51 protein-coding genes, 3 pseudogenes and 1 riboswitch (1 of these 55 cut by a window edge) are annotated in these 55,935 nt (G+C 72.4%); of the genes and pseudogenes, 28 read left to right on the top strand and 26 right to left on the bottom strand.

Going from position 1 to position 55,935, the window contains the following annotated elements:
* A protein-coding gene (locus tag ACSP97_RS29750) for a phosphatase PAP2 family protein (protein WP_358294709.1) crosses the window boundary here: on the top strand, positions 1-137 show its end. It extends 664 nt beyond the left edge of the window; 137 of the gene's 801 nt are visible here — the last part of the coding sequence; the start codon falls outside the window, past its left edge; the stop codon is at positions 135-137.
* Complete coding sequence (locus tag ACSP97_RS29745; RefSeq protein ID WP_440555106.1) at positions 134-1,123, top strand: hypothetical protein; 990 nt, start codon at positions 134-136, stop codon at positions 1,121-1,123. Before ACSP97_RS29750 ends, ACSP97_RS29745 begins: the two co-directional genes overlap by 4 nt.
* A gap of 87 nt (positions 1,124-1,210) precedes the next feature.
* On the opposite strand, the gene ACSP97_RS29740 is transcribed toward ACSP97_RS29745, so the two are convergent.
* From ACSP97_RS29740 to ACSP97_RS29730, 3 genes are all read right to left on the bottom strand, one after another.
* Positions 1,211-2,059 (bottom strand): phospholipid scramblase-related protein, encoded by an 849-nt coding sequence (locus ACSP97_RS29740; protein WP_355152030.1) that lies wholly within the window; start codon positions 2,057-2,059, stop codon positions 1,211-1,213.
* Between the two features lie 66 nt (positions 2,060-2,125).
* Positions 2,126-4,174, bottom strand: coding sequence for a phosphocholine-specific phospholipase C (locus ACSP97_RS29735; RefSeq protein ID WP_388294631.1), 2,049 nt, complete (start codon positions 4,172-4,174; stop codon positions 2,126-2,128).
* A gap of 144 nt (positions 4,175-4,318) precedes the next feature.
* Positions 4,319-4,990 (bottom strand): MmyB family transcriptional regulator, encoded by a 672-nt coding sequence (locus ACSP97_RS29730; RefSeq protein WP_355152032.1) that lies wholly within the window; start codon positions 4,988-4,990, stop codon positions 4,319-4,321.
* Between the two features lie 257 nt (positions 4,991-5,247).
* On the opposite strand from ACSP97_RS29730, the gene ACSP97_RS29725 reads away from it, so the two are divergent.
* A complete protein-coding gene (locus ACSP97_RS29725) occupies positions 5,248-5,904 on the top strand; it encodes a helix-turn-helix domain-containing protein (RefSeq protein WP_070029507.1) in 657 nt (218 codons plus the stop codon).
* A 142-nt stretch (positions 5,905-6,046) separates the two neighbouring features.
* A complete protein-coding gene (locus ACSP97_RS29720) occupies positions 6,047-6,277 on the top strand; it encodes a hypothetical protein (RefSeq protein WP_146466622.1) in 231 nt (76 codons plus the stop codon).
* 91 nt (positions 6,278-6,368) lie between these two features.
* Here ACSP97_RS29720 and ACSP97_RS29715 read toward each other — a convergent pair whose 3' ends face one another.
* The 3 genes from ACSP97_RS29715 to ACSP97_RS29705 all read right to left on the bottom strand — a co-directional run bounded on the left by ACSP97_RS29715 (position 6,369) and on the right by ACSP97_RS29705 (position 9,320).
* Positions 6,369-7,049 (bottom strand): 4'-phosphopantetheinyl transferase family protein, encoded by a 681-nt coding sequence (locus tag ACSP97_RS29715; RefSeq protein ID WP_355152033.1) that lies wholly within the window; start codon positions 7,047-7,049, stop codon positions 6,369-6,371.
* On the bottom strand, positions 6,997-7,899 hold the full coding sequence (locus tag ACSP97_RS29710; protein ID WP_355532337.1) for a metallophosphoesterase family protein: 903 nt from the start codon (positions 7,897-7,899) through the stop codon (positions 6,997-6,999). Before ACSP97_RS29710 ends, ACSP97_RS29715 begins: the two co-directional genes overlap by 53 nt.
* 83 nt (positions 7,900-7,982) lie before the next feature.
* The gene (locus ACSP97_RS29705) at positions 7,983-9,320 is read right to left on the bottom strand and encodes a 6-phospho-beta-glucosidase (RefSeq protein ID WP_355152035.1); all 1,338 of its coding nucleotides are present in this window, start codon (positions 9,318-9,320) and stop codon (positions 7,983-7,985) included.
* 215 nt (positions 9,321-9,535) lie between these two features.
* Between ACSP97_RS29705 and ACSP97_RS29700 the strand changes: the two genes are divergently transcribed.
* A complete protein-coding gene (locus tag ACSP97_RS29700; protein ID WP_440555101.1) occupies positions 9,536-10,378 on the top strand; it encodes a hypothetical protein in 843 nt (280 codons plus the stop codon).
* A gap of 212 nt (positions 10,379-10,590) precedes the next feature.
* Here ACSP97_RS29700 and ACSP97_RS29695 read toward each other — a convergent pair whose 3' ends face one another.
* Entirely contained in the window at positions 10,591-11,484 is an 894-nt protein-coding gene (locus ACSP97_RS29695; RefSeq protein WP_355152037.1) for a helix-turn-helix domain-containing protein, read from the bottom strand.
* A 146-nt stretch (positions 11,485-11,630) separates the two neighbouring features.
* On the opposite strand from ACSP97_RS29695, the gene tkt reads away from it, so the two are divergent.
* From tkt to ACSP97_RS29655, 8 genes are all read left to right on the top strand, one after another.
* Entirely contained in the window at positions 11,631-13,706 is a 2,076-nt protein-coding gene (gene tkt, locus ACSP97_RS29690; RefSeq protein WP_440555099.1) for a transketolase, read from the top strand.
* Positions 13,707-13,725: 19 nt separating this feature from the next.
* Entirely contained in the window at positions 13,726-14,871 is a 1,146-nt protein-coding gene (gene tal, locus ACSP97_RS29685) for a transaldolase (RefSeq protein WP_355152039.1), read from the top strand.
* Positions 14,868-16,454 (top strand): glucose-6-phosphate dehydrogenase, encoded by a 1,587-nt coding sequence (zwf, locus tag ACSP97_RS29680; RefSeq protein ID WP_355322787.1) that lies wholly within the window; start codon positions 14,868-14,870, stop codon positions 16,452-16,454. Before tal ends, zwf begins: the two co-directional genes overlap by 4 nt.
* Positions 16,451-17,377, top strand: a complete 927-nt coding sequence (gene opcA / locus ACSP97_RS29675) for a glucose-6-phosphate dehydrogenase assembly protein OpcA (protein ID WP_355152041.1) — start codon at positions 16,451-16,453, stop codon at positions 17,375-17,377. Before zwf ends, opcA begins: the two co-directional genes overlap by 4 nt.
* Before the next feature lies 1 nt (position 17,378).
* Positions 17,379-19,025 (top strand): glucose-6-phosphate isomerase, encoded by a 1,647-nt coding sequence (gene pgi / locus ACSP97_RS29670; protein ID WP_355152042.1) that lies wholly within the window; start codon positions 17,379-17,381, stop codon positions 19,023-19,025.
* A gap of 7 nt (positions 19,026-19,032) precedes the next feature.
* Positions 19,033-19,911 carry a phosphogluconate dehydrogenase (NAD(+)-dependent, decarboxylating) gene (gene gnd, locus ACSP97_RS29665; RefSeq protein ID WP_355152043.1) on the top strand — a complete coding sequence of 293 codons (879 nt, stop codon included), beginning with the start codon at positions 19,033-19,035 and terminating at the stop codon, positions 19,909-19,911.
* A 2-nt stretch (positions 19,912-19,913) separates the two neighbouring features.
* Entirely contained in the window at positions 19,914-20,507 is a 594-nt protein-coding gene (locus ACSP97_RS29660; protein ID WP_355152044.1) for a histidine phosphatase family protein, read from the top strand.
* A 133-nt stretch (positions 20,508-20,640) separates the two neighbouring features.
* Positions 20,641-21,306 carry a TetR/AcrR family transcriptional regulator gene (locus ACSP97_RS29655; protein WP_440555092.1) on the top strand — a complete coding sequence of 222 codons (666 nt, stop codon included), beginning with the start codon at positions 20,641-20,643 and terminating at the stop codon, positions 21,304-21,306.
* An 11-nt stretch (positions 21,307-21,317) separates the two neighbouring features.
* Here ACSP97_RS29655 and ACSP97_RS29650 read toward each other — a convergent pair whose 3' ends face one another.
* Positions 21,318-21,914, bottom strand: a complete 597-nt coding sequence (locus ACSP97_RS29650; RefSeq protein WP_355152046.1) for a TetR/AcrR family transcriptional regulator — start codon at positions 21,912-21,914, stop codon at positions 21,318-21,320.
* A gap of 141 nt (positions 21,915-22,055) precedes the next feature.
* On the opposite strand from ACSP97_RS29650, the gene ACSP97_RS29645 reads away from it, so the two are divergent.
* Positions 22,056-22,946 (top strand): NAD(P)-dependent oxidoreductase, encoded by an 891-nt coding sequence (locus ACSP97_RS29645; protein ID WP_355152047.1) that lies wholly within the window; start codon positions 22,056-22,058, stop codon positions 22,944-22,946.
* 45 nt (positions 22,947-22,991) lie between these two features.
* Here ACSP97_RS29645 and ACSP97_RS29640 read toward each other — a convergent pair whose 3' ends face one another.
* The 5 genes from ACSP97_RS29640 to ACSP97_RS29620 form a co-directional block, all read right to left on the bottom strand.
* Complete coding sequence (locus tag ACSP97_RS29640; RefSeq protein WP_355152048.1) at positions 22,992-23,429, bottom strand: PPOX class F420-dependent oxidoreductase; 438 nt, start codon at positions 23,427-23,429, stop codon at positions 22,992-22,994.
* A gap of 130 nt (positions 23,430-23,559) precedes the next feature.
* A complete protein-coding gene (locus ACSP97_RS29635; RefSeq protein WP_440555089.1) occupies positions 23,560-24,267 on the bottom strand; it encodes a YcnI family copper-binding membrane protein in 708 nt (235 codons plus the stop codon).
* A 38-nt stretch (positions 24,268-24,305) separates the two neighbouring features.
* Positions 24,306-24,872, bottom strand: coding sequence for a hypothetical protein (locus ACSP97_RS29630; protein ID WP_440555087.1), 567 nt, complete (start codon positions 24,870-24,872; stop codon positions 24,306-24,308).
* Positions 24,873-25,380: 508 nt separating this feature from the next.
* Positions 25,381-26,388 (bottom strand): recombinase family protein, encoded by a 1,008-nt coding sequence (locus ACSP97_RS29625; RefSeq protein WP_355152051.1) that lies wholly within the window; start codon positions 26,386-26,388, stop codon positions 25,381-25,383.
* Positions 26,389-27,053: 665 nt separating this feature from the next.
* Positions 27,054-27,425, bottom strand: a complete 372-nt coding sequence (locus tag ACSP97_RS29620; RefSeq protein WP_256530320.1) for a winged helix-turn-helix transcriptional regulator — start codon at positions 27,423-27,425, stop codon at positions 27,054-27,056.
* Positions 27,426-27,517: 92 nt separating this feature from the next.
* Between ACSP97_RS29620 and ACSP97_RS29615 the strand changes: the two genes are divergently transcribed.
* Entirely contained in the window at positions 27,518-28,357 is an 840-nt protein-coding gene (locus tag ACSP97_RS29615; protein WP_440555084.1) for an SDR family oxidoreductase, read from the top strand.
* 162 nt (positions 28,358-28,519) lie between these two features.
* Here the strand turns inward: ACSP97_RS29615 and ACSP97_RS29610 are convergent.
* The 3 genes and pseudogenes from ACSP97_RS29610 to ACSP97_RS29600 all read right to left on the bottom strand — a co-directional run.
* A pseudogene (locus ACSP97_RS29610) lies at positions 28,520-28,723 on the bottom strand (hypothetical protein); the annotation flags it as partial.
* A gap of 236 nt (positions 28,724-28,959) precedes the next feature.
* On the bottom strand, positions 28,960-31,728 hold the full coding sequence (locus tag ACSP97_RS29605; protein ID WP_440555082.1) for a Tn3 family transposase: 2,769 nt from the start codon (positions 31,726-31,728) through the stop codon (positions 28,960-28,962).
* The gene (locus ACSP97_RS29600; protein WP_440555080.1) at positions 31,617-32,006 is read right to left on the bottom strand and encodes a DUF4158 domain-containing protein; all 390 of its coding nucleotides are present in this window, start codon (positions 32,004-32,006) and stop codon (positions 31,617-31,619) included. The genes ACSP97_RS29605 and ACSP97_RS29600 overlap by 112 nt, the downstream gene beginning before the upstream one ends.
* 137 nt (positions 32,007-32,143) lie before the next feature.
* On the opposite strand from ACSP97_RS29600, the pseudogene ACSP97_RS29595 reads away from it, so the two are divergent.
* Positions 32,144-32,674: pseudogene (locus ACSP97_RS29595) on the top strand (serine hydrolase); the annotation flags it as partial.
* A 70-nt stretch (positions 32,675-32,744) separates the two neighbouring features.
* On the opposite strand, the gene ACSP97_RS29590 reads toward ACSP97_RS29595, so the two are convergent.
* From ACSP97_RS29590 to ACSP97_RS29575, 4 genes are read right to left on the bottom strand one after another with little or no spacing between them, the layout of a single operon-like run.
* On the bottom strand, positions 32,745-34,145 hold the full coding sequence (locus ACSP97_RS29590; protein ID WP_355152656.1) for a GH1 family beta-glucosidase: 1,401 nt from the start codon (positions 34,143-34,145) through the stop codon (positions 32,745-32,747).
* On the bottom strand, positions 34,142-34,981 hold the full coding sequence (locus ACSP97_RS29585) for a carbohydrate ABC transporter permease (protein ID WP_355152666.1): 840 nt from the start codon (positions 34,979-34,981) through the stop codon (positions 34,142-34,144). The genes ACSP97_RS29590 and ACSP97_RS29585 overlap by 4 nt, the downstream gene beginning before the upstream one ends.
* Before the next feature lie 7 nt (positions 34,982-34,988).
* Positions 34,989-35,981, bottom strand: a complete 993-nt coding sequence (locus ACSP97_RS29580) for a carbohydrate ABC transporter permease (RefSeq protein ID WP_355532864.1) — start codon at positions 35,979-35,981, stop codon at positions 34,989-34,991.
* A gap of 5 nt (positions 35,982-35,986) precedes the next feature.
* Positions 35,987-37,303, bottom strand: coding sequence for an ABC transporter substrate-binding protein (locus tag ACSP97_RS29575; RefSeq protein ID WP_355532866.1), 1,317 nt, complete (start codon positions 37,301-37,303; stop codon positions 35,987-35,989).
* Positions 37,304-37,817: 514 nt separating this feature from the next.
* Here ACSP97_RS29575 and ACSP97_RS29570 point away from each other — a divergent pair.
* Both ACSP97_RS29570 and ACSP97_RS29565 read left to right on the top strand, forming a co-directional pair.
* On the top strand, positions 37,818-38,261 hold the full coding sequence (locus ACSP97_RS29570) for an ASCH domain-containing protein (protein ID WP_440555077.1): 444 nt from the start codon (positions 37,818-37,820) through the stop codon (positions 38,259-38,261).
* 131 nt (positions 38,262-38,392) lie between these two features.
* Positions 38,393-40,264 (top strand): eCIS core domain-containing protein, encoded by a 1,872-nt coding sequence (locus tag ACSP97_RS29565; protein WP_388295835.1) that lies wholly within the window; start codon positions 38,393-38,395, stop codon positions 40,262-40,264.
* Positions 40,265-40,293: 29 nt separating this feature from the next.
* Here ACSP97_RS29565 and ACSP97_RS29560 read toward each other — a convergent pair whose 3' ends face one another.
* Together ACSP97_RS29560 and ACSP97_RS29555 are read right to left on the bottom strand one after the other, a co-directional pair.
* Positions 40,294-41,712 carry a purine-cytosine permease family protein gene (locus ACSP97_RS29560; RefSeq protein ID WP_440555075.1) on the bottom strand — a complete coding sequence of 473 codons (1,419 nt, stop codon included), beginning with the start codon at positions 41,710-41,712 and terminating at the stop codon, positions 40,294-40,296.
* 225 nt (positions 41,713-41,937) lie between these two features.
* On the bottom strand, positions 41,938-42,939 hold the full coding sequence (locus tag ACSP97_RS29555; RefSeq protein ID WP_440555073.1) for a helix-turn-helix transcriptional regulator: 1,002 nt from the start codon (positions 42,937-42,939) through the stop codon (positions 41,938-41,940).
* An 89-nt stretch (positions 42,940-43,028) separates the two neighbouring features.
* On the opposite strand from ACSP97_RS29555, the gene ACSP97_RS29550 reads away from it, so the two are divergent.
* The 9 genes and pseudogenes from ACSP97_RS29550 (at position 43,029) to ACSP97_RS29510 (ending at position 50,710) form a co-directional block, all read left to right on the top strand.
* Positions 43,029-43,427 (top strand): VOC family protein, encoded by a 399-nt coding sequence (locus tag ACSP97_RS29550; RefSeq protein WP_355322774.1) that lies wholly within the window; start codon positions 43,029-43,031, stop codon positions 43,425-43,427.
* Between the two features lie 131 nt (positions 43,428-43,558).
* The gene (locus ACSP97_RS29545) at positions 43,559-44,767 is read left to right on the top strand and encodes a sensor histidine kinase (protein WP_388315730.1); all 1,209 of its coding nucleotides are present in this window, start codon (positions 43,559-43,561) and stop codon (positions 44,765-44,767) included.
* Between the two features lie 132 nt (positions 44,768-44,899).
* Positions 44,900-45,721, top strand: coding sequence for a LytR/AlgR family response regulator transcription factor (locus ACSP97_RS29540; RefSeq protein ID WP_358675082.1), 822 nt, complete (start codon positions 44,900-44,902; stop codon positions 45,719-45,721).
* A complete protein-coding gene (locus ACSP97_RS29535; protein ID WP_355322768.1) occupies positions 45,714-46,088 on the top strand; it encodes a hypothetical protein in 375 nt (124 codons plus the stop codon). Before ACSP97_RS29540 ends, ACSP97_RS29535 begins: the two co-directional genes overlap by 8 nt.
* A 10-nt stretch (positions 46,089-46,098) precedes the next feature.
* Positions 46,099-47,658, top strand: coding sequence for a sodium/solute symporter (locus ACSP97_RS29530; RefSeq protein WP_355152637.1), 1,560 nt, complete (start codon positions 46,099-46,101; stop codon positions 47,656-47,658).
* 261 nt (positions 47,659-47,919) lie between these two features.
* Positions 47,920-48,552 carry an acetate uptake transporter gene (locus ACSP97_RS29525; RefSeq protein ID WP_358269592.1) on the top strand — a complete coding sequence of 211 codons (633 nt, stop codon included), beginning with the start codon at positions 47,920-47,922 and terminating at the stop codon, positions 48,550-48,552.
* A gap of 26 nt (positions 48,553-48,578) precedes the next feature.
* Positions 48,579-48,710 (top strand): hypothetical protein, encoded by a 132-nt coding sequence (locus tag ACSP97_RS29520; RefSeq protein WP_440555069.1) that lies wholly within the window; start codon positions 48,579-48,581, stop codon positions 48,708-48,710.
* Positions 48,711-48,907: 197 nt separating this feature from the next.
* Positions 48,908-49,048, top strand: a riboswitch (SAM riboswitch).
* A 196-nt stretch (positions 49,049-49,244) separates the two neighbouring features.
* Positions 49,245-49,958 (top strand): annotated as a pseudogene (locus ACSP97_RS29515) (IclR family transcriptional regulator); the annotation flags it as partial.
* Between the two features lie 89 nt (positions 49,959-50,047).
* Positions 50,048-50,710 (top strand): 2'-5' RNA ligase family protein, encoded by a 663-nt coding sequence (locus ACSP97_RS29510; RefSeq protein WP_440555067.1) that lies wholly within the window; start codon positions 50,048-50,050, stop codon positions 50,708-50,710.
* A gap of 170 nt (positions 50,711-50,880) precedes the next feature.
* Here ACSP97_RS29510 and ACSP97_RS29505 read toward each other — a convergent pair whose 3' ends face one another.
* On the bottom strand, positions 50,881-51,459 hold the full coding sequence (locus ACSP97_RS29505; RefSeq protein ID WP_358675073.1) for a TetR/AcrR family transcriptional regulator: 579 nt from the start codon (positions 51,457-51,459) through the stop codon (positions 50,881-50,883).
* Between the two features lie 30 nt (positions 51,460-51,489).
* Between ACSP97_RS29505 and ACSP97_RS29500 the strand changes: the two genes are divergently transcribed.
* Complete coding sequence (locus ACSP97_RS29500; protein ID WP_355152630.1) at positions 51,490-52,005, top strand: GNAT family N-acetyltransferase; 516 nt, start codon at positions 51,490-51,492, stop codon at positions 52,003-52,005.
* A 212-nt stretch (positions 52,006-52,217) separates the two neighbouring features.
* On the opposite strand, the gene ACSP97_RS29495 is transcribed toward ACSP97_RS29500, so the two are convergent.
* Genes ACSP97_RS29495 through ACSP97_RS29485 form a run of 3 tightly spaced genes read right to left on the bottom strand, consistent with a single transcriptional unit; the run spans position 52,218 to position 55,861 of the window.
* Positions 52,218-53,087 carry a copper homeostasis protein CutC gene (locus tag ACSP97_RS29495; protein ID WP_440555064.1) on the bottom strand — a complete coding sequence of 290 codons (870 nt, stop codon included), beginning with the start codon at positions 53,085-53,087 and terminating at the stop codon, positions 52,218-52,220.
* On the bottom strand, positions 53,084-54,607 hold the full coding sequence (locus ACSP97_RS29490; RefSeq protein WP_355322756.1) for a M81 family metallopeptidase: 1,524 nt from the start codon (positions 54,605-54,607) through the stop codon (positions 53,084-53,086). The genes ACSP97_RS29495 and ACSP97_RS29490 overlap by 4 nt, the downstream gene beginning before the upstream one ends.
* A gap of 24 nt (positions 54,608-54,631) precedes the next feature.
* A complete protein-coding gene (locus tag ACSP97_RS29485) occupies positions 54,632-55,861 on the bottom strand; it encodes an ROK family protein (protein ID WP_355152621.1) in 1,230 nt (409 codons plus the stop codon).
* Positions 55,862-55,935: the final 74 nt, after the last annotated feature.

The raw sequence follows: 55,935 nt of genomic DNA, 5'->3' as shown, positions 1-55,935 counted from the left end.
ACGCGCTCGCCGCGACCGCCATGCTGGGCATCGCCCTCGCGCTGATCCACCCGCCGCAGCGGGCCACCACCCGGGCGGGCCGCGGCACCGGCCCGCTCGTCCCGCGCCAACGGGTCCTGGCGGGAGCGGGCCGATGAGCGCCGCCGCGACGGTCGCCGTGGCGCTGTCCCTGGTCTCGGCCGTGGCCTACGCGCTCGCCGCCGTCGCCCAGGAGCGGCTCGCCGCCCGGAGCGCCGGCCCCGGACTGCTCCGGCTGCTCGGCACCGGCGCGTGGTGGTCGGCGGTGGGCCTGAACGCGGGCGCCGCCCTGCTGCACGTCGTGGCCCTCAAGTACGGTCCGCTGACCGTCGTGCAGCCGCTCGGCGCCCTCACCCTGGTCGCGGCCGTGCCGCTCGGCGCGCGGGCGGCCGGGCGGCGGGTCAGCGCGGTGGAGTGGCGCGGTACGGCGCTGACGCTGGCCGGTCTCGGCGCGTTGCTGGTCACCGCCTCGGGTCCGGCGCCCTCCCGGGTGCTCGGCCTGCCGGCGGCGCTCGCGGTCGCGGGCGCGACGGCCGCGCTGGTCGGTGTCCTGTCCTGGCCCGGCGCCCGGCCCGGGCTGCGGCACGCCACCGCCTCCGGCCTCGCCTCGGGCGTCGCCTCCGCGCTGACCCAGACCGTGACCGTCGCGGCCACCGACCGCTCGGGACCGGTGCTGAGCACCGAGGTGATCGTGGTGGCGGTGCTCGTCGCGGCGTTCGCCGTGGGCGGGCTGCTGCTGTCCCAGACCGCCTACCGCGGCGGGCTCGGCGCCCCGCTGGCCGTGGTCACCCTGGCCAATCCGGTGGCCGCCGCGCTGATCGGGCTCACCCTGCTGGGGCAGGGCCTCGCCGGCGGCACCGGTGGTGTGCTGCTGGCGCTGGCCGGGGCGGGGCTGGCCGCCCGGGGCGTGATGCTGCTCACCCGGGTCCCGCACGAGCGGGCGGCGGACCCGGACCATCCGGTGGCCGCGGTGCTCGCCCTGGAGCCGGACACCGCGGCGGCCGAACCGGCTCTGCGCAGCCGCCCGCCCATACAGCGGGAGCGGCCGGGACGGCGACGGCAGCCGGACCAACCGGAACAGCCGGGGCATCTCACCGCCCTGTGAGCGACCGCGCACACGTCGGCGGCCGGTGCCTGCGCACCGGCCGCCGTGACCGTGTTCGGTGTCGCGTGCTCCCCGTGCGGGTCACGCTCAGTTCCAGCCCCGCGAGTCCTGCTTGAGCGCGGTGTCGACGGTCAGGGCCGTCGCCACCACCAGGCTCAGCAGCGGCTCGGGCAGCTGGTAGTGGATCTGCAGGACGTAGTTGTCCGCGCTGGTGAACAGCGTCTTGGCGAGGCCTTCCCAGGTCTTGGTGATCCGGGCCACCTCGTTGTCCGCGTGGTCGACGATCGCGAAGTTCCACGCCCGCCAGTTCTCCGCCTTGATCGCGCCGACCTGCCGGCCGTTCGCGTTCATCGCGAAGTTGATCTTCCCGATCATGTTCTGCTGGACGATCTCACCGACCGGCGAGCCGTCCGGCCGGGTCACGATCACCCGGGACTTGAAGAACTTCGCGGGCCGGGTCAGCACCAGCTGGGGCTGGCCGTAGGCGTCGCGGATCTCCAGCTTGTGGGTCATGAACTGGTCGAGGCTGGAGACGAAGCGCAGGATCTTCTTCAGCACGCCCTGACCGATCTCGGTGACCGAGCCGATCTCACGGCCGTGCTGATCCATGACCTTGTACTCGTTGGTCACCTCGATCAGCTTGGCCTTCTGGTTCACCACCAGCACCGGCTCGGTGAACAGGGTGCCGCCGCCGGTGGCGTTCGACACGACCCCGGCCTGCTGCTGCACCTGGCGCTGCACCCGGGGGTCGGCGGCCTGCTGCTGCGGGAACTGGGCGGCGGCCTGCTGCGGTACGGCCTGCTGGGCCTGCGGCGCCTGCTGGGCCTGGTTGTTCGTGTGCTCGGTCCACTGCGTGCCGTCCCAGTAGCGGAGCGTCTGGGGCGCCCCGTGCGGGTCCGGGTACCAGCCGGCGGGAGTGTTCGATTGCGTGGTCACCGGGGCACACTACCCTGATCTGACCGGTACCTGACCAGCCCGCACGGAGCGGGGCTCATCGCCCGTTCACCGCGTCGCGATGGCCGGGTCGCTGACGCCGGGCCGCCCGTTCTCGACGTGACCGGCGAAACCGCGCACGAACGCCGGGTCGTCGTCCGAGGTCACGGTCAGGTCGTACCAGCGGTGGCCGCGCGTGAGGTCCACGGTGTGCCGCAGGGTGGCGCCCGGCCGCACGGTCACCGCCACCGGGGCACCGCCGTAGCCGTCCGCGATCCGCAGCCGGGCCGCGCCGGAGCCCTGGTTGGTGAGGACCAGTTCGACGCGCTCGCCGGCGTACCGTGCGGTCACCTCCGGGCCCGCGCTCCTGTTGCCGCCCTTGAAGACGCGCAGGAAGCCGTTGGGGCCGTGCACGGCGAGGTCGTAGGCGCCGCCGGAGTAGGCCGAGTTCCAGGTGTCGGACAGGGTCTTGCCGGCCTCGGTGGTGTAGGTCCAGGGGCCGTCGCCGCGGTTGCCGGAGGTGACGAGGAAGACCGCGCCGGCGTGCGCGCCCGAGGCGAAGGTGAGGGTGAACGTGCCGGCCCCGGTGTCCGCCGAACCGTCCACCACGGGTGCGTACTTCAGCGGGCGGGTGGGCCTGCCGCCGCGCTCCTGGCGGGGCAGCTCGGGGTTCGCGGGCGGCTTGGGCACGTAGTCGGGGTGCCGGTCGCGGTCCGGCGGCCGGTAACCGGCCGTGGACGGCAGCCGGACGGCGCCGGCGTCCTTGCGGGAGAAGTCGAAGGCGCTGGTGAGGTCGCCGCACACGGCGCGCCGCCAGGGCGAGATGTTGGGCTCGCGCACCCCGAAGCGGCGCTCGACGAAGCGGATGATCGAGGTGTGGTCGAACGTCTCGGAGCAGACGTAACCGCCCTTGCTCCAGGGCGAGACGACGATCATCGGGACCCGCTGGCCGAGCCCGTAGGGGCCGGCCGCGTATCCTCCGCCGCCCCGGTACACGTCGAGCGAGGTGTCCACCGTGGACTTGCCCTGCGCCCCGGAGGCGGCCGGGAAGGGCGGCAGCACGTGGTCGAAGAAGCCGTCGTTCTCGTCGTAGGTGAGGAACAGCGCCGTCTTCCCCCACACCTCGGGGTTGGAGGTGAGCGCGTCCAGCACCTGGGAGACGTACCAGGCGCCGTAGTTGGCGGGCCAGTTGGGGTGCTCGGTGAAGGCCTCGGGTGCCACGATCCAGGAGACCTGCGGGAGCCTGTCCGCCCGCACGTCCGCCCTGAGCCGGTCGAAGAAGCCCTCGCCCTGCCGGGCGTCGGTGCCGGTGCGGGCCTTGTCGTACAGCGGGTCGCCGGGCCGGGCGTCGCGGTACTGGTCGAAGTAGAGCAGGGAATTGTCGCCGTAGTTGCCCCGGTAGGCGTCCTCGATCCAGCCCCAGCCGCCGTTCGCGTCCAGGCCGTCGCCGATGTCCTGGTAGATCTTCCAGGAGATCCCGGCCTTCTCCAGGCGCTCGGGATACGTGGTCCAGCCGTAGCCCTTCTCGTCGTTGCCGAGCACCGGGCCGCCGCCCTGCCCGTCGTTGCCGACGTAACCGGTCCACATGTAGTAGCGGTTGGGGTCGGTGGAGCCCATGAACGAGCAGTGGTAGGCGTCGCAGACGGTGAAGGCGTCCGCGAGGGCGTAGTGGAACGGGATGTCCTCACGGGTCAGGTGCGCCATGGTGGTGGTGCCCTTGGCCGGTACCCACTTGTCGTACTTACCGCCGTTGAAGGCGGCGTGGGTGTCGGGCCAGCCGTGCGGCAGGTCCTGGATGAAGGCGAGCCCCAGGTCGTCGGCGTCCGGGTGGAAGGGCAGAACGTCCTTGGTGCCGTCGGACTGCTGCCAGACGGAACGGCCCTGCTGGCTCACCGCACGCGGGTCCCCGAAGCCCCGCACCCCGTTGAGCGTGCCGAAGTAGTGATCGAAGGAACGGTTCTCCTGCATCAGGACGACGATGTGCTCGACGTCCTCCAGGGACCCGGTGCGGTGGTGGGCGGGCAGGGCGGCCGCGCGCTGGATGCTGCTGGACAGCGCGGTGAACGCCGAGGTGGCGCCCGCTATCTGGAGGAAGCGCCGCCGGTTGACTTGGGGCATGGGTGTGGGGGTCCTCTCGTCCTGACGTCTGCCGTCGCGCAGAGCGAAGGTGCGCGGAGCGAGTGTTCCAAGAGCGGCGAACGTCAGGGAAGGGTGAGGTGACACCGAGGTGAAAGTCCGGCAGCCGGGTGCCGCCGGACGCCGTCAGTTCCCGGGCGGCGGGACCACCGTCAGATGCGCGGGGGTGGCGCGGGACCTGCGCGGGCGGCGCTCCGGGGCGGGGGCCCGGCGGCTGTCCCGAGGCACCAGCGTCAGCCTGCGGAAACCCAGTTCGCGCAGGGTCTCGGGGGTCTCCTCCACGATGCGGCACTCGGTGGGGCCGCGGCGCGGGTCGGGGTGGAAGAGCAGGCGTACGGCCCCGTCGAGGCGGGTACCGCGCTCGCCGACCGCCCGGATCCAGTGCGGCAGTCCCTGCCGGTAGGCCGCCTCCATGAGCGGGTCCTGGGCGATGTCCCGCCGTACGGCCTGGAGTTCGGGGTCGTGGCCGTACGTCTCCATGGCGCCCTTCAGGTGGGCGAGCATCGGCAGGCACCAGCCCGCCTCGTGGTCGCCGAGGACGCGCCCGGCGTCCGGGTGGAAGAGCACGAACCGCAGGAAGTTGTCCTCCGGCATGGCGGTGGGATGCGGGCGCATTCCGCCGAAGAGCACGCCGAAGGCGGCGTTGGCCAGCACGACGTCCCAGCGGTGGTCCACCACCAGGGACGGGAACGTGACGGTGTCCAGCAGTGCGCCGTAGTCCTGTAGGTACGTCTGGGTCTCGGAGGTCTCGGGGACGGGCCGCGGCGCCGGCCGCTTCCCTCCTGCCTGATGTGCCATCGGGAGGTCACCCCTCTTGCCTCTGCGGCCTTCACGCGGCGATGCGATCCTGCTTCCCCACGAGAGGTGATGTCAACTATCGTGGCATTCCACGCCGGTTGACGGCTGAAATTCGCCACAGTTGTGGCGACACCTGGATGTGGGTTCAGGGCACCGGCTAATCTCCGGGAGGTTCACGGCGATCGCCGGACCCGGTACCGAGCATGCGGGATGCACGGACGCACCTGTTGCCCTTGAGAGACGTAGGAGTTCTGTCGGTGACGGATGGCTACGAGGATCCGGGCGCCGCGGCGACCGCCCAGCTGCCGGCCGTCGTCGCCCGCGTCACCGCGCTCGCCGAGCGGCTCGGGGTGGCCCAGGCCGAGGTCTTCGACGTCGCGCGGCTCTCGGTCGCCTGCGGCGTGCCGGAGCCGGTGGTCAAGGCCCTGCTCAGCGGCCGCCCGGCCGGCGAACCCGACGTGCAGGCGCGCTTCCTGCAGCGCCTGGGCCTGCTACGGCGCACCCGGCTGAAGCCCAACGGCCGCAGATACACCCAGCAGGAGATCGCCGACGGCGCGGGGATGTCCCGGCAGCAGGCCGGCGCCCTGATCAACGGCGACCGGCGGCCCACCATGGAGCACTGCGACGCGTTGCAGCGGTTCTTCCGGGTGCACGCCGGTTTCCTGACCGCGGAGGACCCGGAGGCGCTGGCGGGCGCGTTGCAGCGCACCGAGCAGGAGCTGTTGCAGAAGCTGGCCGACCGGGAGCGGGCCGCGGCCGAGGCCGCCGAGGACCCGCTGGAGCGGCTGCTCCAGGACCACGGGGTGCGCGGAATCGCCTGGCGGGCCGCGCAGTTGCCCACCGACCAGCACCGGGACAAGGTCGCGGAATGGCTGGACATGCTGCTGGAGAGTGTGAAGCGGCCCGATTCCTGACGGGCACTCGGGCGGGGCGCGGGGTGCGCTTTCGCCCCATTGTCAGTGGTGGACGGCAAGCTGGTCGGGTGCGTCGTACGACATGCGGCGCGCGGCGCCGCAGGGCGCGTGACCGTGACGCCTATCCGGGGAGAGCCGACCGATGCCCACCGCCGTACTGACCGACCACGAGCGCACCGCCGTCCAGGCCTATCTGCGGCTGCTGCACACGGTGCGCGCCGCCTTCGACGGACCGCCCGAGGGGGCGCCGCCCGCGGTCGTGCCGCCCGGCGTGCTCGCCGAGGCGGAGACGGCCCTCGCGGGGGCCGGCCTCGCGGGCAACGAGGCGGAGTTCTTCCGGCTGCTGGGCGAATGGTGCCCGCCCGCCGCCTGAGGGCCGCCCGCCCGGCCGTCGTCGGCCCCCGGGTACGGCGACGGCGGCCGGGGCGTCCCAGGCGTGCGGTACGGCGACGGCGGCCGGCCCCTCAGGCGCGGGGTACCACGACCGTGGTGGCCACGAGGTGGTCGCGTACGGTCCAGCGGCCGTCGAACACCTGGAGCCGGCGGTCGCCGACCCGGGGCCCGGGGACGAGGAGTTCGGCGTGCAGGGTGCCGTGCGGTGCGCCGTCGGGGGCCGGGTTCAGGGTGATGTCGGCCTCGGAGAAGTCCAGCCATTCGCGGGTGAGCGGGAACCAGGCCTTGTACACCGACTCCTTGGCGCTGAACAGGATCCGGTCCCAGTGCACGGCGGGCCGTTGCCCGGCGAGCCGTTCCAGGCGGGCCGTCTCGGCGGGCAGGAAGACGGAGGGTCCCACGCCCTCCGGCAGCGGTCCGTGCGGTTCGGCGTCGATGCCGAGGGAGGCCAGGTCGGTGGCGCGGACCAGCGCGGCGGCGCAGTAGCCGTCGCAGTGGGTCATGCTGCCGACGATGCCGGCCGGCCACTGCGGGGCGCCGCGCTCGCCGCTGACCACGGGCCGCGCGGGGATGCCGAGCTTCTCCATGGCACGCCGGGCGCAGCCGCGTACGGCGGCGAACTCGCGGCGCCGCTTGGCCACCGCGCGGGCGACGAGCACCGCCTCCTCCGGGTGGAGGGGGGTCTCCCACAGCGGGTCGTCACGGTGTGCCTCCACGGCCACGACCGACTCCGGGAGCAGCTCCTCGATCACCGGTCTCGTCCTCCATCGGCAGGATGCGGCGCGGTTTTCCCGGGGCTGCCGGGCGCTTGCGCCATTCACGGGGGTAGCCCACGGAGACCTCGGTGAAGCGGACTCCGTCGTGCCATGTGGTGCGGGGGATGTGCAGATGGCCGTAGACCATGGTGGCGACGCGGAAGCGGCGGTGCCAGTCGGCGGTCAGGGTGGTGCCGCACCACATGGCGAACTCGGGGTGCCACAGCACCTCGGTGGGGTGCCGGTCCAGGGGGTAGTGGTTGGCCAGCACGGTCGGCATGTCGGCCGGCAGCTCCGCGAGTCTCTCCTCGGTCCGCGCCACTCGGTCCCGGCACCACGCCTCCCGGGTCGGGTACGGGTCCGGGTGCAGCAGGTACTCGTCGTTGCAGACGATGCCGGTGGACTCCGCGTAGGCCAGGCCCTCGGCCTTGGTGGTGCAGCCGGCGGGCAGGAAGGAGTAGTCGTAGCCGAGGAACAGCGGGGCGACCACGGCCGGTCCGCCGGCGCCGTGCCACACCGGATAGGGGTCCTCGGGGGTGACGACGCCGAGTTCCCGGCAGACCTCGACCAGATGCTCGTAGCGGGCGACGCCGCGCAGGGTCACGGTGTCCTTCGGGTGGGTCCACAGGTCGTGGTTGCCGGGCGCCCACAGCACCTTGCGGAAGCGGCCGGCGAGGGTGCCGAGGGTCCAGCGGATGTCCTCGACGGTCTCGGCGATGTCGCCCGCGACGATCAGCCAGTCCTCCTCGCCGCCCCGCAACTCCTCGACCAGGCGGCGGTTCTCCGGGTAGGAGATGTGCAGATCACTGATGGCCAGCAACTGACCGGGACCGGCCGTCGGCTCCACCCCGTGTCCCCTTCCGATCAGCGAGTCGTCCGCTCCACAAGAACACAATCGCGGGCGGCGTTCAAGGGTTCCCCCGGCCGCGCCTACCTGAGGTAGGCGAGGCCCGGATGGGCGGCGATGTAGCCGTCCGCGAGCCGGCGGGCCACGTTCACGGAGTCGACCAGGGGGTGCAGGGCGAAGGCCTTGACCGCCGTGGCCCGGGAGGCGGACTCGGCGGCGGCGAGGACCTCCCGCTCCACCGCCTTGACGGCGCAGACCAGGCCCGTCGCGTGGGCGGGCAGCGGGGCGGCGGCCAGCGGGTGGGCACCGCCCGAGTCCACCAGACAGGGCACCTCGACGACGGCGTCGGCGTCGAGGGCGGACAGGGTGCCGTCGTTGCGGACGTTGAGGATCAGGGTGGTGCGTTCGTCCCGGGCGATGGCCCGCATCAGGGCGAGGGCCACCTTCTCGTAGCCGCCGGAGAGGTCCTCCTCCTCGCGCTCGCCGGCGCCCGCGCTCTCGCGGTTCTCGGCCATGTACGTCGCCTCGCGCTCGGCGCGGGTGCGGTCCCACGCCGCCAGCGCGGAGACGTCCGGGCGTCCGGCGGCCTCGTAGAAGCGGGCCTGCTGGTCGCGCAGGAAGGCGCCCCGGGTCCGCTCGGCCTCCTGGTACGCGCGCACGGTCTCGCGGTTGAAGTAGTAGTAGTGCAGGTACTCGTTGGGGATCGCGCCGAGCGAGCGCAGCCAGTCGGGGCCGAAGAGCCTGCCCTCCTCGAAGGAGCCGAGCAGCGCGGGATCGGCGAGCAGCCGCGGGAGCTGGTCGCGCCCGCCGACGCGCAGCCCGCGCACCCAGCCGAGGTGGTTGAGGCCGACGTAGTCCACGAAGGCCTCCCGCGGGTCGGCGCCGAGGACGCGGGCGATACGGCGGCCGAGACCGACCGGCGAGTCGCAGATGCCGATGACGCGCCCGCCCAGGTGCCGGGACATGGCCTCGGTGACCAGCCCCGCCGGATTGGTGAAGTTGATGACCCAGGCGTCGGGCGCGAGGCGGGCCACCCGGCGGGCGATGTCGTCGGCGACGGGCACCGTGCGCAGACCGTAGGCGATGCCGCCCGCGCCGACCGTCTCCTGTCCGAGCACGCCCTCGGCGAGCGCGATCCGCTCGTCGGCCGCCCGCCCCTCCAGGCCGCCGACCCGGATCGCGGAGAACACGAAGTCGGCGCCGCGCAGGGCCTCGTCGAGGTCGGTGGTGACGGTCACCCGGGGTGCGTCGGGCACACCGGCGGCTTGTTCCTCCAGTACGCGGGAGACCGCATACAGCCGACGGTCGTCCAGATCGTGCAGGACGACCTCGGTGACCCGTCCCTCGCCACGGTCCGTCAGCAGCGCACCGTGGACCAGCGGAACGCGGAACCCGCCACCGCCCAGAATCGTCAGCCTCACGTCCCACGCACCTCTCCCGAGTCCCGCCACGGCTGTCCCATCCTGTCCCATGATCCCCGCCCGCGGCCCGTCCGCGCACGCCCCCGCCCGGCGGTGCCGGCCGCCGCGCGGGGAGGACGGCCGGAACCGGAGCGTCGATCACGCCCCCGCAACCCCCCGGACACCGAACCGTGGTTGCATGCGAACCCCGACTCCACCGAGGTGACAGGAGCCCGATGAAGCGTCAGATCGCCGCGCTCACCGCACTGGTGGGCGCGCTCGTGTGTGCCGCCCCCAGCGCGTCGGCGTCCGAGCCGGCCCACTGGGTCGCGGCCGGGACGTCGTACACCGACACCCTGGGCGGCGGCCAGGGACTCGCGAGCCGTGCCGACGGCTCGCTGCTGCACCGCGGGTTGCTGGACATCCCGCTGGACCTGCGGACCAAGGGCTGGAACCACGTGGGCGATCCGGACATCACGCGCGGCTACGTCTTCGACGCCTACCAGGGCGCCGACACGGCCACCTCGAAGATGTACGCGGTGACCACCCCGGAGGGGAAGCGGTACGACTACGTCCATCCGCTGGATCCGGGCGAGAAGGTGAACAACTCCTTCGCCGCCGTCTCGCCCGACGGGCAGTGGCTGGTGTCCGGCGAGTGGGGCGACCAGGACCGGCTCCAGGTGTTCCCGGCGCCGCTGCTCAACCCGGCGACGCCGCGTACCGGGGGCACGCTGGCGCAGGCCGGGCGGATCGGCCTGGACAAGCCGGTGCGGGACGTCCAGGGCTGTGACTTCGTGAGCGCCACCCGTCTGGTGTGCGCGTCCGACGACGCCTCGGGGCAGCTGTTCCCGCAGAGCAGACCGCTGCTCCAGGTGGATCTGCCGCACCCCTTGGACGGCAAGCCGGTCACCGGCCGGGTGAGCAGCCTGTTCGCCCTGCCCCAGCGCAGCGTGTGCAAGGGCACGTTCGAGGCGGAGGGCGTCGACTACGACCCGGCGGCCGGCACCCTGCGCGCCGAGGTGGTCCAGCCGGGCGTGTGCGCGGTGGCGACGACCGTGTACGCGTACCGGGTCGGGTAGGCGCGGCGGTCCCGGCGGCGGCACCTGGCCCGGCGCCGCCGCCCGCCACCGGGACCTCGCAGGCGACCGGGTATCGGGCCCGCCGACGAGGGTTCACGCCTTCACTACCTGAACTCGCCCGCGCCACAAAGACTCAGGGCGCTGAGCCGACCGCCGTACCGGAACCGGGGCGGCCGGAGGGTGCACACCGCGCCACGCCGGTCTTGGGCGCGCTAGCGCAGTTCCGCGCGGAAGGCCGCCGGCGTGCGGCCGGTGTGCAGTTGGAAGAACTTGGAGAAGTTGGCCGCGTCCGGGAAGCCGACGGCCACGCCGACCCGGCCTATCGGCAACTCGGTGTGGGCGAGCAGGCGCTGGGCCTCCAGGACGACGCGCCGGTCGATGAAGCCCTTGGGGGTCTGCCCGGTGGCGGCGCGGACGGCGCGCACCAGGGTGCGGCGCGAGTAGCCGAGGGCGTCGGCGTAGGCGCTGACGCTGTGGTTGGTGGCGAAGCCCTGCTCGACCGCGTCCCGGAACCGGGTGAAGGTGCTGTCCGACTGCTGCCGGGAGCCGGGCGCCGAGCTGGCGGCGAGATGGGCGAGACGCAGCAGGAACGCTGTCAGGGAGTGCCGCAGGACGGCCGTGTGCAGGCTGAGCGGGAGCGTCGCGGTGTCCTCGTACTCGCGGCGCAGCTGGTCCAGGGCCGCCCGCAGCGCGTCGAGCTGGGCCGCGTCGGGGTGCAGCAGCGGTGGGAGGTCGTAGCGGTACAGGCCGGTGGCCTCCACGATGGCGCGCGGCAGGAAGCCGGGCTGCATGGTGAGCACGGTTCCGCGGTACCCGCACTCCCGGGAGAAGCGGTGGACCTGTCCGGGGCGGATCCACAGCAGGTCGCCTGCGTTCGCCTCGTACTCGGTGAAGTCCACCATGTGGCGTACGGGGCCGTCGGTGAAGAGCAGGACCACATGGAAGTCGATGCGGTGGACGCGTTCGAGCGGGGCGTCGGCGTGCCAGGTGTGACCCGCGCCCATGGGGCCGACCTGCATGCCGACGCCCCCGACGGCCAGCTCGGTCGGGAAGGGGAAGGTTCGGATGCCGTCGGCGCCGCTCGTTTCGGGCGTTGTGTCAGCCATGTCCTTTTCGCGCCGTCCCTGCTGTTCGATCACTGTCCCAGATTCACCACAGGGTGACACACCCCGCCCTTCCGCCGAAAAAGTCAGACTTTTAAGTTTGAACACATCCGGTCAGCCCTTCCGTACTGAATGAGGACTTCTTGAAGATGAGCACGCAGACTTCCGGCGGCTTCGAGTGGACCGATCTCGACCGGCGTGCCGTGGACACAGCCCGTCTGCTGGCGGCCGACGCGGTGCAGAAGGTCGGCAATGGCCACCCCGGCACCGCGATGAGCCTGGCGCCTGCCGCGTACACGATCTTTCAGAAGGTGATGCGACACGACCCGGCGGACCCGGAGTGGGCCGGCCGTGACCGGTTCGTCCTCTCCCCCGGTCACACCTCGCTGACCCTGTACACCCAGCTCTTCCTGTCCGGTTACGAGCTGGAGCTGGACGACCTCAAGGCGTTCCGCACGAAGGGCTCCCGCACCCCGGGCCACCCCGAGTACGGGCACACGGCCGGTGTGGAGACCACCACCGGCCCGCTCGGCCAGGGTGTGGCCAACGCAGTGGGCATGGCGATGGCCGCCCGCTACGAGCGCGGCCTGTTCGACCCGGAGGCGCCCGCGGGCACCTCGCCCTTCGACCACACCATCTGGGCGATCGTCTCCGACGGCGACCTGGAGGAGGGCGTCTCCTCCGAGGCCTCCTCGCTCGCCGGCCACCAGAAGCTCGGCAACCTGGTCTTCCTCTACGACGACAACCACATCTCCATCGAGGGCGACACCGAGACCGCGTTCTCCGAGGACGTGCTGAAGCGGTACGAGGCCTACGGCTGGCACACCCAGCGCATCGAGCCCACCGCCGACGGCGACGTGGACGTGCCCGCCCTGTACGCGGCGCTGAAGGCCGCCCAGGAGGAGACCGAGCGGCCCTCGATCATCGCGATGCGCACGATCATCGCCTGGCCCGCCCCGAACGCGCGGAACACCGAGGCCTCCCACGGCTCGGCGCTCGGCGAGGAGGAGATCGCGGCCACCAAGCGCCTCCTCGGCTTCGACCCCGAGCAGACCTTCCAGGTCGACGACGAGGTGCTGCGGCACACCCGGCGGGCCCTGGACCGGGGCGCCGAGGCGCACGCCGCCTGGGACAAGCGGATCGCCGAGTGGCGCACCGCCCGGCCGGAGCAGGCCGAGCTGTTCGACCGGATCAGCCGGGGCGAGCTGCCCGCGGGCTGGGAGGACGCGCTGCCGGTCTTCGAGGAGGGCAAGTCGGTCGCCACCCGTGCCGCCTCCGGCAAGGTCCTCCAGGCGCTCGGCCCGGTGCTGCCGGAGCTGTGGGGCGGCTCCGCCGACCTCGCCGGCTCCAACAACACCACGATCGACAAGACCAGCTCCTTCCTGCCCGAGGGCAACCCGCTGCCGGGCGCCGACCCGTACGGCCGTACCGTGCACTTCGGCATCCGCGAGTTCTCCATGGCCGCGGAGATGAACGGCATCGCCCTGCACGGCAACACCCGGATCTACGGCGGCACCTTCCTGGTCTTCTCCGACTACATGCGCAACGCCGTGCGGATGTCGGCGCTGATGCAGCTGCCGGTGACGTACGTGTGGACGCACGACTCCATCGGCCTGGGCGAGGACGGCCCCACCCACCAGCCGGTCGAGCACCTGGCCTCGCTGCGCGCCATCCCCGGCCTGAACGTCGTCCGCCCGGCGGACGCCAACGAGACCGCGCTCGCCTGGGCCGAGATCCTGAAGAGGCACGCCACCAGCCCCGCCCCGCACGGGCTCGCGCTCACCCGCCAGGGCGTGCCGGTGTACGCGCCGAACGAGGACGCGGCCAAGGGCGGCTATGTGCTGCGCGAGTCCTCGACGGAGGTCCCGGAGGTGATCATCATCGCGACGGGCTCCGAGGTGCACCTGGCCGTGGCCGCGCGGGAGCGGCTGGAGGCCGAGGGGATCGGCACCCGGGTGGTCTCGATGCCGTCCGTGGAGTGGTTCGAGGAGCAGCCGCGCGCCTACCGCGAGCGGGTGCTGCCGCCGGCCGTGAAGGCCCGGGTCGCGGTCGAGGCCGGGATCGGACTGACCTGGTACCGGTATGTCGGCGACGCGGGGCGGATCGTCTCCCTGGAGCACTTCGGTGCCTCCGCCGACGCCAAGACGCTGTTCGCCGAGTTCGGCTTCACCCCTGAGAACGTCGCCGCGGCGGCCCGCGAGTCGCTCGCCGCCGCGCGCGCCTGACACCGACGCAGATAGAAAGATGAGAATCGTGACCGAAGCAATCGCGACCCCGGGAGCCCTCAAGCGCCTTGCCGACGAGGGTGTGTCCATCTGGCTGGACGACCTGTCGCGGAGGCGGATCACCTCGGGCAGCCTCGCCGCGCTGGTGGCGAGCGGCAGCGCCGTCGGTGTCACCACCAACCCGTCGATCTTCCAGGCGGCCATCGGCTCCGGCGAGGGCTACGAGGAGCAGCTCACGGACCTGGCGGTGCGCGGGGTGACCGTCGACGAGGCGGTGCGGATGATGACGACCGCCGACGTGCGGGACGCCGCCGACATCCTGGACTCCGTGTACCGGGCGACGGACGGCCGGGACGGCCGGGTCTCCATCGAGGTCGACCCCCGTCTCGCGCACAACACCGAGGCGACCGTCGCCGAGGCCAAGCAGCTGGCCTGGCTGGTGAACCGCCCCAACGTGATGATCAAGATCCCGGCGACCAAGGCGGGCCTGCCCGCGATCACCGAGGTGGTCGGGCTCGGCATCAGCGTCAACGTCACGCTGATCTTCTCGCTGGAGCGCTACCGCGAGGTCATGGCCGCCTACCTGGCCGGCCTGGAGAAGGCCCGTGAGCGCGGCATCGACCTGTCGACCATCCACTCGGTGGCCTCGTTCTTCGTCTCCCGTGTGGACTCCGAGATCGACAAGCGGCTGACCGCCCTCGGCACCGAGGAGGCCCTCGGCCTCAAGGGCCGCGCGGCCCTGGCCAACGCCCGGCTGGCCTACGAGGCGTACGAGGAGGTCTTCTCCTCGGACCGATGGCTGGCGCTGTCCGGCGACAAGGCGAACAAGCAGCGCCCGCTGTGGGCGTCCACCGGGGTGAAGGATCCCGCGTACAAGGACACCCTGTACGTGGACGAACTCGTCGCGCCGGGCACGGTCAACACCATGCCGGAGGCCACCTTGAACGCCGTCGCCGACCACGGCGAGATCACCGGCGACACGGTGACCGGCGGCTACGCGCAGGCCCGCGCCGACCTCGACGCGGTCGAGCGGCTCGGCATCTCCTACGACGAGGTCGTCCAGCAGCTGGAGGACGAGGGCGTCGCCAAGTTCGAGACGGCCTGGCAGGACCTGCTGGACGCGGTGGCGAAGTCCTTGCAGAACAAGGGAGTTGACGCGCGATGACCGACAAGCAAAGCGCCGCCGCGGCGCCCGAGGAGGTGCGGGTGCCCGTCGCCCCGGCCGCCGACTGGGTGAACCCGCTGCGGGACACCCGGGACCGCCGCCTCCCGCGCATCGCGGGCCCGTCGGGCCTGGTCATCTTCGGGGTGACCGGCGACCTGTCCCGCAAGAAGCTGATGCCGGCCGTGTACGACCTGGCCAACCGCGGCCTGCTGCCGCCGGGCTTCTCCCTGGTGGGCTTCGCCCGCCGGGACTGGGAGGACCAGGACTTCGCCCAGGTCGTGCACGACGCGGTGCGCGAGCACTCGCGCACCCCGTTCCGGGAGGAGGTGTGGCAGCAGCTCGCCGAGGGCATGCGGTTCATCCCCGGCGACTTCGACGACGACACCGCCTTCAAGCAGCTCAAGGACGCCGTGGAGGAGCTGGACGCCTCCCGCGGCACCGGCGGCAACTTCGCGTTCTACCTCTCGGTGCCGCCGAAGTTCTTCCCGAAGGTCGTGCAGCAGCTGAAGAAGCACGGCCTGGCCAGCCCGCCCGAGGGCGCCTGGCGGCGCGCGGTCATCGAGAAGCCGTTCGGCCACGACCTGGCCAGCGCCCGCGAGCTGAACGCGCTCGTGCACGACGTGTTCGAGCCGGACCAGGTGTTCCGGATCGACCACTACCTCGGCAAGGAGACCGTCCAGAACATCCTGGCGCTGCGCTTCGCCAACCAGATGTACGAGCCGATCTGGAACCGCAGTTACGTCGACCACGTGCAGATCACGATGGCCGAGGACATCGGCATCGGCGGCCGGGCCGGCTACTACGACGGCATCGGCGCCGCCCGTGACGTGATCCAGAACCACCTGCTCCAGCTGCTGGCGCTCACCGCCATGGAGGAGCCCATCGCGTTCGACGCGGAGGCGCTGCTCACCGAGAAGCTGAAGGTGCTCAAGTCGGTGCGGCTCCCGGAGGACCTGGGCAAGCACACCGTGCGCGGTCAGTACGCGGCGGGCTGGCAGGGCGGCGAGAAGGTCGTGGGCTATCTGGAGGAGGACGGCATCGACCCCAAGTCGAAGACCGACACCTTCGCCGCGATCAAGCTCGGCATCGACAACCGCCGCTGGGCGGGCGTCCCCTTCTACCTGCGTACCGGCAAGCGCCTGGGCCGCCGGGTGACGGAGATCGCCGTCGTCTTCCAGCGGGCCCCGCACTCCCCGTTCGACACCACCGTCACCGAGGAGCTGGGCCAGAACGCGATCGTGATCCGCGTCCAGCCGGACGAGGGCATGACCGTCCGCTTCGGCTCCAAGGTGCCCGGCACCTCCATGGAGATCCGGGACGTGTCGATGGACTTCGCCTACGGCGAGTCGTTCACCGAGTCCAGCCCCGAGGCGTACGAGCGGCTCATCCTGGACGTGCTCCTGGGCGACGCCAACCTGTTCCCGCGCCACCAGGAAGTGGAAGAGTCCTGGAAGATCCTCGACCCGATCGAGGAGTACTGGGCGGCGCACGGCCGTCCGGCACAGTACGCGTCGGGCAGCTGGGGACCGAGGGAAGCCGACGAGATGCTCGCACGAGACGGACGGAGCTGGCGCAGGCCATGAAGATCGACCTGACCGACACCACGGCAAGCAAGATCAACAAGGCGCTGGTGCAGGGCCGCCGCGCCATCGGCACCCCGGCCGTGGGCATGGTCCTGACGATGGTCATCGTCACGGACGAGGAGAACGCCTACGACTCGATGCGGGCGGCCGAGGAGGCCTCGCACGAGCACCCCTCGCGCACCCTGGTCGTCATCAAGCGGCACGCCCGCACGCTGCGCGACCGCACCACCTCTCGGCTGGACGCCGAGGTCCGGGTCGGCTCGGAGGCCGGCACCGGCGAGACGGTGGTGCTGCGCACCTACGGCGAGGTGTCCGACCACGCCGACTCGGTGGTGCTGCCGCTGCTGCTGCCGGACGCCCCGGTGGTCGTGTGGTGGCCGGTGGACGCCCCCGACACGCCGTCCAAGGACCCGCTCGGCGCGCTCGCCCAGCGCCGGATCACCGATCTGTACGCGGTGGACCGGCCGATGGAGGTCCTGGAGACCCGCGCCCGCAACTACGCGCCCGGCGACACCGACCTCGCCTGGACTCGCCTCACGCTGTGGCGGTCGATGCTGGCCGCCGCCCTGGACCAGGCCCGCGTGCAGGTCACGTCCGCGGCCGTGGAGGCCGAGGCGGACAACCCGAGCGCCGAGCTGCTGGCCCGCTGGCTGGAGGCACGGCTGGGGGTGTCCGTGGACCGCGTGGTCACCGAGGGGCCCGTGGTCACCGCCGTACGGCTGGGCACCCGCGAGGGCGAGATCGTCCTGGACCGTCCCGAGGGCCCGCTGGCGACGCTCACCCTGCCGGGTCAGCCGCCGCGCACCCTCGCGCTGAAGGTCCGCTCCACCTCCGAACTCATCGCCGAGGAGCTGCGCCGCCTCGACGCCGACGAGATGTACGCCATCGCCCTCACGGGCGAGGCCGCCAAGGAGAACGCCTGAGATGGCCGACGTCCACAACCCCGACCTCATCCACCGGCCCGAGTGGACGGCGCTCGCCGACCACCGCGCCAAGGGTCAGCCGCACCTGCGCGAGCTGTTCGCGTCGGACCCCGGCCGCGCCGAGCGGTACGTGGTCCGGGTCGGCGACCTGCACATCGACTACAGCAAGCACCTGATCACCGACGAGACCCTGGCCCTGCTCCAGGAACTCGCCTCCGCCACCGGCGTGTTCGCGCTGCGGGACGCCATGTTCCGCGGCGAGAAGATCAACATCACCGAGGACCGGGCGGTGCTGCACACCGCGCTGCGCGCCCCGCGGGACGCGGTGATCGAGGTCGACGGCGAGAACGTGGTGCCCAAGGTGCACGCGGTGCTCGACAAGATGGCCGACTTCGCCGAGCGGGTCCGCTCCGGCGCCTGGACCGGACACACCGGCAAGCGCATCCGGAACGTGGTCAACATCGGCATCGGCGGCTCCGACCTCGGCCCCGCCATGGCCTACGAGGCACTGCGCCCGTACACCGCGCGGGAGTTGACGTTCCGCTTCGTGTCCAACGTGGACGGCGCCGACCTGCACGAGGCCACCCGCGACCTGGACCCGGCGGAGACCCTGTTCATCGTCGCGTCCAAGACCTTCACCACGATCGAGACGATCACCAACGCCACCTCGGCCCGCACCTGGCTGCTGAAGGCGTTCGAAGGCGACGAGAAGGCGGTGGCCAAGCACTTCGTGGCGCTGTCCACCAACGCGGGCAAGGTCACCGAGTTCGGCATCGACCCGGACAACATGTTCGAGTTCTGGGACTGGGTCGGCGGCCGCTACTCGTACGACTCCGCGATCGGCCTCTCCCTGATGATCGCCATCGGGCCGGACCGGTTCCGCGAGATGCTGGACGGCTTCCACCTGGTCGACGAGCACTTCCGCACCGCGCCCCCGGAGGCCAACGCCCCGCTGCTGCTCGGCCTGCTGGGCATCTGGTACGGCAACTTCCACGACGCCCAGTCGCACGCGGTGCTGCCGTACAGCCACTACCTGTCCAAGTTCACCGCCTACCTCCAGCAGCTGGACATGGAGTCCAACGGCAAGTCGGTGGACCGGCAGGGGCGTCGTGTGCAGTGGCAGACGGGGCCGGTGGTGTGGGGCACCCCCGGCACCAACGGGCAGCACGCCTACTACCAGTTGATCCACCAGGGCACCAAACTGATCCCGGCCGACTTCATCGGCTTCGCCCGCCCCGTCGGCGAGCTGAGCGACGAACTGAAGGCCCAGCACGACCTGTTGATGGCCAACTTCTTCGCCCAGACCCAGGCGCTCGCCTTCGGCAAGACGGCCGAGGAGGTCCGCGCGGAGGGCGTACCCGAGGAGCAGGTGGCGCACCGCACCTTCCGCGGCGACCACCCGACCACCACCATCCTCAGCCCGGAGCTGACCCCCTCCGTGCTCGGCCAGCTGATCGCCCTCTACGAGCACAAGGTGTTCGTGCAGGGCGCGGTGTGGGACATCGACTCCTTCGACCAGTGGGGCGTGGAGCTGGGCAAGGTCCTCGCCAAGCGCGTCGAACCCGCCCTCACCGAGGGCGCCGAGGTCCCCGGCCTCGACCCGTCCACCACGGCCCTGGTCGCGGCCTACCGTTCTCTCAGGAAGTGAACTGATCATGCAGCTCGGTCTCATCGGTCTCGGCAAGATGGGCGGCAACATGCGCGAGCGGATCCGCCGCGCCGGCCACACCGTCATCGGCTACGACCGCAATCCCGAAGTCTCCGACGTCAAGAGCCTCGAAGAACTGGTCGAGAAGCTGGAGGCGCCGCGCACGGTCTGGGTGATGGTCCCGGCCGGCACCGCCACCCAGGGCGTCATCGACGAGCTCAAGGACCTGCTGTCCGAGGGCGACACGGTGGTCGACGGCGGCAACTCCCGCTGGACGGACGACGAGAAGCACGCCGCCGAACTCGGCGTCAAGGGCATCGGCTTCGTGGACGCGGGCGTCTCCGGCGGTGTGTGGGGCCTGCAGAACGGCTACGCGCTCATGGTCGGCGGCGACAAGGAGCACGTCGACCGGCTGCGGCCGATCTTCGAGGCGCTCAAGCCCGAGGGCCCGTACGGCTATGTGCACGCGGGCCGTGTCGGCGCCGGGCACTTCTCCAAGATGGTCCACAACGGCATCGAGTACGCCATGATGCAGGCGTACGCCGAGGGCTGGGAGCTGCTGGAGAAGGTCAAGTCGGTGGACAACGTCCGCGAGGTCTTCCGCTCCTGGCAGGAGGGCACCGTCATCCGCTCCTGGCTGCTCGACCTCGCGGTCAACGCGCTGGACGAGGACGAGCACCTGGACAAGCTGCGCGGCTACGCGGAGGACTCCGGCGAGGGCCGCTGGACCGTCGAGGCGGCCATCGACAACGCGGTGCCGCTCCCGGCGATCACCGCCTCGCTGTTCGCCCGGTTCGCCTCCCGGCAGGACGACTCGCCGCAGATGAAGATGATCGCCGCGCTGCGCAACCAGTTCGGTGGCCACGCGGTCGAGAAGAGGGGCTGACCGTGGCGGACCTCTTGCTGGTCCGCCACGGGGAGACCGAGTGGAGCAGGTCGGGACAGCACACCAGCTTCACCGACCTGCCCCTGACGGATGACGGCGAGGAACAGGCCAAGTCCCTCGCCCCGCTCCTGTCCGGCCGGACCTACGCCCTGGCCCTGGCCAGCCCGCTCGCCCGTGCGCTGCGCACCGCCGAACTCGCCGGTGTCACCGGGGTCGTGCCCGACCCCGACCTGCACGAGTGGGACTACGGCGGCTACGAGGGCATCACCACCCCCGAGATCCACCGGACCCGCCCCGACTGGGACCTGTGGACCGACGGGGTGCCGCCCGGACCCGAAGGGCACCCGGGCGAGTCGCCGGCCGAGATCGGTGCCCGCGCCGACCGGGTGCTGGCCCGCGTCGGCGCCGCGCTCGCCGAGGACGCCGGCGATGTGGTGCTGGTCGCCCACGCCCACTTCCTGCGGGTGCTGACGGCCCGTCGGCTGGGCCTGCCGCCCGCCGAGGGCCGGCTGTTCCAGTTGGCCACCGGCACGGTGAGCCGGCTGTCCACGGAACACGGGCACCCGGTGATCGCCGAGTGGAACCGGCGGCCGTGACAGCGGACGCCGCGGCCCGGGTCACCGCGTGTGGCCCGGGCCGCGGCACACCCGCCGCCGAAACGGCGTCCTAGAATCACCGGGCAGCGAACGAGCGCACCACCACGGCGCGTCACGGCCGAAGGAACACCCCATGACCAGCGTCGAAGAACCGGCACGAGCCGACGGGCGGGGGCGCGACGCCGCCCGCACCAGGGCCGAGATACTCGACGCGGCCACACAGGAGTTCGCCCGGGCCGGTTACGACGGCGCGCGCGTCGACGAGATCGCCGCCCGCACCCGCACCACCAAGCGGATGATCTACTACTACTTCGGCGGCAAGGAGCAGTTGTTCACGGCCGTGCTGGAACGGGCCTACGGCGCGCTCCGCGAGGCCGAGGGGCGACTGGACGTGAGCCACCTGGACCCGGTCGCGGGCATCCGCCGCCTGGCCGGACTGGTCTTCGACCACCATGAGCAACACCCGGACCACCTGCGCCTGTTGAGCATCGACAACGGCCAGGCGGTCGAACACGTCGCCGCCGACGGCGCCCTGGGCGCGATCGGCTCCCCGGCGCTCGACGTGCTGCGCCGCGTCCTGGCCGCCGGGCAGGAGTCGGGGGTGTTCAGGACGGACGTGGACGCGGCGGACGTACACGCGGTGATCAGTTCGTTCTGCTTCTTCCGGGGCGTGAACGGGCGTGCGTTCGGCGCCCTGTTCGGCCGGGACCTGGTGGACCCGGCCCGGCACGCGCACTACCGGACCATGCTCGGGGACATGGTGATCGCCTACCTCACGGCCGGCCGGTCCGCCGCCTGAGGCCCGGCCGCTCAGTCGGGCCGGCTCACGGCGGCGTCGAGCAGCGGGCCGAGTTCCCGCACCACCGTGGTCAGGGGCCGTACGTCCTGTTCGGCGCGGGCCAGCAGGATCGCGCCCTCCAGGGTGCTGATCATCAGCGTGGCCAGGGCCGTGGCGCGGTCGGCGGGCACGCCCATCCGGGCCAGGGCCTCGGCGAGCGGGGTGCGCCAGGTGGTGAACGCGGCGGCCACCGCCTCGCGGGTGGTGCCGCCCAGGGAGGCGCAGTCGACGGTGGCGGCGGCGACCGGGCAGCCCGCGGCGAACCCGTCGCGGTCGTACTCGTCGGTCCACTGCGCGACCATCGCCGCGAACAGGGCGCTCGGCAGCGGCTCGGCCAGCCCCTCGACGAAGCGGGCGATCCGGTTGCCCGCGTACCGTCCGGCCCAGGCGACGGCCTCGCCCACCAGCTGTTCCTTGCCGCCCGGGAAGTAGTGCTGGAGGGAGCCGCGCGGCGCCCCGGCGTGCGCCGCGACCTCGCGCATCCCGGTCGCCTTCACCCCGTCGCGCCGGATGAGCTGCGCCGCACTGAACACCATCCGCTCGCGCGGGCCCCGCTGCCGCTCGCCCATTCCCGGCCTCCGTTCCTCGCCCCGTCCGGTCTCGCCCGGTCTTGCCCGGTCTCGCTCGGGGGTCAACTCTATGACTGCCGTCATAACGCCCGCTACCATGACCACTGTCATAGTCGGCTCGCGGTGCGAAGGGCGGCCCCCGTGCACGTCGGTTTTCTCGGTCTCGGAGTGATGGGCGGGCCGATGGCCCTGCGCCTGGCGGCGGCCGGCACCCCGCTGGTGGTGTGGAACCGCACCCCGCACCGCACGGAGCCGCTGCGCGCGGCCGGCGCCGAGGTCGCCCGCGACCCCGGCGAGGTGTTCGCGCGGACGCGGGTGGTGCTGCTGATGCTCGCCGACGAGGCGGCCGTCGACGCGGTCCTCGGCCGCGGCACGCCGGAGCTGGCCGCGCGGGTCGCCGGACGCACCGTCGTCCACATGGGCACCACCTCCCCCGAGTACTCCCGTGCCCTGGAGGCCGACATCCGCGCGGCCGGCGGCCACTACGTCGAGGCGCCCGTCTCGGGCTCCCGGGTCCCCGCGGAACAGGGGCAGCTGGTCGCCATGCTCGCGGGCGAGCCGGCCGCCGTGGAGACGGTGCGGCCGCTGCTCGCGCCGATGTGCCGCGAGACGTTCGGGTGCGGTGCGGTACCGGGCGCGCTGCTGATGAAGCTGTCGGTCAATCTGTTCCTGATCACCCTGGTGACCGGGCTGACCGAGGCGTTCCACTTCGCGCAGCGGCAGGGGCTGGACCCCCGCCTGTTCCTGGACGTGCTGGACGCGGGCCCCATGGCGAGCGCGGTGTCCCGCATGAAGGCGCCCAAGCTGCGCGAGCGGGACTTCGGCGTGCAGGCCGCCGCGCTCGACGTCCTGAAGAACAACAGGCTGGTCGCCGAGGCAGCCCGCGCGGCCGGGCTGGCCTCCCCACTCCTCGACGTCTGCCACACCCTTTTCAGGGAGACGGTGGCCCAGGGGCACGGCGGCGAGGACATGGTCGCGGTGCTGCGGGCGATCGAGGCGCGCACCGAGCGGGCGTCCGGCCACGCCGCCTGAGCCGGGCGCCCGAGGCGGCCCTCGTCCGAGGCCGGCCGTCCGAGGTCAGCGCCTGGGAACGCCGTACGCCCGCTCGACGCGCAGCCGCACCACGAGGCGGCGGTCGCGGACCATCGATGCGCGGAAGTCGTCCCAGTCCGGGTGCTCGCCGAGTACCTCGCGGTAGAGCCGGACCAGTTCCTCCACGGTGTCGTCGTGGGGGTCCCGGGCGACCGGGGACAGCTCGGCCGTGCCCTCGGCGACGGTGTACGCCCAGCGGTCGGCGCTGGTGACGTGGTACGAGGCGCGGGGGTCGCGGCGCAGATTGCGGGTCTTGGCGCGGTCGTCGGTGACGGAGATCCGGATGGTCCGCTCGTCGGGGTCGTAGGCGTGGACGACATTGGACAGCTGGGGGCGGCCGTCGCGCCGGAGGGTGACCAGTACGCCGCCGTGCTCTTCGGAGAGGAGCGGGAGCAGCGCGTCCTGCGTGGGGTCCTGGGTCATGCGGGGATCAACGACGGGCGGCGGCCGTCGCATTCCCGGTTCCGCCTCGTCGGTGCCCGCCGCTCGCCGCGGTTCACCCTGGTGGGTCACCGTCGGCGAGCAGTGGGTCATCCGGCCGGGAGGCCCTTGGTCACGAGCGCTCGGGCCTCCGTGCGCGGACCAGCGCGAACGCGGCGGCGGCCAGGCCCAGGACACCGGTGACCAGGCCGGCGACGCCGAGCCCGCGGGCGGTGGAGTCGCTCGCGCCGGCCGCCTTGGCGGTGGCGGCGGCCGGGGCCGCGGCGGGTGAGGCGTCGTCGGCGGTGAGCTTCAGGACCGGGGCGGGGTTGTCCGGCTCGTCGTCGCCCGAGGAGGGCTGCTCGATCCAGCGGACCACCTTGCCGTCCGAGTACGTCTGCAAGGTCTTGAAGACCAACTGCCCGGCATCCTCGGGAAGTTGACCGAAGGCGACGTTGAAGTCCGCGTACTGCCCGGCGGCGATCCTGCCGCCGCTGAAGGTGATCTCGGAGGCGGCCTCGGTGAGCGTGCCGTCGTCGGTCTCGACCGGCTTCTTCAGCTTGGTGGTGGTCACCTTGGCGGTCCAGCCGTCCTGCGGGTGGACCAGGATGCCGAGGACGGGGTGGTCGGTGGGCAGGAAGATCTGGACCTTGGTGGTGGCGGCGTTGTCCTCCTCGTTGGGCACGCGGAAGGTCAGCACGCCGTCGGTGGCGCCCTTGGCGTAGCTCTCCGGGTGGACGGTGACGTGGGCCGACGCGGCACCGGCGGCGAACAGCACCGTGGCGGTGGCGAGCGCGGCGACGGTCGCGGCGCGCCGCGGGGTGACGGGTGATGAGGACATGGTGAACCGATCTCCGTACGGGTGAGGAGGGTGAGGGGTCAGGGCGTGTACGGGATCGGGGCGGGCGGCCCGCGCCGGGTGACCGCGTGCCGCAGCGAGGCCCGGTGGCAGGGCCCGGCGCCGGTGGTCACGCGCGGCACCGGTCCGGCGGGAGCGGGCAGCGGGGCGGGCCGCCACCAGGCGACCAGGACGGGGACGAGTCCGGCGGTACGGCGCAGCAGCGACCACAGCGCGGCCTCGCCCCGCCGCAGCCACCAGGAGGCGGCGAGCGCGGCCAGCAGATGGGCGGCGGTGGCGTGGGCCAGGGGATGCGCGGGCTCCGCCATGCCCGGCATGCCGGGCATCCCGGCACCGGTCCGGGCCGCGTCGAAGCCCGCGTGCAGCCCGGCCTGGGTGAGCAGCATGACCGCGCCGATGCCGGGCCCCGACCGCTCCCGTCCGCCCAGCGCCCAGCCGAGCACGAACACCGCGAGGAACCCGGCGCCGTCGCAGCGCGGCGACGGCATCCTGCCCATGGCCAGCCCGTGCCCCGCGGCGGCGAGCAGCACGCACACCGCGGCGAACACCGCGGCCCGCAGGCCTCTCACCGCCGGGGATGCGCTCACACCGAGGGATCCTGCCACGCCACCGACCGGCCCGCGCCGGTTCCGTGGCGTTCAGGGGTCACTCGAACGCCCACCCGGACAGGCGGCGTTGCGCGGTGAGGAGCGACCGAATCGGCAGAGGAACAACAATCCGAACTCCTACGCGATTATGATCGCGCCCGTGCCCGCGAACCCACCTCGCCATCGCCGCCACTCCCGCGGGGAGCAGCGGCGGCGCCGCAAGGCCCGGAGACGCCACCGGATATGGGCCGTGACCACGGCCGTCGTCCTGTCCGGCGCCGTCACCGTGTACGCCGCCGCCCACCCCCACTCCGGCTCGCCGAGTGCACGGGCGGACCCGAAGACACCGAGGGCCGCTTCCCCTTCCCCCTCTCCGTCCGCTTCCCCCTCTGCTTCCGCCTCGCCGGCCGCGGAGCCGCTGAGCCTCGACACCGCGCTCGCGCCGGTCACGGACCTCTTGGCCCTGTTCTCCCGAAGCTACGGCGAAGTGACAAGTAGCTCTCTGTAATCAGATTGACGCTCGGTCAGGGATAGCGGGGCGGGGTCCGGGGAGCTCCCCGGCCTGGAGCGCGGCGAAGTCGGTGTGGGCCTGCTCGACGGCTTCGGGGTACGCCTCGCGCTTGGCGTGCTCGGCGAGCGCACGGTAGATGCTGGCGACGGAGGGGTTGTGTCCCTTGCGCTTGCCGGTGGGGATGATCAGATCGGGCTGGATCTGCTCGACGGACTCGCCGCCCGCGCGGCGCCGGAGCACGGTGTGGAGCATGTCGTCGGTGATGACCGGGGGCCGGCCGCCATGCTTGCCCTTGCGGGCCGCAGTGTCGAGCCCCTCCAGCGTGGACTCGCGGATGTTCTCCCGCTCGGTCTCCGCCATCGCCGCGAAGAACGCGAACAGCAGCTTCCCCGGACCGGTGGGGTCGTAGATCCCGGGCAGGGGCCCGGCGAGCATCTCCAGCACCAGGCCGTGCGCGGTGAGGTGGTCCGCCAGGGCGGTGAGTTCGGCGGCGTCGCGGCCGAGCCGCTTCATCTCGTAGACGGTGAAGATGACCCGGCAGTGCGGGGCGTGCGCCTTGACCTCCCGCGCCGTCCTCAGCGCCTCCTCGAACCGGGGGCGGACCCGTACCCGGGTGCTGATCTTCTCGCTGAAGATCTTGTCCCTCGGGATGCCGTGCTTGCTGAGCGCGTCGAGCTGGGAGTCGAGTTCCTGCCCGAGCGTCGAGCACCGCGCGTATCCGATGCGGATGTCCGCGCTCGGCAGGTCCGGGTCGATGGGCGCCGGCGGCGGGGTGCCCGGCCGCCACGGTCGGCCCGGCCCGCGGTCGGCCGGGGTCGGCACCCGCAGCGCCTTCTTCAGCCGGGGCACCTTCGTGAAGCGGCCGGTGTGGTAAGCGGAGGCGACCGCGCCGCCGCGCGAGCGGCACGGCGAGCCCGGCTGTGCGCCACACTTCGGACAGGCGTGCTGTTCGACGTCGTCGGCGTCCGACCGGTCGGTTGGGGAAGGCTGCTGAGGGCCCGTCATGGGCCCGGATTTTCGCACAATACAAGTCTCACAAGGGAGCCCGTCCCGCTTTTGAGTGAGAACGGGTTCTGCGAACGAATCCGGGTCCGGTGGGCGTCCGGCGGCCCGTGATTGATCGTGCTCGCGCAAAGGAACGTTTGTGAGAGTGACGGTATGCTGGGCCGTGGCCTTCGCGCGGCTCGGACGGGTGTCCCGTCTCAGGAGATCTTGCCGGTCTCTCGCCGGACGCTGTCCGATTCGCACGTGCGGGGCAAGGCCGAGTGAGACAGAGCAGGCCAACGACCTGTCGTTTGACGGCCGTCCGCCCTGGCAACGCGCCTGAGCGACAACATCAAGTGAGACGGCGTGACTGCCGCGTCTCACTCGGCTTTGCCTCTTCGTAGGTCAGAGCGTTGCCCGGCGGAGAGATCGAATGAGATGGGACAACGGGACAGGCGATCGACTTCCGCCCGCCTGTCTGAATTTCGGGGTCTCGACTGTCGGTGGTCGCCGCAACGCTCTGGGGTGATGGCCGTTCAGAGGGGGGCCGATGGCATTGCGGGCCGTGCACGCCGAGTGGGGGACGGTCTTCGCGCACCTGCCGGATCTCGGGTGCGGCCACCGCGCCGGGAGCGGTGGGCGCCCGGCCGGGCGCCCGTTCACGAGATGTCCGCGGACCGGTACGGTCAGCCCGCACCGGGCCGCGACAGTCGCTCGGTGATCCGGTCGAACAGCTCCGTCAGCGGCTCGCCGACGTCCTGGCCGAACTCGGTCAGCCCGTAGGTGACCTGGGGCGGCGTCGTCGGCTCGACCTCCCGCCAGACCAGGCCGTCCTGGACCAGCGCGCGCAGGGTCTGGGCGAGCATCTTCTCGCTGATCCCCTGGATGCTCTCGCGCAGCTCGTAGAACCGCAGGCTGTTGCTCCGTAAGGAGATCAGCACCCAGATGCCCCACCTGCTGGTCACGTGGTCGACCACATCGCGGGCGAGGCAGTCGGTGTGAAACACGTCATACCGCTTCCCTGCCTCGGCCTGTCTGTGCTGCGAGCCTCCCGTCATGTCGTGAGCTTACCTTCAGGTACGTCCTTACGAAGAGTTAGCCCGTGCTCTTAGCGTGCAGACCGCAAAGGACATCCGACAAGGAGCTGATCATGATCGTGGTGACCGGGGCCACCGGGAACATCGGCCGGCCGTTGACGCGGGCGCTGGCGGAGACGGGCCATCAGGTAACGGCGGTGTCACGGCACACGGCGCAGGTGCCGGACGGCGTCCGCCACGTGGTGGCCGACCTGGCCGAGCCGGCCGGTCTCAAGCCCGTGCTGGCCGGGGCGAAGGCGTTGTTCCTGCTGCTGTCCGGCGACCTGCACGCCATTGGAGCCAGCCCTGCCGACATCATCGGCGAAGCCGCGGCCGGCGGGGTCCGCCGGGTCGTCCTGCTCTCCACGCTGGGCGTGGCGACCAGGCCCTTCGGCCGAACGCGGATCGCGATGCGCGCGCTGGAGGACACGCTGCGGGAGTCCGGCCTGGAGTGGGCCGTCCTGCGGCCGGGCGGCTTCGCCTCCAACGCCCTGTGGTGGGCCGAGTCCGTCCGCACGCGGCGGGTCGTCGCCGCGCCCTTCGGCGACATCGGGGTGCCGGTCATCGACCCGGCGGACATCGCCGCGGTCGCGGCGGCCTGCCTGCTGGAGGACCGGCACACCGGCGGCGTGTACGAGCTGACCGGCCCGGAGGTGATCACTCCGCGCTGGCAGACGGAGGCCATCGCCACCGCGCTGGGCTCGCCGGTGAGGTTTCACGAGCTCACCCGCGACGAGGCCAAGGCCGCCATGACCCAGAGCATGCCGGCGGAACTCGCCGACGACACCCTGGACATCCTCGGTTCCCCGAGCCCGGCCGAGCTGCGCGTCAGCCCGGACGTCCAGCAGGTCCTCGGCCGCGCCCCGCGCCCCTTCGCCGACTGGGCCGCCCGCAACGTCGACGCCTTCCGCTGAGGCTCACTGCCCCCGGAGCCGGCCGTCGCGCCGGGCGAACCACCCGGCCTCCGGGTACGGGTGGTTCGCCCGGCGCGACACCCGTGAAGGGTGCCGCCCATGTGGCGGATCCGCAGGACCGGATTCGATCAGCCGTCGGACTCCGAGGAGGGGATGTACGCCACCGAACCGGGTCAGCGACGGGTCGCCGTTGCCCTGTGCCATGTCACCGAAGACCTGGTCGTAGGTCCGGTTCTCCTTGACGATCAGGAAGACGTGCTTGATCGTCGACGGGTCGCCCGGCTTCACCGGGACCGGCACGGGCGCCGCGTCGCCGGTGCCCCGGGTGATCGAGGTGCCGTGCCAGCCGTTCTGGGTGAAGACCTTCCTTTGCGCGCGGCCACGACCGCGACCGCGCTCGACATCTGGGGCCAGCTCGAAATGCGCCGCCCCCTCGCCGTCGACGCAGCCTCCGAGAAGGTCACCGTGATGGCGCCCGCTGTACAGCCGCCTGCTCCTGCCCGACGGCCGCCGACTGAGCTCATTGGTCAGGCCCCTCCCCGGCCCGGCGCCTCAACTAAGGTCAACGATCCGCCGCTCGCCAGCAGGGCGTGGGCTGGCCTTCAGGATGCCGACCCGGCCCCACCGTCCGCCGCCGATCGGGCGCCATCCGACTCGGGCGGGGTGCGGGGGCCGGGCACCATGGCCGCCGCCGCGGCCGCGAGGTCGAGGTGGGAGTTCATGTCCAGTTCGAACCGGCCGTAGGGGTTCACGTGGGTCCAGAACAGCGGGGACAGGGCCCGCCGGTCGGCGTCGGTGAGCCGCTTCTGCCATTTCTCCTCGCTCAGGATGTCCTGAAGCAGCAGGGTGTTGACGTGCACCAAAGCGGACTGGAGCAGGTGCAGCGCGAGCATGGAGACCTCCTGGGACTCCTTGTCGGAGCCGGTCAGGTCGCCGTCCTTGCCGTAGAACAGGTCGTGGTTGGCGCTGTTCCAGTTCTCCACGACCTGGAGCCCGTCGTTGATCTCGCGGCGCAGGTCGGCGTCGGCGAGGTAGTCGCAGATGAACGCCGTGCGCACCGCCCGCCCGAGTTCCTCGATCGCGCGGTAGGTGGGGTGTTTGGGCCCGCCGCGAGTGAAGCGCCGCAGGACTTGCTCGGCCTCGGCGGTGCCCAGGCGCAGGGCGGTTGTGTACTTCACGATCTGGTCGTACTGCTGGCGGATCAGGTCCCAGTCGATCGTCTTGGTCGACAGCACCGGCGCCAGGTTCGGCCACTTCTCGTCCTGACCGGCCGCCGGCCGGTACAGCCTCGCTGAGCCGACGTTCTTCAGCCTGGGCAGCAGGTTGAAGCCGAGCATGTGGGCGAAGGCGAACCCGACGATGGAGGCTCCGTGCGTGTCGGTGTACTGCCGGTCGATCTCCACGTCCGTGCAGTGCCGCAGCACGCCCTCGATCATCGCGGCGACCTCGGAGGCCGAGCAGGATTTGAGCTGGCTGTAGACGCACAGCGACTTCTTCTCGACGTGCCAGTAGATCATCACGCCGGGGCCGCGGTATCGCTGGTGCCACTCGGTCATGAAGTTGCTGGACCAGGAGCTGAACTTCTTGGAATCGCTGGCGCAGGCGGTGCCCTCGCCCCACCACGCCGCATCGCGGGCGGCGAAGGTGGCGGTGACCAGCCGCACCAGCGCCGCACGCAGGTTGGTCCGGTTGACGAACAGGTGCCGTACCCGGCGCAGGACGGCCTCGCTCTCTCCGTGCTTGCCGGTGACCGCGACCCGCTTGATGCCCATGTTCGTGCCCAGCGCGAACAGCACCAGCAGCAGCCGGCGCCGCAGCACCGCCTTCGGGACCGCCTCCCTGGTGGCGACCGAGGTGAACTCGCCGGTGAAGCCGGTGGCGAACTCGGCCTCCTTGAGGATGTCGATCAGGTCGATGGTGCCCCAGCGGCGTTCGATCTCCGCCTTCAGGGCGACGAGGTTCTCCGGCTCCTCCTGCTTGCCCAGCGGCGAGACCTTGATCCACGGCTCACCATGTCGGCGAACGATGTCCACTCCGCTCGTGGTGCCCAGCTCCAGCGCCGTGTCGAAGCGGGGCAGGGCCTCGCGCAGCCTCTTCTGGAGGGCCTCGAGGAACTTCTCCGGGTCCTGCGGCTGGCGGATCGCGTCGTAGTGCACGTCACGGTTGTCTTCGAAGTCCGGTGGCAGATCGTCCTCCGGGTTCCGCCACCGGTTCGCCCCGGGCACCCATATCTCCCGCCGCCGCAGCGCATCCCGCAGCGACACGAGCACGCACAGCTCGTATGGGATGCGCTCGACCCGGCCGCGCTCATCCACGACCGCCTTGCGCCACTCCTCGCGCACCACCCCGCCCAGCGGGATCTTCTCCGCCTCGTCGAAGAACGCACCCTCCCTGGCGATGGGCTGATCCAGATACCGCTTGAGCAGGTCGATGGCGTCCATCACCGGCCGGTAGGCAGTGTTGTTGCACTTCAGCTCCAGCGCGTTCAGCAGCGGCGAGAGCATCCGCCGCCAGTGGTTGGAGTACGACGAGCGCAGCACCGTACGCACCCGGGCCCGGTAGCGCGCCTCGTTCGCCGCGGCCTCCGCCGCCAGCGCCTTCAACGTGGACTCCCCGGCCACCGGATAGATCACCTTGCGGACCGTGCCGCCCGGCTCCGCGACCGCCGCCTCCGCCAGCCGCAACAGGATGCCCTCCTTGCCGCGGACCCGCTTGAGCTCCTTGTTGAACTCGCCCTCGACCTTCTTCTCCGCCCGCGTGTTGATCTTCTGCACGAGCTGGATGAACAGCTCCACCAGCGAGTCGGTGATCTCCGTCTCCCGGACATGGCACAGCGTCGACAGCAGCGTGTACCGCACCGGCCCCGCCGCCGCCCGCAGGTCCGAGGGATACTCCTTCGCCGCCCGCGCACGCCAGGCCGCCACCAGCTTCTCCGACACGTCCCCGAACAGCTCCGGCGGCAACTCCAGCGCTCGCACCCGCTGGAGCTTGTTCACCTCCGCCAGCAGGCTGTCCAGCCCCAACGCGCCCGGGTCCGCCTTCAGCTCGGTGAAGAACGTGCCCCCACCGCCCGCGCTCTCCTCATCCGCGCCGGCGGCCTCGGCGATCAGATCGTCCAGCCGGGACCGGGTCGCCGCCGACAACCGGCCCACCGTGGCCGCGCAGAACCGCTCCTCAAAGGTGGTGACCGCCGACCCCACCAGCCGGGCGATCTGTCCCGGGGCCGGGGGCTCCAGCCGGTCCTTGCGGCAGCGAGCCACTACCGCACCCGACAGCCGGTCCCGGGACAGCTCCACCCCGCACAGCTCCACCGCCAGCCACTCGGCGAGCTGGGCCTGGTCCTCCTCCGTGCACTCACGGAAGCCGAACACGCCCCGGATCTCCATCCGGTGCCGCTTGACGCCCGCCCCGCCCAGTCGTACGCAGCCCACTCCTCCGCAGGCACCCTCACCTGCTGGGCGACGTACGACACCGCCGGCACCGGGATCTCCCCGGCGTCCTCCGGGAACCGGGCCTCCACCTCGAAGAACTTCAGCAACAGCGCGAACCCCAACCGGTTCGCACCCGACTTGTTCCGCAGCCGCTCCTGGTCCTCCTCCAGCAGCGTCCAGACCTCGATCAAGTCCTCCGGCTCCCACTCCTGCCGCACCCCAGGCTCCTTCCAGTCGTCATGACCGGACCAACCTCGCCGAGCACTGCCCCCGATGAGCCCAGAAGATCAAAAACGCTGACACGCACCCCCAAATCCGCTACAGAGAGCTACTTGTCACTTCGCCGCAGCTTCGGGAGAACAGGGCCTACGCGGAGAAGATGATCGAGAACAGCGACAACGACTCGACCAGTGCGCTGTGGACCGAGATCGGGAGCGCGCAGGGACTCGACGCGGCCAACACACGTCTCGGCCTGACCGAGACGCAGGGCGGTGACGGGACCGTGTGGGGCGTCACCCAGACCACCGCGCGGGACCAGGTCCGGCTGCTCCAGAACGTCTTCGGCGACACATCGCCGCTCAGCTCCGCCTCACGCGCGTACATCCAAGACCTGATGACACATGTGGCCGCCGACCAGGCCTGGGGCGTGTCGGCGGCGGCGGACGGCGACAGCTCGACCGCCCTCAAGAACGGCTGGCTCCAGCGCAGCCGAACCCGCACGTGGGACGTCAACAGCATCGGCCGGATAGAGAAGGACGGCCGCGTCTATCTGCTGGCCGTGCTGCTCGACGGATGCAGCACCGAGGAGGTCGGCATCAAGCTGGTGGAGCAGGCGGCGGTCGACGCGGTGGCGGCTTTCGCCGAGACCCTGACCGGCTCCGATTGACCGAGTCGGGGCGGTCGGCGCGGGGAGCGGGGCCCTCGGGCGCCCGCTCCCCGTGACACCGACGCCGGGCTCAGGCGGCGTCGCTGCGCAGTCGCCCGTGGGCGCGGACGATCTCCGCGTAGCGGTGACCGCTGTTCTTGATGGTGCGTTTCTGGGTGGTGTAGTCCACGTGGACGAGGCCGAAGCGCTTGTCGTAGCCGTACGCCCACTCGAAGTTGTCCAGCAGGGACCAGGCGAAGTAGCCGGCCAGGGGGGCGCCGCGGCGGATCGCGGAGGCGCAGGCGGCCAGGTGGGATTCGAGGTAGTCCCGGCGTTCGGGGTCGTCGACGGTGCCGTCGGGACGGAGCACGTCGGGGAAGGCGGAGCCGTTCTCGGTGACGTAGAGCGTGCGGGCGCCGTACTCCTCGGTGAGGCGCAGCAGCAGGGTCTCGATGCCGCTCGGGTCGATCTCCCAGTCCATGCCGGTGCGCGGCACACCCTCGCGGCGTACGGAACGGGCGTACGGCGCCGGGCCGTCGGGGTCGTCGGTGACGTGGGCCGGGAAGTAGTAGTTCAGGCCCAGCCAGTCCAGTGGCGCCGCGATCGTCTCCAAGTCGCCGGGCTTCAGCGGGAGTTCCACGCCGTAGGTCTCGATCATGTCGGCGGGGAAGCCGCGGCCGTGCACCGGGTCGAGCCACCAGCGGTTGACGTGGCCGTCGTGGCGGTGGGCCGCGGCCACGTCCTCGGGGCGGTCGGTGGCCGGGTGCACGGTGGAGAGGTTGTTGACGATGCCGATCCGGGCGCCGGGGGCGGCGGCGCGGACGGCCTCGGCCGCGAGGCCGTGGCCGAGGAGCAGATGGCAGGAGGCGCGGACGGCGGCGGTCAGATCGGTCCAGCCGGGTGCCATCGTGCCCTCGTAGTGACCGATCCAGGCCGAGCAGGAGGGCTCGTTGAGCGTCGTCCACAGCGTGACCCGGTCGCCGAGGCGGGCGGCGACCGCGGACGCGTAGTCGGCGAAGGCCAGGGCGGTGTCCCGCTCCGGCCAGCCGCCGCGGTCCTGGAGCACCTGCGGCAGGTCCCAGTGGTAGAGGGTGACGGACGGGGTGATGCCCGCCGCGAGCAGGTCGTCCACCAACTCGTCGTAGAACGCGAGCCCCTTGGGGTTCACCGGGCCGGTGCCGCCGGGCACGACGCGCGGCCAGGCGACGGAGAGCCGGTAGGCGTTGGCGCCGAGGCGGCGCATCAGAGCGATGTCCTCGCCCCGGCGGTGGTAGTGGTCGCAGGCGACGTCGCCGTTGTCGTCGCCCGCGATCTTCCCGGGGGTGTGCGAGAAGGTGTCCCAGATCGAGGGCGCCCGGCCGTCCTCGGCGACGGCCCCCTCGATCTGGTAGGCCGCGGTGGCCGTGCCCCACAGGAAGTCGTGCGGGAAGGCGGCGAGGTCGATGGGTTCGGACACGGAAGTCCCTTCGGAATACGGGGTGTTGCCGGTCATTTGACGGCGCCCGCCGTCAGTCCGGCGACCAGGTAGCGCTGGAGCAGCAGGAAGCCGGCCACCACGGGCACGCTGACGACCAGGGAGGCGGCCATGATCTGGTTCCAGTAGACGTTGTTGAGGGTGGAGTAGCCCTGGAGGCCGACGGCGAGGGTGCGGGTGGTGTCGTTGGTCATCACCGACGCGAACAGCACCTCGCCCCACGCGGTCATGAACGCGTAGACGGCGACCGCGATGATGCCGGGGATCGCGGCCGGTACGACGATCCGGAACAGCGCGCCGAGCGGCCCGCAGCCGTCCACCAGCGCGGCCTCGTCCAGGTCGCGCGGCACCGAGTCGAGGTACCCGATGAGCATCCAGATCGAGAAGGGCAGCGAGAAGGTGAGATAGGTGAGGATCAGCCCGCCGCGGGAGCCGAACAGGGCGATGCCGGTGGCGTTGCCGATGTTGACGTAGAGGAGGAACAGCGGGAGCAGGAACAGGATGCCGGGGAACATCTGGGTGGACAGCACGGTGACCGTGAAGACGCGCTTGCCCCGGAAGTCGTAGCGGCTGACGGCGTAGGCGGCGAACACCGCGACCACGACCGAGCAGAGGGTCGCGGCGCCGGCCACGATCAGCGAGTTCACGAAGTAGCGGGCGAGCGGCACGGTCGACCAGATGTCGATGTACGGCCGGAACGTCAGCCCGCTGGGCAGCCAGCGGAACTTCCCGGTGACGTCCGCGAGGGGCTTCAGCGAGCTGGAGACCATCACGTACACCGGGATCAGCACGAAGCCGGTGAGCAGGGTCAGAAAGACCCGGCGGGCCCACAGGAACGAGCGCGGCGGTGCCATGGGCGAGTCATGCATCGGCGCCCCTCCGTCCTCGGGACGTGATCAGCAGATAGGCGCCCGTCACCACGAGCAGGAAGAGCAGCAGCAGGACGGACATGGCGGAACCGGTGCCGAAGTTCCAGGTGACGAAGGACGCCTGGTAGATGTGGACGGAGACGAGGTCGGCGGCGTCCGGCGCGGCCCTGCCGAACAGCACGTACGGGGTGTTGAAGTCGTTGAACGTCCACAGGAACAGGACGAGGATCAGCACCTGGTTGACCGGGCGCAGCGACGGCAGGGTGATCCGGGCGATCCGCTGCCACATGCCGGCGCCGTCCAGCGCGGCGGCCTCGTACAGCTCCCCCGGGATGTTCTGGAGCCCGGCCGTCACCACCAGGAAGGCGAACGGCCAGCCCTTCCACACGGACACGGTGAGCAGGGCGTAGAAGCTGTTGTCGCCGATGAGCCAGAAGGCGGGCTTGTCGGTGAGGTGCAGCTGGTCGTGGAGGACGTGGTTCACCAGGCCGTTGTCGTGCTGGAACATGAACACCCAGGTGATGACGGCCGCGTAGACGGGCAGCGCGTACGGCACCAGGAACAGGGCGCGCAGCAGGCCCCGGCCGCGGAAGGAGTCCTGGAGGAAGAGCGCGGCGGCGGTGCCGATCAGCCAGCACAGGGCGACGGACAGCAGGGTGAAGCCGACGGTGACGAGGAAGGAGTGCAGCAGCGCGGCACCGACGGGGGCGTCGAAGTCCACCGTCATCCGGTAGTTGCCGAGCCCGGCCCAGGGGGCGCTGCTCCAGTCGCGGATGTAGATCTGCACGAGTTCCTTGAAGCTCATCATGACGCCGATGACCATCGGCACCAGATGGACGAGGAGTTCGAGCAGGAGGGCCGGCAGGAGCAGCAGGTAGGGCAGCAGGGCCCGGTGGGTCCGTCCGGTGCGCCGGCGCGGCTTGCGGGCCGTCGGCGCACCGGAGGGTGTTCCTCGCACCGGTTCCTGGAGTGCGGTCGTGGTCATGGTCGTTACGCCGCCGGCATCTGCTGCTGGGCCTTCTGCAGCGCGGCCCGGACCGAGTCGGTGGTCACCGCGCGGCCGGCGGCGGCGTCGGCGAACAGGTCCTTGACGGCCGTACCGACCGTCGTCTCGAACTGCGACTCGTTGGGCACCTGCGGCAGGGCGGCGGCGCTGGTGGTGAGGGTGTTCTTGAGCACCGAGTTGGCGGGGGTGTTGAACGCGGGGTCGCTCTGGGCCGAGGTGACCGGCGGGATGGAGCTGTAGGCCTTGTTGAGGATCTTCTGCTCGTCGTCCGAGGTCATGAACTTGACGAACCGCGTCGCCCCGTCGACGTTGTGGGTGTCGCGGAAGACCGCGATGTTGATGCCCGCGACCATCGAGTCGATCTGGGTGCCGGGACCGGGGGTGCCGGAGCGCACGGGCACGGGCGCCACGCCGTAGTCGCTCTCGTGCATCCCCTGCGACGCGAGGTTGGCGGAGGCCGACTGCCACAGCAGCATGGCCAGGCGGCCCTTGGCGAAGTCGCTGACGGACTGGTTCTGCGCGTACTCGGCGTCCCCGGTCGGGATGACCTGGTCCCGGGCCATCAGATCGACGTAGCTCTTGACCGCCTCGACCACCTTGGGGTCGGTGAAGGCGGGCTTGCCGTCGGAGGTGAAGAAGTCGGCGCCGTGCTGCTTGGCGAAGACGAACACGTGGTGGATGTTCTCCGACAGGTTGGAGCCCTCGGCGCCGAGCACCGACTTGTCCTTCGCCTTGATCTTCTTGCCGTCGGCGATCAACTCGTCCCAGGTGGCGGGTGGTTGGGATATCCCCGCGTCGGCGAAGATCTTCTTGTTGTAGTAGAGCGCGTACGCCATGGAGTACAGCGGCACGGCGGCCGGGTCCTTGCCCTGGGCGCCGGTCGAGGCGAGCGCGGATGCGACGAACCGCCCCTTGCCGCCGATCTTGTCGAAGTTCTTCGCGTCCCAGGGCATCAGCGCGCCGGTCGCCTGCAGGGACGAGCTCCAGGTGTTGCCGATGTTGAGCACGTCCGGCCCCTGACCGGAGGTGGCCGCGGTCAGGATCCGGTTGAGCAGATCCGACCAGGGCACGACCTCCAGCTTCACCTTGATGCCGGTCTGCTTCTCGAACTTGTCGAGTTCCGGCTGGAGCACCTGCTTGTCGACGGCGACGCTGGCACCCTGGTTGGAGGCCCAGTACGTCAGCGTCTTGGGTGCGTCGTTCGACCCGCCCCCCGTCGACGAACCGCCTCCGCAGGCCGTCGCCGCGAGGACGAGTGACAGGGTGACGGCACAGGTTGCCGCGGCTCGGATGCTGCGCATGACTAAGCCCCTCACGTCTTAATTTAGGACGTGAGTTAACCGGCGGGGGGACGACGCGTCAAGGGTTTCGGCGGATCTCGGTCGATGCGAACCCCGTCGAGGTCAGGGGGCGTTCGGCGGGCCTGCCGTCCGGCCGGACGACGGGCGCCGGACGCCCCGCTCGCGACCGACCGCCGTAACGGCGACCTACCCGGGCCGCGGTTCCGGGAAACGCCGGGCAGGACCTGGCGGCCTACCGCTTCCTGTACGACCTGCCGACGTGTACGGCGGCACCCGTACGCCCACCCGGGCCGGCCGGGCTACGACGGCCCGACCGGTCCCGGCACCCCGAACGGGACCGGGGCCTTCACCAAGTGACCACGTGCACCGCGCCGTTCACGCCGACCCGTCCGCGCCCCGCCGGGGACGGGCGGGGGCGGGCGGGCCGGGCGCGTCGGGAGCACGCCGGCCCGCGCGAGCCAACCCACCTGTGCAACACGTGAGTTCGCCGACACGTCTCGAGTACGCTCGGCCCATGTTCCCCGACGATCTCCCCACGCTGGCCCTCGCCTTCCCCGGTCCGGAGCGCGACCGCGGGGTCGAGGCCATCGTCGCCGGACGCAAGACCGCGATGACGGCGCTGGCCGAGATCCTGGAGCGCGCGGGCGAGCCCGTGCCCGAGGCGGGCATGCGGTACGCGGTGCTCGACTCGGACGACCGGCCGGCCGTCGTGATCGAACTGACCGAGGTCCGGGTCATCCCCTTCGGCGCGGTGGACGACCGGTTCGCCCGGGACGAGGGCCGAGGGTACGCGGACGCCGCGGAGTGGGCCGCCGCCCACCGGGAGTTCTTCGGCGGCGAGACGATGACCGAACTGCTCGGCTACACCCCCGCGGTCGACGACGACGCGCTGGTCGTCGCCGAATGCTTCCGTGTCGTCGACCCGGACACCGCCGACACCACCGCCGGTCCACGCTGACCGGGCCCCGCCGCACTCCGCCCGGTGCCCCGCCCGTTGCCCCCGTCAGGCATCTGTCCTGCCCCGGTTCTGCCCGTTCTCCCCTACCCGGCGGGCCGTCGGCGCCGTACACCGGAACGGAGGAACTCGCCGTGGTGAGGAGCGACGTGCGCGGACACCGCAAGCGACACGAGGAGACCGCGGGTGCCGAGCCCGCCACGGCGCGCACGGCCGACGCCCGGCGTCCCGGCCCGGGCGCCCCGGTGCGGCCCGACGCACTGCCCGCCCTGCAACGGCTGATCGGCAACGCCGCGGTCGGCGAGCTGCTGAACCGGGCCGGACCGGAGCACGCCGACCCGGAGGAACGAGGGTCCGCGTCGGTGCGCCGGGTGCTGCGCTCCCCCGGCCGCCCGCTGGACGAACCGGTGCGCGCCGACATGGAGACCAGGCTGGGCGCGGACTTCTCCGACGTCCGTGTGCACACCGACCGGGCGGCGCACGAGTCCGCCGCCGCGGTCGCCGCCGAGGCCTACACCTCCGGTTCCCACATCGTGTTCCGGCGCGGCCGCTACGACACGGCGTCCGACGCGGGCCGCGAGGTGCTCGCCCATGAGCTGACGCATGTCGTGCAGCAGCGGCGCGGGCCGGTCGCCGGGTCGGACACCGGTACCGGGCTGGCGCTCAGCGATCCGTCGGACCGGTTCGAGCGCGAGGCGGTACGGGTGGCGGCCGGTGCCCTGCCCGGCGCCGCGGCTGCGCCGCCGGCCGGGCGCCCGGGTGCCGGGCTGCCCGTCGCCCGCCTGATCTCGGTCGAGGAATTCCGGCGGCGGACCGCCGTGGGCCGCTTCGAGAAGCGCGGCTCTTCCATCGAAGCGGTCGAGCGGGAACTGGCGGCCTATCACAAGCTGCCGCAGGAGGGGTTCAGCGCCCGGTTCAGGCAACTGGAGAAAATCAGGGCCGCCGCCGAGGAGTACGCCAGGAACTCGAAGTCGAAAAGGCATCAGGCGGAGGTCGATTCCCTGGTCGCGGAAAGCCACACGGAATCCAACGACATCCGGCTGGACGCGGTCATCGAGGAGATCATCGAGCAGGTGCACGCCCACCAGGAGATCTGCCGGCGGCTGGAGGAGGCCAGGAACACGGCGGACGGACTGGCCCGGGCGCGCCTGCTGCTGGCCGCGCAGGACACCGTCCTCACGCGGATCGAGGAGACCGGCGCGGCCGTGGACAGCGACCTGTCCCTCACCAACGCCCGGCTCGCGGACTGGGTGAACGGCGTCGTCAGGGATCTGCCGGAGGACGACAGACGCAGGCTGGTCGAGGACGATCTGGACCGCCTGGACGCCATCCGGCGGGACCCCGGCGCCCCGCAGGTCACCCGGGATCTGCTGGGCGACCTGCTGGCGCACCGCGGCATCGTCGGCTTCACGACCGGGATGCCGGGCACGTCCCTCTCCCCCGAGGGGTCCGCCGAGAAGTACTCGATGAGGCACGCCGTGTACCAGGGGCAGGGCACGACCGAACGGCTCGGTTCGCTCGCCCATGAACTCACCCATGTGGACGCGGGCGAAAGCTATGCGAACACCGCGATCCTGCTGCTCCTGCGGCGCGGTCTCGGCGACGACGAGATCCGCCGGCTGGCCGAGGAACGGAATGCGGAGATCGACCTTCTGAAAGACCTGCTGGAACAGGACGGAGGGACGCTGACCGCCGCCCAGAGCGACCTCTTCAGGGCGAAGCTCGACTACGCGAGCGACCCGCAGAAGGGGGTCGGCCGTTACGCCGCGAGCTTCAAGTCGCACGGCAAGATCGACGAACCCACCTACCAGTACCTGATGCGCGTCGAGCTGCTCACCGCGAAGAAGAGTTCCGTGCTCGTGGAGTACGACACCGTGATCACCCAGCTGCTCGTCTATCTGCACCGCTGGGGAGTGGCCCACGACCACCCGCTGTACACCGAGGTGGCCCGGCTGGCCGCCCGGCTGCGGTCCGACCGGGCGGACGCCGCGACCGCCGACCGGTAACGCCGGGCCACCCCGCGCTCAGGACCACCTCAGGAGACGGGGGTCTGCGTCCTCGTCCCCGGTTCGGCGGTGAGGATCATGCGGTCCGGGACGTGGCCGGTGTCCCGGCGGGCCGCGAGCCAGTAGAGGAGGGCCGGGATCGCGAGGCCGACGATCCAGGAGATGTCCGTGCCGCCGAGGTGCCTGACCAGCGGGCCGGTGTAGAAGCTCGTGGTCAGGAAGGGGAGTTGGACCAGGAGGCCGATGCCGTAGACGACGAGGGCGCGGACGCGCCAGGCGCCGTAGCGGCCGTGCGGGTCGCTCAGCGCGGGCAGGTCGTAGCGCTCCTTGGCGATCAGGTAGTAGTCCGCCAGGTTGATCGCGGACCAGGGGGTGAAGGCCGTGAGCAGGAAGAGCAGGAAGTCCTTGAAGGAGTCCAGGAAGCTGTCCTTGCCCAGGAGGGCGATCACGGTGCCCGCGATCATGATCCCGGCGATGTAGACGGCGCGCACCCGCGGGGAGACGGTGCGCTGGGCGCGGAAGCCACCGATCCCGGTCACCAGCGACATGAAGCCGCCGTAGGTGTTGAGCACATTGACGGTCAGCTTGCCGAGGGCGATGACGAAGTACAGGAACGAGGCCATCAGGCCGGCGCCGCCCAGCCCGACGACGTAGCCGACCTGGTTGTCCACGAAGGCGCTGCCCGCGGTGGCCGCCACGAGGGCGCCGAAGGTCATGGACCACTGGGAGCCGAGCGCGGTGCCGCCGAGGGTCCACCAGAAGGTGGCGCGGGCGGAGGTGGCGCGGGGCAGGTAGCGCGAGTAGTCGGCGACGTACGGGCCGAAGGCCAGCTGCCAGGAGGCGGAGAGCGAGACGGCGAGCAGGAACAGCGGCAGGTGGAAGGAGCGGTCGGCGAGCAGGCCGGTCAGGTCGGCGCGTCCCAGCAGGCGGATGCCGAGGTAGACGAACGCGAGCGCGCAGACGATGCTGGCGACCCGGCCCAGGGTGTGGATGAGCCGGTAGCCGACGATCGTGGTGACCGCGGTGATCAGGGCGAAGATCACGATGCCGGTGGTGTCGCCGAGGTGGGTGAGTTCACCGACGGCCTCGCCGGCCAGCACGCTGCCGCTGGCGAAGAAGCCGACGTACATGACGATGACCAGCACCAGTGGGACGACGGCGCCCCGGACGCCGAACTGGGCCCGGCTGGAGATCATCTGCGGCAGACCGAGGCGGGGCCCCTGCGCCGAGTGCAGGGCCATGACGGCGCCGCCGAGCAGGTTGCCGAGCAGCAGGCCGATGATCGACCAGAAGGCGCCGCCGCCGAAGACGACGGCGAGCGCCCCGGTGACGACCGCGGTGATCTGGAGATTGGCGCCCAGCCAGAGGGTGAACTGGCTGAAGGCGCTGCCGTGCCGTTCGGCGTCGGGAACCACATCGATCGAGCGTTGTTCGACCACGCTTGTCATAGGTATGCCCTCTCCCGCAGTTCCATCACCGACCTGCATATGTCTATGCAGGATGAGAGTTATTGAATGGGAGGTCAATACTTTGGCGGGAAATATATGGTGCGGGCCCACGGGCGTGCCCCGCGAACGGCCGGCGCGGAAGCGGCGTCCGACCGGGCGCCGGGGGATCGGTCGCCCGCCGCCCGCCGGCATCGCCGAACCGCCCGGGACGGGCCGGCCGGCCGCTCACGCGTGGGGCGGTCTGCGGCGGGCGCTGTCCGCGAGGCGTGCGGCGAAGTCGGCGACCAGGGCACGGAGTTCGTCCGGCCGCTCGATGACGAAGGGGCGGTCGAGCGAGGCGAGCACGGCGGGCAGCCAGTCGAGCCGTTCCACCCGCATGTCGACGCGGGACCAGGGCTCGGGCTCCGCGTCCCCGCCACTCGCGGTCGGCAGCTCGGCCACGATCGCGACACCGGCGGGCAGCCGGTCCTGGAGGTGCTCGGCGGTCCCCTGGACCCGCACCGTCACCTCGTGCCGGTACGGAGCCGTGGCGAGACCGCGCAGGACGCGCTGCGCGGGGTCGGGACCGGCGGGCGGCTCGAACGAGCCGGGCAGGGTGCGCACGCCCAGCATCCGGTCCAGCCGGAACATGCGGTCCTCCCCCGCCGTGCGGTCCTCCCCGGTCACGTACCACCTGCCCGCGTGGGCGACCAGCCCGTAGGGGTGCAGCGTGCGCTCGCTGCGCCGGCCGTCCGCGGCGACGTACCGGATCGAGACCGGCCGGCGATGGTGCACGGCGTCCGCGAGCGGGAGCAGGACCGCGCTCTCCGGGGCCGCCGAGGTGCCGGGCGCGGCGGTGAAGGCGAGGGAGCCGAGTACGGCGTCGAGCCGGTGGCGGAGCCGTTCGGGCAGCACACGTCTGATCTTGGCCGCCGCGGTCTCGCTCGCGGTGCCGGTGGCGGGCAGCAGACCGGACCGCCGGCCGGCGACCAGGCCGAGCAGTACCGCGAGCGCCTCGTCGTCGCTCAGCATCAGCGGGGGCATGCGGTAGCCGGGGGCCAGCCGGTAGCCGCCGTACCGGCCGCGCACCGACTCGACGGGGATGTCCAGGTCGACGAGGTGATCGACGTACCGGCGCACCGTGCGCTCGTCGACGTCGAGCCGGGCGGCGAGTTCGGCGACGGTCCGCAGACCGCCGGACTGCAGCAGCTCCAGCAGGGTGAGGACGCGCGCGATGGGTCGGGACATACCGACAAGTCTGCCGTGGATACCGGGCGGGTTCTGTCCGGTATCCGTTCTAGCGTGGGGCCGCAAGCACCACCTTCCTGGGAGATTCCATGAACTTCACCTCGATCCGTGTCATCACCGGCGACGTCGCCCGCATGGTCGGGTTCTACGAGCGCGCCACCGGAGTGCGGGCGAGCTGGTCCACGGACGACTTCGCGGAGCTGCGGACCGCGTCGGCCACCCTCGCCGTCGCCGGTGTCCGGACCGTGCCGCTGTTCGCGCCCGGCGCCGCCCGCCCCGCCGACAACCACAGCGTGATCATCGAGTTCATGGTCGACGACGTGGACCGCGTGCACCGGGACCTGGCCGAGGTCGTGCCGGACTTCGTCCAGCAGCCCACCACCATGCCCTGGGGCAACCGCTCCCTGCTGCTGCGGGACCCCGACGGCAACCTCGTCAACTTCTTCACCCCCGTCACGCCGGCCGCCATCGCCAGGTTCGCCCGCTGACACGACCCGGGGGCGCCGCGCCTTCGGCCGTCGGACGCGGCGCCCGGCCCCGGCCACCGCGGTACCTCCGCGAGCGCCCTCCGGCACGGGACGGCTACCTCGCCCGGCACGGGAGGGCTACCTTGGCCGGCATGGCAGACATCTTCCGGCGCCCCGGTCGGCTGCGCCGGCACGCCGGGTTCGACGGGCGCGCCGGGCAGGCGGCCTTCGAGGCGCTGCACCGCGCGTCCCTCGCGGCGCCGGCCCTGCGCGGGGGGCTGACCGAGACGTCGGCCGGTGCGGCAGCCCGGCATCTGCGCGAGCTGCTGGGCGTCCCGGGGCTCGCCCTCACCGACACCGAGCGGGTGCTGGCCTGGGACGGTGCCGGCAAACACCATGGCGCGGGCGCGGCGGAGCTGGCGCGGGAGGTGCTGGCCGGCGGCGGCAGTGCGGTGCTGAAGGCGGACCGGGTGTGGTGCGGCGAGCTGCGCTGTGAGCTGCGCGAGGCCGTCGTCGCGCCCCTGGTGGTGGAGGACCGGGTCGAGGGCGCGCTGCTGGTCTACGCCCCGGGTGTGTCGGCCGGCCTGGTGCGGGCCGCCGGCGAGGTGGCGCGCTGGACCTCCGGCCAGCTGGAACTCGCGGAGATGCACCGTTCCCGCACCCGGCTGGTGGAGGCGGAGCTGCGGGCGCTGCGCGCGCAGATCTCGCCGCACTTCTCGTGCAACGCGCTGACCGCGATCGCCTCGCTGGTGCGCACCGATCCGCAGCGGGCCCGTGAACTGCTGCTGGACTTCGCCGACTTCACGCGCTACTCGTTCCGGCGGCACGGTGAATTCACCACGCTGGCCGAGGAGTTCCGCTCGATCGGCCAGTACCTGGTGCTGGAGCAGGCGCGGTTCGGCGACCGGCTGCGCATCGACGTCCAGGCGGCCGTGGAAGTGCTGCCGGTGGCCGTGCCGTTCCTGTGCGTGCAGCCGTTGGTCGAGAACGCGGTGCGGCACGGTTTCGAGGGCAGCACCGGACCGGGGCGGATCACGGTCCTCGCGTGGGACGTCGGGGCCGAGGCGCACATCACGGTCGAGGACGACGGGGCCGGCATGGACCCCGAGAAGGTGCGCCGCATCCTGGTCTCGGGCGGCACGGCCGCCTCGGGCGGGAGCGGCTCGGGCGGGGTGGGCCTCGGCAATGTCGACGCCAGGCTGCGGCGGGTGTACGGCGACGCCTACGGGCTGGTGATCGAGACCGCGCCCGGCGCGGGCACCAAAGTACGGTTGCGGGTGCCCAAGTACCGTGCGGGGGTGACGGCTCCGCCGGCCGCGGAGGGAGCGCAGCCGCCCCGGCTGCGCGAGGCGCTCGGCTGAGCCGGACCACTCCACGCGCACCCGGGCGAGCGGCCCGCCGGCCGGCCGCCGACCGAACCCTTTTCCGCGTGTGGCCAATCCCACACCGCTGGAGAGATTGACCAACTATATGAGCGCTGCTCATATGTGCGCATGCTCCGCATCCTGGTGGTCGACGACGAGCCACACGCCCGGGACGAGCTGGTCTACCTGCTCGGACTGCACCAGGGCGTCGGTCCCGTCGAGTGCGCCGCGGACGGGCCTTCGGCCCTGCTCGCGCTGGACCGCGCACTGGCCCACCGGCACCCCGTGGACGCGGTCTTCCTCGACATCCGCATGCCCGGTCTGGACGGGCTGGAGGTGGCCCGGGTGCTGTCCCGCTTCGCCGAGCCGCCGCCGGTCGTGTTCGTCACCGCGTACGACGACTTCGCGGTGCCCGCCTTCGAGGTGCGCGCCCTCGACTACCTGCTCAAACCCGTCCGCGCCGAGCGGCTCGCGGAGACCGTCCGGCGGATCGGCGAGCGGCGTGCCCAGGCCCCGGCCGCCGCGGGCCCGGCCCCGGCTCCCCCGGCCGCGCCCGGGCCGTCCGCGCCACCGGCGGTGCCGCCCGCCGACGACGAGACGATCCCTGTGGAGATCTCCGGGGTGACCCGCTTCGTGCAGCGCTCCGAGGTACGGCACGTGGAGGCGTGCGGCGACTACGTGCGCCTGCACCTCGCGTCCGGCAGCTGTCTGCTGCGGGCGCCGCTGTCCAGCCTGGCGGAGCAGTGGCAGGACGCGGGGTTCGTGCGGGTGCACCGCCGCCACCTCGTCGCCACCGGCCACATCGAGGAACTGGTCGCCGACTCGGGACGGTTGTCGGTACGGGTGGCCGGGACCGTGCTCCCGGTCAGTCGCCGCAGCAGCCGCCGTCTGCGCGAGCTGATGCTGCCCGCGACCGGCCTCCCGCGCGGCGCAAGGGCCGCCCGTGGGTGACCCGTCCCGGCGCGTGACCGTCACCCACCCGCGCACCCGTGCCGCCCGGCCCGGCCGGCGGGACGCGGCGGTGCGCGACGTGCACGAGCAGACCCCGCTCGGCGAGGTGTACATGAAGGCGCTGATGCGCACCCAGCTCCGGCTGGGCCTGCTGGTCTGCGCCGCCGTCTGCCTGCCGCTGGCCGCCCTGCCGCTGCTGCTCGGGCACGTCCCCGTGCCGCACTGGGCGCGGCCGTGGGGCGCCGGACTGCCCTGGCTGGTCCTGGGGCCGCCCGTCTACGCGCTGCTGGTGGCGGCCGGGATCTGCTACGTCCGCCGCGCCGAGCGCAACGAACGCGACTTCGACGAACACGTCCGCCGCTCGTGAGCGCAGACCGGTGAACGCGCCGGCGAACCTGACCGCCGTCCTGCTCGTCGTGGCCGTGACGGTGGGCATCGGCGGCTATGGCCTGCGCTCCCGGTCCACCCCGGACTTCTACGTCGCCTCGCGCACCGTCTCGCCGCTGCGCAACGCCGCCGCCGTGAGCGGCGAGTACCTGTCGGCCGCCTCCTACCTGGGCATCGCCGGGCTGCTGGCGACGTACGGGAGCACGATGCTCTGGTACGGCATCGGGTACACGGCCGGCTATCTGGTGCTGCTCGTGCTGGTGGCCGCACCCCTGCGCCGCTCGGGGGCCTACACCGTCTCCGACTTCGCCGAGGCGCGCCTCGGCTCGCCGGCGGTGCGCCGGACGGCCACCGTGTTCGTCGTCCTGATCGGGCTGCTCTACCAGGTGCCCCAACTGGTGGGCGCGGGCCTCGCGCTGCACACGGCCCTCGGCGCGCCCGCCTGGTCGGGCACCGTGCTGGTGACCGCGGTGGTGCTGGTGAGCGTGATCACCGGAGGCATGCGCAGCGTCACCCTCGTCCAGTCCGTCCAGTACTGGCTGAAACTGATCGCGCTCGCCGTTCCGGCCCTGGTCCTGCTGCTCGTCTGGCGCGGAGTCTGGCACCCGGCCGGCGGCCCGGCGCCGCTGCCGGTGGCGCCCACGGCGTCCGGGCACGGCGGCGGCCAGGGGCTCTACGGCGTCTATTCGCTGATGGTGGCCACCTTTCTCGGCACGATGGGGCTGCCGCACGTCACCGCCCGCTTCTACACCAGCCCCGACGGCCGCGCGGCCCGCCGTACGACGGTGGGCGTCCTGTGCCTGCTGGGCGTCTTCTACCTGCTGCCGGAGGTGTACGGCGGGCTCGGCCGGCTCTACGCGCCGGACCTGGCCGCGGCGGGCCGGGCGGACACCGAGGTGCTGCGGCTGCCCGGCCTCCTGGTGCCGGGCGCCGGCGGCCGGCTGCTGGCGGCGCTGGTGGTCGCGGGGGCCTTCGCCGCGTTCCTGTCGACCTGTTCCGGGCTGGCCCTGTCCGTGGCCGCGGTGCTGTCGCAGGACCTGTTCGGCGGGGACGTACGGGGATTCCGGCGGGCCGCCGCGCCGGCCGTCCTGGTGCCCTGCGCCATCGCGCTGCTGCTGTCGGGGAACGGCATGTCCGTCGCCCACGAAGTGGGCCTGATCTTCTCGGTGGCCGCCTCCACGTTCTGTCCGCTGCTGGTGCTGGGCATCTGGTGGCGGCGGCTGACCGCGGCCGGAGCCGTCGCCGGGATGCTGGTCGGCGGCGGGCTGTCCGCGGCGGCCCTCACCCTCACGCTGCTGGGGGTTGGCGGACCGGGCTGGGTGGGGGCCCTGCTCGCCGAGCCCGCCGCCTGGAGCGTTCCGGCGGCGTTCCTGACCATGGTCGGCGTCTCCCTGCTCACGCCCGGCAGGGTGCCCGCGACGGCCTCCGTGCTGCTGGCCCGGCTGCACCTGCCGGAGGCGCTGGCGGCGGGACCGGCCGACCGCTCGGCCACGGCCGGCGACCGTTCGTCTCCCGGCGCCGTCCGTTCGTCGCTCGACGGCCACCACTGATCGACAAGTCCCGTACGGGGGCTCCCCGGCGGGGCGGGTGTGCCGCACAGTAACCGACCGGGGGAAAGGCACCGGCACGGGACGGCCGGCGGCGCTCCCCGACCGGGAACGGCGACCCGTCCCGTCCGCGCACCCGCGCTCCGGACCGGCCCGCGGCCCGGCCCGCACCGCCCGTGCGCCGTCGCGCCCGCACCGCCTCCCTCCCGGACCACCTCGCTCCCGGACCCGCGTCCGAGCCCTCCTCGACCCAAGGACCGCACCATGACCGACACCCAGACGCCCGGCACCGACGAGCGGACCCCGGCGAGCCCCGCGGCCCCGCGGCCGCAGATCGCCGACCCCGGCCCGCTGGGCCTGGCGGCCTTCGCCCTCACCACCTTCGTGCTCTCCGTCTTCAACGCGGGCCTGATCAAGGACGGCGCCCTGGAGGCCGTGGTGCTGCCGCTCGCCCTCTGGTACGGGGGCATCGCGCAAGTGCTCGCCGGGATGTGGGAGTTCCGCAAGAACAACACCTTCGGCGCCGTGGCCTTCACCTCCTACGGCAGCTTCTGGCTCTCCTTCGCGGCCTACGTGCGGTTCGTCGCCCCGAAGCTGCCGGCCGCCCACGCCTACCAGGCCACCGGCCTGTTCCTGCTGGCCTGGGCCGTCTTCACCCTCTACATGACGGTCGTGGCAACCCGGATCAACGCTGTCCTGCTCGCCGTGTTCACGGCGCTGTCGCTGACCTTCGTCCTGCTCGCCGCCGGGGAGCTGGGGCAGAGCACGGGCGTCTCGCACGCGGGCGGCTGGGCGGGGCTGCTCACCGCGCTGCTGGCCTGGTACGGCTCGTTCGCCGGCGTGGCCAACGCCACCTGGAAGGACAAGTCCCTGCCCACCTGGCCGCTCGCCGGCTGAGTCCGCCACCGGCGCACACCCGACCGATGGGCAGCACCCTGCGCCGCCTCCTGCGCGACGTCGCCGAAAACCGCCAACTCGGCGACGTCCTCACCCTCACCGACTCCAGCGTCATGAACCTCATCCAGTACGAGCCTCCCACCACCAGCGGGGACTGAGCGGCGGTCGAGCCGCATGTCCTTCCCCTCGCGCGCGACTTGGGCAGACGCACCGTCGAGCGTGGCACCGCGCACCTGCATCCCGGCGGTCGATCGGCACGGAAGCGGCAGAACCTGACCGGTTGCCAGGGCCGGGGGTTCGATCGCCGAGGACTCCCCCGGTTCGGCAGGCCGGGGCGTCTTGTAAGGTTGCTCCCGAATCATCCAGAGGGGTGGAGGGACCGGCCCTACGAAGCCCCGGCAACTCCCCGGTCGAGTCGGCGTGCGACACGCGCGTCACCGAGCGGGATCAGTGCCAACTCCGGCCTGTCGCCAACGCGGCGCGGGAAAGATGAGGAGACACGGTGCTCTCTGTGCTGTCCGACGCCCGGGCGCTTCCCGCCCCGGCCCCTCTGTGTACCCGTCTCGTGTCCGGCGCAGGCGATCGGCCGACCCTTCCGGCCTGTCCCCGCTGACCTCACCGCTCCTCGCCGGAGCCCCCCGTGCGCGCGGCCCCACCGGCGCCCGCGGGATTTGAGACTGGAGTACCCATTCATGGAGAAGACGAGCGGCGTGGGCGTGCTCGACAGAGTCGCCCTGATCCTCGGTGCCTTGGAGGCCGGACCCGCCACCCTGGCCGGTCTGGTCACGACCACCGGTCTGACCCGCCCCACCGTGCACCGGATCGCCGTCGCGCTCGAACGCCTCCGCCTGGTCACCCGGGACGCCGGAGGGCGGTTCGCCCTCGGCCCCCGGCTCTCGGAACTGTCGGCCGCCGCCGGCGAGGACCACCTGCTGACCGCCGCGGGCCCGGTCCTCACCCGGCTGCGCGACGCCACCGGCGAGAGCGCCCAGCTCTACCGCAGACAGGGTGACCAGCGCATCTGCGTGGCCGCCGTCGAGCGTCTGGCCGGTCTGCGCGACACCGTTCCCGTCGGGGTCGCCCTGCCCATGCAGGTCGGCTCCGCCGCCCAGGTCCTGCTCGCCTGGGAGGAACCCGAGCGCCTCTACCGCGGCCTGAGGGGAGCCCGCTTCACCGCCACCACCCTCAGCGGCGTACGGCGTCGCGGCTGGGCCCAGTCCGTCGGCGACCGCGAACCCGATGTCGCCTCCGTCTCCGCGCCCGTGCGCGGCCCGTCCGGCCAGGTGGTGGCCGCCGTCTCCGTCTCCGGCCCGATCCAGCGCCTCACCCGCCACCCCGGCGCCCACCTCTCCCGGACCGTCGTCGAGGCGGCCGCCCGTCTCACCGAGGCCCTTCGCCGCCCCGGTACGCCCGAGCGGCGCCCCGCGACGAAGTCCGCCGAAGACGCGGCGGGCGGCACCCTGGAGAAGGGGGTGCCGGCGGGCGAGGAGGCGTGATGCGTACGGACGGCCAGGCGGACGGGGACCGGGTGCGGGCCGCGCCCGTCGGCGTCCTCGACGTGTCCCCGACGGCCCGTACGGCGGTGGCGTGGATCCCGCCGGCGCAGCTGTGGCCGCCGCTCCAGGACATCCGCCGGGAACACGATCCGCAGATCCACCGCTGGCCGCCGCACGTCAACGTGCTCTTCGGCTTCGTCCCGGAGGCCGACTTCGAGCGGGCCGCCCCGCTGCTCGCGGCGGCGGCGGCCGAGGTGCCGGTCTTCACCGCGCGGCTGGCCGGGGTGCGCGCCTTCCGGCACCGGGCGTACTCCACCGTGTGGCTCGACCCGGCCGCGGCGGGCGGGGCACCGTGGGCGGACCTGCACCGCGCACTGCGACATCGGTTCCCGTGCCGCCGCGGGCCGGCCGAGGAGTTCACCCCGCACCTGTCCCTGGGCCGGACCCGCGATCCCCGGCGGGTCTGCACCGACTGCGCCGCCCGGCTCCCCGCCATGGCGGCGACGGTCTGGGAACTCGTCCTGCTCGCACGCGGCGGGCAGGGGCCGATGCGGCCACGGGCCACGGTCGCCCTGGGCACCGGCGAGGTCCGGTGGCTGACCGGCCGCGAGGACGCGGGCCCGGAGGACACGGCATGGCTCGCCGAGATCACCGACCGGTGAGTCGGGAGCCCCGGCCGGGGGCCCGGGGGCCGTGCGGGGTTCCGATCGGTGCCGGGTTCCGGAGGGGGAAAGGTTGCGGTCGGTGCCGGGGCACGGTCGTCACCGGGTGCGGACGGGGCAGTCCCCAAGGGGTTCAAGCCGGTTCGTCCCCACCGGGGATGCGGACCGGCTCACTCCACGGTCGCCAGCAGACGGCGCACCGCCGAACCGGTGCGTTCCCGGTCGCCGGTGGCGAGCAGGTCCAGCAGTGCGCCCCGGAGGGCGGCGAGCACCAGCGTGCGCTGGGCGAGGCCCGCGTCGGTGTCTCGTGTCCGCGGGGGCTGGGCGTCGGCGAGCAGCGCGAGCCAGTCCGCGACCGTGTCGCCCGCGAAACCGGCCCAGGGCCCGTCGGGTTCGACGAGCGACCGGGCGTAACTCTCGACCCAGAGTTTCAGCAGGCCGCGGTGGGCGTCGTCGGACAGCCACCGCCACAGCTCGTCGGCCACCGACGCCAGCCCCTCCGACGGGCGCCGCTGGGCGGCGAGCCGCCGGACCGCCGTCAGCTCGTCGGCTCTGGCCCGCGCGAGCAGGGCGCGGACCAGTCCGTCCTTGCTGCCGAACAGGTACAGCAGCACGCGCGGGGAGGACTTGATCTCCTCGGCGAGCGGACGCAGGGACAGCTCGGCCAGGCCGCTGCGCAGGACGTACGCGTACGCCGCCTCCAGCAGTTCCTGCCGTCGCGGGGAGGGGGTTGCTTCGGATCGGGACACCCGGGTTATTGTACTGAAACAGTCGTTTCAGTGAGCCTGGAGGTCATGATGTCGACGGAACACGAGGTGATCGTCCGACCGCTGGGCCGGCCAGGGGACCTGGGCTGGGTGGTGATGACCCATGGCGAGCTGTACCACCGGGAGTTCGGCTGGGACGCCGGCTTCGAGACACTCGTCGCCGGCATCGTCGCCGACTACGCCCGCGGCGGGCGCGCGCGGCCGCAGGCGGCGTGGATCGCGGAAGTGGACGGGGTCCGGGCCGGCAGCGTCTTCTGCATGCCGGGGGACGAGGAGGGCACCGCGCGGCTGCGCCTGCTCCAGGTGACCGCCGCGGCGCGCGGACTGGGCCTCGGGTCCCGACTGGTCCGCCAGTGCCTCGACTTCGCGCGGGACTCCGGCTACAAGGCGGTCACCCTGTGGACCAACGACGTCCAGAAGGCGGCCCGCCGCGTCTACGAGGCGCACGGTTTCGCGCTGACGGCGGCGGAACCCCATCACAGCTTCGGCCACGACCTCGTCGGCCAGACCTGGCGGTGCACGCTGTAGCCCCTGGCCCGCGGCTCGCCGGCCCCGAACCACGGCGTACGGTGGTCGAGGGCGAGGAGCACCACCTGGCCACCGGGGACTGCGCCCGCTTCTCGGGCATGAGCAGGCACTACCGCACGACGCAGACATGCCCGCCGTCACCCTCACGGCGGTGGGACGCCTTGCCGGACCGCATCCGCCCGGCACGCACGCCTTCACCGCGTGAACTCCCTTCAGTACACGCCCGGTTGGCCGCTCCCACCGGGGACCGCCGGGCGCCCGTTCGCGGCGTCCAGTGCCCACCGGGCCTCGGCCACCACCTCCGGGTCGGTGACGAAGTGGGTGTCGTCGGCGGCGGAGGTACCCGAGACCCCGAGGGGTGTCCAGGCGCCGCCGCGCCGGGGTTCGGCCCGGGTCTTGGCGGACAGGTGCACGGCGGCCACCCCGGCGGCCACCAGCGCGGGGATGTCGGCGGTGCGCACCCCGCCACCCGCCATCACCTGCACACCGGGCGCGGCGGCCACCATGTCGGCGAGGGTGGCCAGCCCCGCGGTCGCGGTGGCCGCGCCGCCGGAGCTGAGCACCCGGGTGATCCCCAGTGCGGGAAGCGAGGCCGCGACGGCGACCGGGTCCGCGGACTGGTCGATCGCGCGGTGCAGGGTGATCTCCACCGAGCGTCCTCGGCTCCGTGCGGCGTCACGAGCGGCATCGGCCAGACGGGTGACCGCCCCGGTGTCCAGGGCGCCCTCGGCGGTCAGCGCGCCGACGACGACGCCGGCGGCGCCGGACGCGACGACCGAGCGCACCTCGGCGACCATCAGGGCGATCTCCTCGGCGTCGTACACGAAGTCGCCGGGCCGGCACCGCACCAGGGCGTGCGCCGGCAGCCCGGCGGCCGCGACCGACTCCACCGCGGCCGCCGACGGGGTGAGGCCGCCCAGCTCCAGTCCGGTGCACAGCTCGACCCGGTCCGCGCCGCGCTCGCGGGCGGTGCGGGCGCCGGCCGGGGAGGTGACGGCGATCTCCAGGGCGACACGCGGCGTACCGGTGCCGGCCGGCGGACCGGACCCGACCTGGTGGGGGGCGGCGGCGCGGTCCGTCACTCGTCGTCCCCGGTGAGCGGCCGGTCGGAGGCCGGGATGATCCGGGCCGTCAGGTCCGGGTCGGCCATGTCGCGGTCGAAGGGGAACATGGGCCGGCGGATGCGGTGGTGGCCGAGCCGTACCAGGTCCTGGTCGACGCCTCCCGGGGTGAGGGCCATCTTCCACGCCGCGGCCATGTCGAACAGCTCCGGCTCCAGGTAGCCGATCTTCACGATGACGACGTCGGCGGAGCGCGGGTCGAGGTCCAGGTCGGTGAAGTCGTGCTCGTGGTGGTACGGCTTGCGCAGCCGGGTGAGGATCGCGTACACGCTGCCGACGCGGATCACGACCTCGGTCTCGGCGTCGCGGTCGCCGTGCCGGATGGCGTGCACCACGCCGGTGAGGGTGACGGGACCGGCGTGCCGGTCGTCCACCTCGGCCCCGGCGGTGACGGTGACGGTGGCGCCCACGCCGGCGGCGACCGCGGTGTCGACGGCGGCGGGGCCGGGCACCGAGGCATACAGGACGGTCGGTCCGTCGTCCTTCCGGAACTCCGGGCGCTCCAGCAGCCGGGTCAGGCCCCAGGTGACGTCACCGGCGCCGCCCGCGGTGGGGTTGTCGCCGGTGTCGCTGATGAAGTAGGGCCGGTGGGCCGAGCGCAGGGCCTCGTCGAGGAGGCCGTCGAAGGTCCCGGTCGGGGCGACGAAGTCGAAGTCGTGGCGGGCCTCCCAGAAGCCCCGGGCGAGGCGTTCGGCGCCGGCCGACACCGCCTCCCGGTCGGGTCCGGTGACCACGACGGCCGCGCGGTTGCGGGGAGCGTCGGCCCAGGCGTAGCCGACCCATATCGCCGCGTCGGTGACCCCGGCCATGGCCTCGACCTCGTCGACCGCCGCGTACACGCTTTTGGCGGGCTCGATGCGGGTGGAGGTCTGCTCTCCGGCCAGCAGCACCGGGACCGGCACCCACGCCTTCACCGGGCGGGGGGCGCCGGTGGCGAGCAGCTCGACCAGGTTGCGCACCGCGCGCTCCTTGGTCTCCATGTGGTCCTCGTGCGGGGCCATCCGGTAGCAGGTGATCAGGTCGCTGCGGTGGGCGAGTTCACGGGAGACGTTGCCGTGCAGGTCCATCGAGGTGGAGACGATCACGTCGGGGCCGACGGTGGCGCGGATGCGTTCCAGCAGGACGGCCTCGGGGTCCTCGACGCCCTCCACGCTCATCGCGCCGTGGATGTCGTACCACAGGCCGTCGAGCCGGGGCAGGGCGGCGAGCCGGTCGACGAGTTCGTCGGTGAGCGCGGACCAGGCGGCGGCGGTGACCATGCCGCCCGGCAGCGACTTGCCCACCAGCGCGCCGTGCCAGTCGGCGGCCTCGCGCAACTCCTCGCCGGGGGCGAGGAAGGGGTAGCGGCCGAGCACGTCGGCACCCCGCGAGGGGTGGAAAGCGGGGGCCTCGGTGCGGGCCGGGGAGAACGTGGACGACTCGATGCCGAGTCCGGCGATGGCGATGACCGGGCGGGCGGCGGTGGTTCGGGATTCCGGCATGGCTCCTCGTGATGGTGTGGTGCGTCAGCGGGTGCGGGGCGGGCGGCCGGGGCGGGCGGCGCCGGACCCGGTGCCGCCGAAGTCGCGTACGGCATGGGCCATGCCCTGTTGCAGGGCGAACTGTCCGGCGCCGACGACTCCGGCGTCCGCGCCCAGGCGGGCCCGTTCGATGGTGAGGTGCTCGGTGACCAGCGGGTGGCAGCTCTCGTACAGCTGGCTGCGGACCGCGGCGACGAACGGTTCGAGGGTGGAGAGGATGCCGCCGAGGTAGACGGCGTCCGGGTTGAAGAAGTTGACGTTGGCGGCGAGGACCTGCCCGAGGTGCTCCCCGGCCCGGCGGACCGCGCCGGTGGCCTCGGGGTCGGCGTCGACCGCGAGGCGTACGACGTCCTCGATGCTGCCGACGTCGGCGCCGCGTTCCCGCAGGATGCGCACCAGGGCGGCACCGGAGGCCACGGTCTCCAGGCAGCCGGTCTTGCCGCAGGAGCAGGGGATGTCGGCGGCGCCGTCGATCCGGATGTGGGTGATGTCGCCGGCGGCGCCGGTCGCGCCCCGGTAGAGGCGGCCGTCGACGATGACGCCGGCGCCGATCGCCGAGCCCATCTTCACCATGATCGACTGCCGGTGTTCGGCGGGCCGCACCGTGTGCTCGCCCATCGCCATGCAGTTGGCGTCGTTGTCGACCGCGCTCGGCACGCCGAAGCGGTCCTCCAGCCAGGCGGCGACCGGGAAGCGGTTCCACCCGGGCATCCGCGAGGGCAGTACGACGGCTCCCGACTCGATGTCGACGGGGCCCGGCAGGGACAGGCCGACGGCGCGCAGCCGGTCGCGTCCGCGCTCCTCGGCCAGCGCCTCCAGGGCTTCGGCGAGCCGGGGCAGCGCCTCCTCGGGACCGTCGGCGATGACGAACGGAACGGTGGAGACCTCGCCCAGCTGGCCGCCGGGCAGCACCACGCCGATCCGGGCGTGCCGGCCGCCGAGGTCGGCGGCGACGGCGAACTCGTCGGTGCCGCCGAGCCGCAGCACCTTGCGGGGGCGCCCGCCGGTGGACGACTGGGTGCCTTCCTCGGCGATCAGTCCGCGCTCGACCAGTTGCCCCACGGCGACGGAGACGGTCGAGGGGGCGGCGCCGAGCAGAGCGGCGAGTTCGGCGCGCGACGACGCCTGGCCCGAGGCCACGAGTTCCAGGACCCGGACGGCGAGGGGGGAAGTCCCTTTCGCGGGCTGGCGGTTCCGGGCACTTATTTCAGTCATGTACGAAGTAACTTCCGCAACAGTTGGTGTGACGCAGACAGTACGCCCGCACAACGCGGACGGGAACCTTTTCC

The organism is Streptomyces sp. SCPE 10, assembly GCF_051980735.1.
GTDB classification, from domain to species: domain Bacteria; phylum Actinomycetota; class Actinomycetes; order Streptomycetales; family Streptomycetaceae; genus Streptomyces; species Streptomyces misionensis.
The sequence above is the reverse complement of the archived record's forward strand: the minus strand, read 5'-3'. Positions and strand labels throughout refer to the sequence as shown.

Excerpts from the sequence above, each read along its gene's own strand:
- ACSP97_RS29745 (WP_440555106.1), top strand. The coding sequence starts at position 134 with ATGAGCGCCGCCGCGACGGTCGCCGTGGCGCTGTCCCTGGTCTCGGCC.
- ACSP97_RS29735 (WP_388294631.1), bottom strand. The coding sequence starts at position 4,174 with ATGCCCCAAGTCAACCGGCGGCGCTTCCTCCAGATAGCGGGCGCCACC.
- ACSP97_RS29730 (WP_355152032.1), bottom strand. The coding sequence starts at position 4,990 with ATGGCACATCAGGCAGGAGGGAAGCGGCCGGCGCCGCGGCCCGTCCCC.
- ACSP97_RS29720 (WP_146466622.1), top strand. The coding sequence starts at position 6,047 with ATGCCCACCGCCGTACTGACCGACCACGAGCGCACCGCCGTCCAGGCC.
- ACSP97_RS29700 (WP_440555101.1), top strand. The coding sequence starts at position 9,536 with ATGAAGCGTCAGATCGCCGCGCTCACCGCACTGGTGGGCGCGCTCGTG.
- ACSP97_RS29695 (WP_355152037.1), bottom strand. The coding sequence starts at position 11,484 with ATGGCTGACACAACGCCCGAAACGAGCGGCGCCGACGGCATCCGAACC.
- tkt (WP_440555099.1), top strand. The coding sequence starts at position 11,631 with ATGAGCACGCAGACTTCCGGCGGCTTCGAGTGGACCGATCTCGACCGG.
- tal (WP_355152039.1), top strand. The coding sequence starts at position 13,726 with ATGAGAATCGTGACCGAAGCAATCGCGACCCCGGGAGCCCTCAAGCGC.
- zwf (WP_355322787.1), top strand. The coding sequence starts at position 14,868 with ATGACCGACAAGCAAAGCGCCGCCGCGGCGCCCGAGGAGGTGCGGGTG.
- opcA (WP_355152041.1), top strand. The coding sequence starts at position 16,451 with ATGAAGATCGACCTGACCGACACCACGGCAAGCAAGATCAACAAGGCG.
- pgi (WP_355152042.1), top strand. The coding sequence starts at position 17,379 with ATGGCCGACGTCCACAACCCCGACCTCATCCACCGGCCCGAGTGGACG.
- gnd (WP_355152043.1), top strand. The coding sequence starts at position 19,033 with ATGCAGCTCGGTCTCATCGGTCTCGGCAAGATGGGCGGCAACATGCGC.
- ACSP97_RS29655 (WP_440555092.1), top strand. The coding sequence starts at position 20,641 with ATGACCAGCGTCGAAGAACCGGCACGAGCCGACGGGCGGGGGCGCGAC.
- ACSP97_RS29650 (WP_355152046.1), bottom strand. The coding sequence starts at position 21,914 with ATGGGCGAGCGGCAGCGGGGCCCGCGCGAGCGGATGGTGTTCAGTGCG.
- ACSP97_RS29640 (WP_355152048.1), bottom strand. The coding sequence starts at position 23,429 with ATGACCCAGGACCCCACGCAGGACGCGCTGCTCCCGCTCCTCTCCGAA.
- ACSP97_RS29635 (WP_440555089.1), bottom strand. The coding sequence starts at position 24,267 with ATGTCCTCATCACCCGTCACCCCGCGGCGCGCCGCGACCGTCGCCGCG.
- ACSP97_RS29625 (WP_355152051.1), bottom strand. The coding sequence starts at position 26,388 with ATGACGGGCCCTCAGCAGCCTTCCCCAACCGACCGGTCGGACGCCGAC.
- ACSP97_RS29620 (WP_256530320.1), bottom strand. The coding sequence starts at position 27,425 with ATGACGGGAGGCTCGCAGCACAGACAGGCCGAGGCAGGGAAGCGGTAT.
- ACSP97_RS29615 (WP_440555084.1), top strand. The coding sequence starts at position 27,518 with ATGATCGTGGTGACCGGGGCCACCGGGAACATCGGCCGGCCGTTGACG.
- ACSP97_RS29590 (WP_355152656.1), bottom strand. The coding sequence starts at position 34,145 with ATGACCGGCAACACCCCGTATTCCGAAGGGACTTCCGTGTCCGAACCC.
- ACSP97_RS29585 (WP_355152666.1), bottom strand. The coding sequence starts at position 34,981 with ATGGCACCGCCGCGCTCGTTCCTGTGGGCCCGCCGGGTCTTTCTGACC.
- ACSP97_RS29580 (WP_355532864.1), bottom strand. The coding sequence starts at position 35,981 with ATGACCACGACCGCACTCCAGGAACCGGTGCGAGGAACACCCTCCGGT.
- ACSP97_RS29575 (WP_355532866.1), bottom strand. The coding sequence starts at position 37,303 with ATGCGCAGCATCCGAGCCGCGGCAACCTGTGCCGTCACCCTGTCACTC.
- ACSP97_RS29570 (WP_440555077.1), top strand. The coding sequence starts at position 37,818 with ATGTTCCCCGACGATCTCCCCACGCTGGCCCTCGCCTTCCCCGGTCCG.
- ACSP97_RS29560 (WP_440555075.1), bottom strand. The coding sequence starts at position 41,712 with ATGACAAGCGTGGTCGAACAACGCTCGATCGATGTGGTTCCCGACGCC.
- ACSP97_RS29555 (WP_440555073.1), bottom strand. The coding sequence starts at position 42,939 with ATGTCCCGACCCATCGCGCGCGTCCTCACCCTGCTGGAGCTGCTGCAG.
- ACSP97_RS29550 (WP_355322774.1), top strand. The coding sequence starts at position 43,029 with ATGAACTTCACCTCGATCCGTGTCATCACCGGCGACGTCGCCCGCATG.
- ACSP97_RS29545 (WP_388315730.1), top strand. The coding sequence starts at position 43,559 with ATGGCAGACATCTTCCGGCGCCCCGGTCGGCTGCGCCGGCACGCCGGG.
- ACSP97_RS29540 (WP_358675082.1), top strand. The coding sequence starts at position 44,900 with ATGCTCCGCATCCTGGTGGTCGACGACGAGCCACACGCCCGGGACGAG.
- ACSP97_RS29525 (WP_358269592.1), top strand. The coding sequence starts at position 47,920 with ATGACCGACACCCAGACGCCCGGCACCGACGAGCGGACCCCGGCGAGC.
- ACSP97_RS29520 (WP_440555069.1), top strand. The coding sequence starts at position 48,579 with ATGGGCAGCACCCTGCGCCGCCTCCTGCGCGACGTCGCCGAAAACCGC.
- ACSP97_RS29510 (WP_440555067.1), top strand. The coding sequence starts at position 50,048 with ATGCGTACGGACGGCCAGGCGGACGGGGACCGGGTGCGGGCCGCGCCC.
- ACSP97_RS29490 (WP_355322756.1), bottom strand. The coding sequence starts at position 54,607 with ATGCCGGAATCCCGAACCACCGCCGCCCGCCCGGTCATCGCCATCGCC.
- ACSP97_RS29485 (WP_355152621.1), bottom strand. The coding sequence starts at position 55,861 with ATGACTGAAATAAGTGCCCGGAACCGCCAGCCCGCGAAAGGGACTTCC.